Annotated in this window: 58 protein-coding genes (1 of these 58 cut by a window edge); 21 read left to right on the top strand and 37 right to left on the bottom strand. The window is 70.3% G+C overall.

From position 1 onward, the window contains the following. The 4 genes from ACFTXQ_RS24070 to ACFTXQ_RS24055 all read right to left on the bottom strand — a co-directional run. On the bottom strand, positions 1 to 812 hold the 5' portion of the coding sequence (locus ACFTXQ_RS24070; protein WP_382644015.1) for an AI-2E family transporter. Its footprint begins 568 nt before the window's first position; only the first 812 of its 1380 coding nucleotides appear in the window; it begins with the start codon at positions 810 to 812; the stop codon falls past the left edge of the window. A gap of 134 nt (positions 813 to 946) precedes the next feature. Then, positions 947 to 1654 carry a transglycosylase SLT domain-containing protein gene (locus ACFTXQ_RS24065; RefSeq protein ID WP_382644013.1) on the bottom strand — a complete coding sequence of 236 codons (708 nt, stop codon included), beginning with the start codon at positions 1652 to 1654 and terminating at the stop codon, positions 947 to 949. A 413-nt stretch (positions 1655 to 2067) separates the two neighbouring features. Next, a complete protein-coding gene (locus ACFTXQ_RS24060) occupies positions 2068 to 3384 on the bottom strand; it encodes a PhoH family protein (protein WP_382644011.1) in 1317 nt (438 codons plus the stop codon). A 326-nt stretch (positions 3385 to 3710) separates the two neighbouring features. After that, the gene (locus ACFTXQ_RS24055; protein ID WP_382644009.1) at positions 3711 to 4472 is read right to left on the bottom strand and encodes an isoprenyl transferase; all 762 of its coding nucleotides are present in this window, start codon (positions 4470 to 4472) and stop codon (positions 3711 to 3713) included. A gap of 128 nt (positions 4473 to 4600) precedes the next feature. Between ACFTXQ_RS24055 and mgrA the strand changes: the two genes are divergently transcribed. Next, on the top strand, positions 4601 to 5647 hold the full coding sequence (mgrA, locus tag ACFTXQ_RS24050; protein ID WP_382644007.1) for an L-glyceraldehyde 3-phosphate reductase: 1047 nt from the start codon (positions 4601 to 4603) through the stop codon (positions 5645 to 5647). 131 nt (positions 5648 to 5778) lie between these two features. On the opposite strand, the gene ACFTXQ_RS24045 is transcribed toward mgrA, so the two are convergent. After that, the gene (locus tag ACFTXQ_RS24045; protein WP_382644005.1) at positions 5779 to 6492 is read right to left on the bottom strand and encodes a prepilin peptidase; all 714 of its coding nucleotides are present in this window, start codon (positions 6490 to 6492) and stop codon (positions 5779 to 5781) included. A 193-nt stretch (positions 6493 to 6685) separates the two neighbouring features. Here ACFTXQ_RS24045 and ACFTXQ_RS24040 point away from each other — a divergent pair, with 193 nt between their 5' ends. From ACFTXQ_RS24040 to ACFTXQ_RS24030, 3 genes are all read left to right on the top strand, one after another. Next, positions 6686 to 7054: a DUF192 domain-containing protein gene (locus ACFTXQ_RS24040; protein ID WP_382644003.1), complete on the top strand. Its 369-nt coding sequence runs from the start codon at positions 6686 to 6688 to the stop codon at positions 7052 to 7054. Positions 7055 to 7113: 59 nt separating this feature from the next. After that, positions 7114 to 7731 carry an SMI1/KNR4 family protein gene (locus tag ACFTXQ_RS24035; protein ID WP_382644001.1) on the top strand — a complete coding sequence of 206 codons (618 nt, stop codon included), beginning with the start codon at positions 7114 to 7116 and terminating at the stop codon, positions 7729 to 7731. A gap of 276 nt (positions 7732 to 8007) precedes the next feature. Further along, on the top strand, positions 8008 to 9294 hold the full coding sequence (locus tag ACFTXQ_RS24030; protein ID WP_382643999.1) for an extracellular solute-binding protein: 1287 nt from the start codon (positions 8008 to 8010) through the stop codon (positions 9292 to 9294). Between the two features lie 140 nt (positions 9295 to 9434). Here the strand turns inward: ACFTXQ_RS24030 and ACFTXQ_RS24025 are convergent, their stop codons facing one another. The 4 genes from ACFTXQ_RS24025 to ACFTXQ_RS24010 form a co-directional block, all read right to left on the bottom strand. Then, entirely contained in the window at positions 9435 to 10079 is a 645-nt protein-coding gene (locus ACFTXQ_RS24025) for a hypothetical protein (protein ID WP_382643997.1), read from the bottom strand. A gap of 132 nt (positions 10080 to 10211) precedes the next feature. After that, positions 10212 to 10538, bottom strand: coding sequence for a nuclear transport factor 2 family protein (locus ACFTXQ_RS24020; protein WP_382643995.1), 327 nt, complete (start codon positions 10536 to 10538; stop codon positions 10212 to 10214). 118 nt (positions 10539 to 10656) lie between these two features. Then, positions 10657 to 11532 (bottom strand): polysaccharide deacetylase family protein, encoded by an 876-nt coding sequence (locus ACFTXQ_RS24015; RefSeq protein ID WP_382643993.1) that lies wholly within the window; start codon positions 11530 to 11532, stop codon positions 10657 to 10659. 242 nt (positions 11533 to 11774) lie between these two features. Beyond that, a complete protein-coding gene (locus ACFTXQ_RS24010) occupies positions 11775 to 13376 on the bottom strand; it encodes an MDR family MFS transporter (RefSeq protein WP_382643991.1) in 1602 nt (533 codons plus the stop codon). A 122-nt stretch (positions 13377 to 13498) separates the two neighbouring features. Between ACFTXQ_RS24010 and ACFTXQ_RS24005 the strand changes: the two genes are divergently transcribed. Together ACFTXQ_RS24005 and ACFTXQ_RS24000 are read left to right on the top strand one after the other, a co-directional pair. After that, positions 13499 to 14080, top strand: a complete 582-nt coding sequence (locus ACFTXQ_RS24005) for a TetR/AcrR family transcriptional regulator (protein ID WP_382643989.1) — start codon at positions 13499 to 13501, stop codon at positions 14078 to 14080. Positions 14081 to 14992: 912 nt separating this feature from the next. Continuing rightward, a complete protein-coding gene (locus ACFTXQ_RS24000) occupies positions 14993 to 15517 on the top strand; it encodes an RDD family protein (RefSeq protein WP_382643987.1) in 525 nt (174 codons plus the stop codon). A 7-nt stretch (positions 15518 to 15524) separates the two neighbouring features. Here ACFTXQ_RS24000 and ACFTXQ_RS23995 read toward each other — a convergent pair whose 3' ends face one another. Beyond that, entirely contained in the window at positions 15525 to 17087 is a 1563-nt protein-coding gene (locus ACFTXQ_RS23995) for a multicopper oxidase family protein (RefSeq protein WP_382643985.1), read from the bottom strand. A 135-nt stretch (positions 17088 to 17222) separates the two neighbouring features. Continuing rightward, a complete protein-coding gene (locus ACFTXQ_RS23990) occupies positions 17223 to 17636 on the bottom strand; it encodes a DUF1348 family protein (protein WP_382643983.1) in 414 nt (137 codons plus the stop codon). A 118-nt stretch (positions 17637 to 17754) separates the two neighbouring features. On the opposite strand from ACFTXQ_RS23990, the gene ACFTXQ_RS23985 reads away from it, so the two are divergent. Beyond that, positions 17755 to 18303, top strand: a complete 549-nt coding sequence (locus tag ACFTXQ_RS23985; RefSeq protein WP_382643981.1) for a TetR/AcrR family transcriptional regulator — start codon at positions 17755 to 17757, stop codon at positions 18301 to 18303. Here ACFTXQ_RS23985 and ACFTXQ_RS23980 read toward each other — a convergent pair. Genes ACFTXQ_RS23980 through ACFTXQ_RS23965 form a run of 4 tightly spaced genes read right to left on the bottom strand, consistent with a single transcriptional unit; the run spans position 18290 to position 23911 of the window. Continuing rightward, positions 18290 to 18697 (bottom strand): hypothetical protein, encoded by a 408-nt coding sequence (locus tag ACFTXQ_RS23980; protein WP_382643979.1) that lies wholly within the window; start codon positions 18695 to 18697, stop codon positions 18290 to 18292. The genes ACFTXQ_RS23985 and ACFTXQ_RS23980 overlap by 14 nt on opposite strands. After that, positions 18694 to 19266 (bottom strand): hypothetical protein, encoded by a 573-nt coding sequence (locus tag ACFTXQ_RS23975; protein ID WP_382643977.1) that lies wholly within the window; start codon positions 19264 to 19266, stop codon positions 18694 to 18696. Before ACFTXQ_RS23975 ends, ACFTXQ_RS23980 begins: the two co-directional genes overlap by 4 nt. 2 nt (positions 19267 to 19268) lie before the next feature. After that, the gene (locus ACFTXQ_RS23970) at positions 19269 to 23546 is read right to left on the bottom strand and encodes a DUF6531 domain-containing protein (RefSeq protein ID WP_382643975.1); all 4278 of its coding nucleotides are present in this window, start codon (positions 23544 to 23546) and stop codon (positions 19269 to 19271) included. Further along, positions 23543 to 23911, bottom strand: coding sequence for a hypothetical protein (locus tag ACFTXQ_RS23965; RefSeq protein WP_382643973.1), 369 nt, complete (start codon positions 23909 to 23911; stop codon positions 23543 to 23545). Before ACFTXQ_RS23965 ends, ACFTXQ_RS23970 begins: the two co-directional genes overlap by 4 nt. Positions 23912 to 24126: 215 nt before the next feature. Here ACFTXQ_RS23965 and ACFTXQ_RS23960 point away from each other — a divergent pair, with 215 nt between their 5' ends. Then, positions 24127 to 24765 (top strand): hypothetical protein, encoded by a 639-nt coding sequence (locus tag ACFTXQ_RS23960; protein ID WP_382643971.1) that lies wholly within the window; start codon positions 24127 to 24129, stop codon positions 24763 to 24765. Between the two features lie 94 nt (positions 24766 to 24859). Then, on the top strand, positions 24860 to 25333 hold the full coding sequence (locus tag ACFTXQ_RS23955) for a carboxymuconolactone decarboxylase family protein (protein WP_382643969.1): 474 nt from the start codon (positions 24860 to 24862) through the stop codon (positions 25331 to 25333). 36 nt (positions 25334 to 25369) lie between these two features. Here the strand turns inward: ACFTXQ_RS23955 and ACFTXQ_RS23950 are convergent, their stop codons facing one another. After that, the gene (locus ACFTXQ_RS23950) at positions 25370 to 26305 is read right to left on the bottom strand and encodes a GNAT family N-acetyltransferase (protein WP_382643967.1); all 936 of its coding nucleotides are present in this window, start codon (positions 26303 to 26305) and stop codon (positions 25370 to 25372) included. Between the two features lie 42 nt (positions 26306 to 26347). Beyond that, positions 26348 to 26734 carry an ATP-binding protein gene (locus ACFTXQ_RS23945; protein WP_382643965.1) on the bottom strand — a complete coding sequence of 129 codons (387 nt, stop codon included), beginning with the start codon at positions 26732 to 26734 and terminating at the stop codon, positions 26348 to 26350. Positions 26735 to 27066: 332 nt separating this feature from the next. Between ACFTXQ_RS23945 and ACFTXQ_RS23940 the strand changes: the two genes are divergently transcribed. The 5 genes from ACFTXQ_RS23940 (at position 27067) to ACFTXQ_RS23920 (ending at position 30621) form a co-directional block, all read left to right on the top strand. Then, positions 27067 to 27918, top strand: a complete 852-nt coding sequence (locus ACFTXQ_RS23940) for a helix-turn-helix domain-containing protein (protein ID WP_382643963.1) — start codon at positions 27067 to 27069, stop codon at positions 27916 to 27918. Between the two features lie 10 nt (positions 27919 to 27928). After that, positions 27929 to 28126 carry a hypothetical protein gene (locus ACFTXQ_RS23935; protein ID WP_382643961.1) on the top strand — a complete coding sequence of 66 codons (198 nt, stop codon included), beginning with the start codon at positions 27929 to 27931 and terminating at the stop codon, positions 28124 to 28126. 355 nt (positions 28127 to 28481) lie between these two features. Further along, complete coding sequence (locus ACFTXQ_RS23930; RefSeq protein WP_382643959.1) at positions 28482 to 28637, top strand: hypothetical protein; 156 nt, start codon at positions 28482 to 28484, stop codon at positions 28635 to 28637. Then, positions 28634 to 30010 carry a hypothetical protein gene (locus tag ACFTXQ_RS23925; protein WP_382643957.1) on the top strand — a complete coding sequence of 459 codons (1377 nt, stop codon included), beginning with the start codon at positions 28634 to 28636 and terminating at the stop codon, positions 30008 to 30010. The genes ACFTXQ_RS23930 and ACFTXQ_RS23925 overlap by 4 nt, the downstream gene beginning before the upstream one ends. Next, on the top strand, positions 30007 to 30621 hold the full coding sequence (locus ACFTXQ_RS23920; RefSeq protein ID WP_382643955.1) for a hypothetical protein: 615 nt from the start codon (positions 30007 to 30009) through the stop codon (positions 30619 to 30621). Before ACFTXQ_RS23925 ends, ACFTXQ_RS23920 begins: the two co-directional genes overlap by 4 nt. Here ACFTXQ_RS23920 and ACFTXQ_RS23915 read toward each other — a convergent pair. The 14 genes from ACFTXQ_RS23915 to ACFTXQ_RS23850 all read right to left on the bottom strand — a co-directional run bounded on the left by ACFTXQ_RS23915 (position 30618) and on the right by ACFTXQ_RS23850 (position 41993). Then, a complete protein-coding gene (locus tag ACFTXQ_RS23915; protein ID WP_382643953.1) occupies positions 30618 to 31061 on the bottom strand; it encodes an OmpA family protein in 444 nt (147 codons plus the stop codon). The two genes, ACFTXQ_RS23920 and ACFTXQ_RS23915, sit on opposite strands and share 4 nt — an antisense overlap. Before the next feature lie 198 nt (positions 31062 to 31259). Further along, positions 31260 to 31844, bottom strand: coding sequence for a hypothetical protein (locus tag ACFTXQ_RS23910; protein WP_382643951.1), 585 nt, complete (start codon positions 31842 to 31844; stop codon positions 31260 to 31262). A 31-nt stretch (positions 31845 to 31875) separates the two neighbouring features. Then, positions 31876 to 32523 (bottom strand): pilus assembly protein TadG-related protein, encoded by a 648-nt coding sequence (locus tag ACFTXQ_RS23905; protein WP_382643949.1) that lies wholly within the window; start codon positions 32521 to 32523, stop codon positions 31876 to 31878. Beyond that, entirely contained in the window at positions 32523 to 32732 is a 210-nt protein-coding gene (locus ACFTXQ_RS23900; protein WP_382643947.1) for a hypothetical protein, read from the bottom strand. The genes ACFTXQ_RS23905 and ACFTXQ_RS23900 overlap by 1 nt, the downstream gene beginning before the upstream one ends. 110 nt (positions 32733 to 32842) lie before the next feature. After that, positions 32843 to 33532 (bottom strand): response regulator, encoded by a 690-nt coding sequence (locus ACFTXQ_RS23895; protein ID WP_382643945.1) that lies wholly within the window; start codon positions 33530 to 33532, stop codon positions 32843 to 32845. Beyond that, the gene (locus tag ACFTXQ_RS23890) at positions 33532 to 34797 is read right to left on the bottom strand and encodes a sensor histidine kinase (RefSeq protein WP_382643943.1); all 1266 of its coding nucleotides are present in this window, start codon (positions 34795 to 34797) and stop codon (positions 33532 to 33534) included. Before ACFTXQ_RS23890 ends, ACFTXQ_RS23895 begins: the two co-directional genes overlap by 1 nt. Before the next feature lie 240 nt (positions 34798 to 35037). Further along, the gene (locus tag ACFTXQ_RS23885; RefSeq protein WP_382644066.1) at positions 35038 to 35928 is read right to left on the bottom strand and encodes a DUF5936 domain-containing protein; all 891 of its coding nucleotides are present in this window, start codon (positions 35926 to 35928) and stop codon (positions 35038 to 35040) included. Positions 35929 to 35944: 16 nt separating this feature from the next. After that, complete coding sequence (locus tag ACFTXQ_RS23880) at positions 35945 to 36883, bottom strand: type II secretion system F family protein (protein WP_382643941.1); 939 nt, start codon at positions 36881 to 36883, stop codon at positions 35945 to 35947. Continuing rightward, complete coding sequence (locus tag ACFTXQ_RS23875) at positions 36880 to 38286, bottom strand: CpaF family protein (protein WP_382643939.1); 1407 nt, start codon at positions 38284 to 38286, stop codon at positions 36880 to 36882. The genes ACFTXQ_RS23880 and ACFTXQ_RS23875 overlap by 4 nt, the downstream gene beginning before the upstream one ends. 2 nt (positions 38287 to 38288) lie before the next feature. Continuing rightward, positions 38289 to 38705 (bottom strand): TadE/TadG family type IV pilus assembly protein, encoded by a 417-nt coding sequence (locus ACFTXQ_RS23870; protein ID WP_382643937.1) that lies wholly within the window; start codon positions 38703 to 38705, stop codon positions 38289 to 38291. Position 38706: 1 nt separating this feature from the next. Continuing rightward, on the bottom strand, positions 38707 to 39060 hold the full coding sequence (locus tag ACFTXQ_RS23865) for a TadE/TadG family type IV pilus assembly protein (RefSeq protein ID WP_382643935.1): 354 nt from the start codon (positions 39058 to 39060) through the stop codon (positions 38707 to 38709). A 3-nt stretch (positions 39061 to 39063) separates the two neighbouring features. Further along, a complete protein-coding gene (locus ACFTXQ_RS23860) occupies positions 39064 to 40335 on the bottom strand; it encodes a CpaE family protein (protein WP_382643933.1) in 1272 nt (423 codons plus the stop codon). 10 nt (positions 40336 to 40345) lie between these two features. Beyond that, positions 40346 to 41047 carry a Flp pilus assembly protein CpaB gene (gene cpaB, locus ACFTXQ_RS23855; protein WP_382643931.1) on the bottom strand — a complete coding sequence of 234 codons (702 nt, stop codon included), beginning with the start codon at positions 41045 to 41047 and terminating at the stop codon, positions 40346 to 40348. Between the two features lie 7 nt (positions 41048 to 41054). Further along, positions 41055 to 41993, bottom strand: a complete 939-nt coding sequence (locus ACFTXQ_RS23850) for a hypothetical protein (protein WP_382643930.1) — start codon at positions 41991 to 41993, stop codon at positions 41055 to 41057. 305 nt (positions 41994 to 42298) lie between these two features. On the opposite strand from ACFTXQ_RS23850, the gene ACFTXQ_RS23845 reads away from it, so the two are divergent. Both ACFTXQ_RS23845 and ACFTXQ_RS23840 read left to right on the top strand, forming a co-directional pair. Continuing rightward, positions 42299 to 43993, top strand: coding sequence for a chitinase (locus ACFTXQ_RS23845; RefSeq protein ID WP_382643928.1), 1695 nt, complete (start codon positions 42299 to 42301; stop codon positions 43991 to 43993). A gap of 186 nt (positions 43994 to 44179) precedes the next feature. Continuing rightward, on the top strand, positions 44180 to 45514 hold the full coding sequence (locus tag ACFTXQ_RS23840; protein ID WP_382643926.1) for a M14 family metallopeptidase: 1335 nt from the start codon (positions 44180 to 44182) through the stop codon (positions 45512 to 45514). 54 nt (positions 45515 to 45568) lie between these two features. On the opposite strand, the gene ACFTXQ_RS23835 is transcribed toward ACFTXQ_RS23840, so the two are convergent. Then, positions 45569 to 45979: a RidA family protein gene (locus ACFTXQ_RS23835; protein ID WP_382643924.1), complete on the bottom strand. Its 411-nt coding sequence runs from the start codon at positions 45977 to 45979 to the stop codon at positions 45569 to 45571. Beyond that, a complete protein-coding gene (locus ACFTXQ_RS23830) occupies positions 45976 to 46734 on the bottom strand; it encodes an IclR family transcriptional regulator (protein WP_382643922.1) in 759 nt (252 codons plus the stop codon). The genes ACFTXQ_RS23835 and ACFTXQ_RS23830 overlap by 4 nt, the downstream gene beginning before the upstream one ends. Positions 46735 to 47053: 319 nt before the next feature. Between ACFTXQ_RS23830 and ACFTXQ_RS23825 the strand changes: the two genes are divergently transcribed. From ACFTXQ_RS23825 to ACFTXQ_RS23805, 5 genes are all read left to right on the top strand, one after another. Then, complete coding sequence (locus tag ACFTXQ_RS23825; protein WP_382643920.1) at positions 47054 to 48334, top strand: alanine racemase; 1281 nt, start codon at positions 47054 to 47056, stop codon at positions 48332 to 48334. A gap of 10 nt (positions 48335 to 48344) precedes the next feature. Further along, positions 48345 to 49928 (top strand): amidohydrolase family protein, encoded by a 1584-nt coding sequence (locus ACFTXQ_RS23820; RefSeq protein WP_382643918.1) that lies wholly within the window; start codon positions 48345 to 48347, stop codon positions 49926 to 49928. 5 nt (positions 49929 to 49933) lie between these two features. After that, complete coding sequence (locus ACFTXQ_RS23815; protein WP_382643916.1) at positions 49934 to 50941, top strand: YdcF family protein; 1008 nt, start codon at positions 49934 to 49936, stop codon at positions 50939 to 50941. Positions 50942 to 51022: 81 nt separating this feature from the next. Next, positions 51023 to 51208, top strand: coding sequence for a hypothetical protein (locus ACFTXQ_RS23810; RefSeq protein ID WP_382643914.1), 186 nt, complete (start codon positions 51023 to 51025; stop codon positions 51206 to 51208). 164 nt (positions 51209 to 51372) lie between these two features. Further along, entirely contained in the window at positions 51373 to 51828 is a 456-nt protein-coding gene (locus ACFTXQ_RS23805; RefSeq protein ID WP_382643912.1) for a nitroreductase/quinone reductase family protein, read from the top strand. On the opposite strand, the gene ACFTXQ_RS23800 is transcribed toward ACFTXQ_RS23805, so the two are convergent. The 4 genes from ACFTXQ_RS23800 to ACFTXQ_RS23785 form a co-directional block, all read right to left on the bottom strand. Beyond that, complete coding sequence (locus tag ACFTXQ_RS23800; protein ID WP_382643910.1) at positions 51825 to 52241, bottom strand: hypothetical protein; 417 nt, start codon at positions 52239 to 52241, stop codon at positions 51825 to 51827. The two genes, ACFTXQ_RS23805 and ACFTXQ_RS23800, sit on opposite strands and share 4 nt — an antisense overlap. 140 nt (positions 52242 to 52381) lie before the next feature. Next, entirely contained in the window at positions 52382 to 52936 is a 555-nt protein-coding gene (locus ACFTXQ_RS23795) for a GNAT family N-acetyltransferase (RefSeq protein WP_382643908.1), read from the bottom strand. 29 nt (positions 52937 to 52965) lie between these two features. Then, positions 52966 to 53466 (bottom strand): hypothetical protein, encoded by a 501-nt coding sequence (locus ACFTXQ_RS23790; RefSeq protein WP_382643906.1) that lies wholly within the window; start codon positions 53464 to 53466, stop codon positions 52966 to 52968. A 449-nt stretch (positions 53467 to 53915) separates the two neighbouring features. Then, positions 53916 to 54392 carry a macro domain-containing protein gene (locus ACFTXQ_RS23785; protein WP_382643904.1) on the bottom strand — a complete coding sequence of 159 codons (477 nt, stop codon included), beginning with the start codon at positions 54390 to 54392 and terminating at the stop codon, positions 53916 to 53918. Positions 54393 to 54634 lie beyond the last annotated feature (242 nt).

The following is a 54634-nucleotide window of genomic DNA, read 5'->3' as shown; positions in this document are numbered from 1 at the left end:
GCGGCGGCCGGGACGAGGCCGAGCGTCCACGTCCAGATGCGCTTGCCGTCGTAGAGCAGGAAGAGCGTCGAGAACATCGCGAGCAGGATGCCCGTCAGCACCTCGACGAGGACGGTCACGCCCTGGAGGCCGGCGGAGGTGATCTGCTCGGTGTTGGTGCCGATGGTCTCGCTGAGGTTCTTCGCGATGTCGTTGATCTGCTTCTCGGTCACGTGGAACGGACTGTCCAGTGCCCAGAGTTTGAGCTCGTTGATGCCGTCGCGGACACGGTCGGAGAGGTCGTCGAGGTTCTCCATGACCTGCCAGACCACGAACCAGCCGACGAGTCCGATGATGACGAAGCCGAGGACCGCCGTGACGGCGGTGGCGAGCCCGCGCGGCAGGCCCAGCCGCCTCAGCCGGACCACGAAGGGCTGGAGCAGCGCGGTCACGAGCAGCGCGGCGGCGAAGGCGAGGACGACCAGGCGGACTTCGCTGATCACCTTCATCAGCACCCAGAGCATCCCGGCGAGGAGCAGCAGCCGCCAGCTGACCTCGGCGGCGACGCGCATGCCCCAGGGGACCACGCTGACCGGGTCCGGCCGCTCGGGGACGAGCGGGACGCCGGCCGGCGGCGCCGCGGCCCCCGCCGCGCCCGGACCGGGGACAGCGCCCGGGACCGCGCCCGGCGCGGACTCGGCGGAATGCGGGAGTCCGCGGGGCAGGTCGCCCCTCGCCTCGGCCTCGACCTCGGCGCGCCGCTCGTCGAGCCGCGCCTCCATCCGGTTCAGCCTGCTCCCGAGCCGGCCGAGCCAGCCTGCCCTCTTCGCCATGTCGTTCCCTTCCCCCCGCCCCGTGGTCACACCTCGAAAGACCGTACACGCGAGGAGCCCCGCACCGTAGGACGGTGCGGGGCTCTCGGGGGTTGAGCGGGCCGCGGCGAGGTTCGCGGCGCGGCCGGGTGCGGCTAGTACCAGCCGTTGGCCTGGTGGAAGCTCCAGGCGCTGCACGGGCTGCCGTAGCGCTCGTTCATGTAGTTCAGGCCCCACTTGATCTGCGTGGCGGGGTTGGTGCGCCAGTCGGCACCGGCCGAGGCCATCTTCGAGCCCGGGAGCGCCTGGACGAGACCGTAGGCACCCGAGGAGGAGTTGACGGCCTTGTAGTTCCAGGTGGATTCCTGGTTGATGATGTTGGAGAAGCACTGGAACTGGCCGGCCGGGACCATCTGCTGGGCGATGGCCTTGACCTGGGCGACCGTGTAGGAGCCCTGGACCTCGAAGTCGCCGGCGTCGCGGGTCGCGGAGCGGCTGGCGGCCTGCTCCTTCTCCTCGCGTTCCTTCTTCTCCTTGGCGTCGGCTTCCGCCTTCGCCTTCTCCGCTTCCGCCTTCTTCGCCTTGGCGTCCTCGGCGGCCTGGAGGCGGGCGGACTCCTCCGCCGAGCGCTTGGCGTCGGCGTCGGCGGCGTGGACGATGGCGTCGGCCTGCTGCGTCAGGGACGCGCTCTGGACCTGCGCCTGGTCGCCCAGCGGGATGTCAGTGAGGAGAGTCGCGCCGGACGCGGCCGTCTCGAGGTCGTTCGAGGAGGGGTCGCCGGTGGCAACGCCCACGACTGCGCCGACGGTGGTGACCGCCGTGGCCGAAGCCACCGCGAACCCCCGGACCGAGATCCGGCTCACATGATGTCCTTCCAGCAGCGTCCGCAGTGACCGCGCGGGCGCAAAAGTGCCCCTCGACACTGGCCTCCGTGCTTCTGCGGTCACTGGAGGCGCGGGCCCGTGGGCAACTCCCTTGCGGGGGCTGCCGCGTGAAACTCCGGGCGGCATACGGCAATCGACTGTGGAGTTGTGGTGCTGCTGTACCTCACGGGAGATACACGTGTTCCGTATGCGGGGCCTGACGGAAACCAGACTCTGCCGGAACGCGACGCCGCAAGGCAATTCTCCGTTGCGTGGGAAAGGTCACACCTGGCATGTCGCCGTCGATTTCGCCAAAGGCCTGTGCAGCACGACGCCGCCCGGCTAGGCTCTCGGGCCTTTGCCGGGCGGCGCCAACTCACCATCCCGCTATGGGCGTTTTGCCCCCTGTGTCATTACAGGGATTCGAGCATCTCGGTGACCAGTGCGGCGATCGGGGAGCGCTCGGACCGGGTCAGCGTGACGTGGGCGAAGAGGGGGTGTCCCTTCAACTTCTCGACCACGGCGACGACTCCGTCGTAGCGGCCGACCCGCAGGTTGTCCCGCTGGGCGACATCGTGGGTCAGAACGACCCGCGAATTGGCGCCAATCCGGGACAGAACGGTCAGCAGGACGTTCCGTTCCAGCGACTGCGCCTCGTCCACGATCACGAAGGCGTCGTGCAGCGAGCGCCCGCGGATGTGCGTCAGCGGCAGGACCTCCAGCATCCCGCGGTTCAGCACCTCCTCGATGACCTCGCGCCCGGCCACCGCCGAGAGGGTGTCGAAGACCGCCTGCGCCCAGGGGCTCATCTTCTCGGAGGCGTCCCCGGGCAGGTAGCCGAGGTCCTGGCCGCCCACCGCGTACAGCGGCCGGAAGACCATCACCTTCTGATGCTGCCTCCGCTCCAGGACCGCCTCCAGCCCCGCGCACAGCGCCAGGGCCGACTTTCCGGTACCGGCCCGGCCGCCCATCGAGATGATCCCGATCTCGGGGTCGAGGAGGAGGTCCAGCGCGATCCGCTGTTCGGCGCTGCGGCCGTGCAGCCCGAAGGCCTCGCGGTCGCCCCGTACGAGCTTCACGTTGCCGTCCGCCGTGACCCGGCCCAGCGCCTTGCCGCGCTCGGACTGGAGGACCAAGCCGGTGTGCACGGGCAGTTCGGCGGCCTCCGGCACGTAGAGCCGCTCCTCCGAGTAGAGGAGGTCCACCTGCTCCCCGGAGAGTCCGAGCTCGCCCATGCCGGTCCAGCCGGCATCGGTGATGGCGAGCTCCGCGCGGTACTCCTCGGCGAGCAGCCCCACGGAGGAGGCCTTGATGCGCAGCGGGAGATCCTTCGAGACCACCGTGACGTCGTAGCCCTCGGCCTGCAGATTGCGGGCGACCGCGAGGATGCGCGAGTCGTTGTCCCCCAGCCTGAAGCCGGCGGGCAGCACGCCCGGGTCGGAGTGGTTGAGCTCGACGCGCAGGGTGCCGCCCAGATCGCCCAGCGGGATGGGGGCGTCGAGGCGTCCGTACCGGACCCGGAAGTCGTCGAGCAGGCGCAGGGCCTGGCGCGCGAAGTAGCCGAGTTCGGGATGGTGCCTCTTGGCCTCCAGCTCGGTGATCACGACGATCGGGAGCACGACCTCGTGCTCGTCGAAGCGGCGGATCGCGTTGGGGTCTGCCAGCAGGACGCTGGTGTCGAGGACGTAGGTCCGCCTGTCGGGCAGGCGGCGCTTTGTGCTGGTCACCACGGAAGGACGTACCCCCTCGGAAGAGGTCGGGCCATGAAGACCGGACCGGTCATCGGCACCCATGCCAGGGCCGATTTCCGGCCCTCCCACTTCGTCCGTGCGAACCGCACGTGCGTCCTGGTGCAAAGGGCCTCCCGGGCGGACGACCCCATGCCGTCCGCTGAGACTCGACACCCGTGGATCGGGCATCGACCTGAAAGGGATATTCCCCGATCAGGCCAGGCCATGCCTTGGCATATGACGGACGCTCGGTGAATCCCTGGTGAAGGCTTCGAGGGGAGGGGCGGGCCGGGTCCGAGGGGGCATCAGACGCCCCCGGAGACCACTCAGGTGCCGTACCGCCGGTGGCGGGCGGCGTAGTCGCGCAGCGCCCGCAGGAAGTCGACCTTGCGGAAGGCCGGCCAGAAGACCTCGCAGAAGTAGTACTCGGAGTGGGCGCTCTGCCACAGCATGAATCCGGACAGCCGCTGCTCGCCGCTGGTGCGGATCACGAGGTCCGGGTCGGGCTGGCCGCGGGTGTAGAGGTGCTCCGCGATGTGGTCGATGTCGAGGATCTCGGCGAGCTCCTCGAAGGAGGTGCCCTTCTGCGCATGCTCCAGCAGCAGCGAGCGGACCGCGTCGGCGATCTCCTGGCGGCCTCCGTAGCCGACGGCGACGTTGACGAGTATCCCGTCGACGTCGTGCGTGGCCTGCTCGGCCTCCTTCAGCACGGTCTGGGTCCGGGCGGGGAGGATGTCGAGGTTGCCGACGTGGTGGACGCGCCAGCGGCCGTCCGCGGCCAGGCCCCGGACGGTGTTCTCGATGATGTTGAGCAGCGGGCGGAGCTCGACCTCGGGCCGGTCCAGGTTGTCGGTGGAGAGCATCCACAGGGTGACGACCTCGACGTCCGTCTCGGTGCACCAGCCGAGCATCTCGGAGATCTTGTCGGCCCCTGCCTGGTGGCCCTGCTCCGTCGTGCCTCCGGACGCCTTCGCCCAGCGCCTGTTCCCGTCCAGGATGACGCCGATGTGCTTGGGCGACGCGTCATGGTCGAGGCGGCCTTCCACCCGGCGTGCGTAGAGCCTGTACACCAGGTCGCGCAGCTTCACGATCTTCCAGCCCCTCCGTGCATTGCCCCCGTGCGAAATGCGGTCCTCCCCCGAGGCCGCCACATTACTGCGCGGCGGGATCGGGTACCCAACTCGGTCTGTCACAACTCCGTGATAGGGAGGACATCGTGACTGATACCAATCCCTATCGGGCAGAGCCCTCGCGATACGACTCCATGGAGTACCGGCGCACCGGCCACAGCGGCCTCAAGCTCCCGGCCATCTCCCTCGGCCTCTGGCACAACTTCGGTGACGACAGGTCCCTGGGGTCCCAGCGGGCGATCCTGCGCCGGGCCTTCGACCTGGGCATCACCCACTTCGACCTGGCGAACAACTACGGTCCGCCGCCCGGCTCGGCCGAGCTCAACTTCGGCAAGATCCTTTCGCAGGACTTCGCGGCCTACCGCGACGAGCTGATCATCTCCTCCAAGGCCGGCTACCTGATGCACCCCGGCCCCTACGGCGAGTGGGGCAGCCGCAAGTACCTCATGAGCTCGCTCGACGCCTCGCTGAAGCGGATGGGCGTGGACTACGTCGACATCTTCTACTCGCACCGCTTCGACCCGGAGACCCCGCTGGAGGAGACCATGGGCGCCCTCGCGTCCGCGGTCCAGCAGGGCAAGGCGCTCTACGTCGGCGTCTCCTCCTACACGGCGGAGCAGACGGCGGAGGCGGTGCGGCTGCTGCGCGGGATGGGCGTGCGCCCCCTGATCCACCAGCCCTCGTACTCGATGATCAACCGCTGGACGGAGGAGGACGGCCTGCTGGACACCCTGGAGGAGTCCGGCATGGGCTGCATCTCCTTCGCGCCGCTCGCGCAGGGGCTGCTGACCGGCAAGTACCTCCAGGGCATCCCGGAGGACTCCCGGGCCGCCGCGGGCAAGTCCCTGAACCCCGCGCTCCTCTCGGAGGACGTGGTCCGCCGCCTCTCCGGCCTGAACGAGATCGCGGCCCGGCGCGGCCAGTCGCTGGCCCAGCTCGCGCTGACCTGGGTGCTGCGGGACGACCGGATGACCTCCGCGCTGATCGGCGCGTCGAGCGTGCGGCAGCTGGAGGAGAACGTGGCCGCGCTGGCCGGGGCCCCGCTGTCGGAGGAGGAGCTGAAGGAGATCGACTCCTTCGCGGTGTCCACCCCCGGCACCAACATCTGGGCCCAGCGGAGCCGGCAGGGCTGACCTGCGGGAACGCGGGCGGGGTGGTGGAAACGAAAAACGGGCCGGTCCGTGGGGGGGATACGGACCGGCCCGAGGGGGGGGTTCCACCATAACCCTTCGTAAAGCGTGCTGCGTGCACCGGCGCGCCACGATTACGCTCCGAAGCCGCCCAGGAGCACTCCGGTGAGTGCGCCGGCGGCCATGAAGGGGCCGAAGGCGAAGGCGTCCTTCCGGGCCGCGGACCCGCGCACCACAAGGGAAAGCCCGTAGAGCGAGCCGTAGAGGAAGCCGAGGAAGGCGCCGAGCGCCCATACCCCCCACCCGTACCACCCAAGAGCGACCCCCAGGGAGAGCGCCAGCTTGACGTCGCCGAGCCCGAGCCCGGCGGGGTTGAGGAGGTGCAGGAGCAGGTACGAGGCTCCGAGCGCTCCCCCGCCGAGCAGGGCCAGCCGCCAGGACCCGGCGGCCCCGGGCGCGAGGGCGGCGACGCCGAGGGCGGCGGCGGCCGCGGCGGCGAGGGGGAGGGTGAGCGGGTCGGGCAGCCGGTGCACGGCGCGGTCGACGAGCGCGAGCAGCACGAGGACGGGCGCGAGCCCGACGAACACCACCCCCTCGGGCCGCCCCCCGACGGCGGCGGCGAGGGCGGCGCACACGGTGCCGGTGAGGGCCGCGGCCGAACCTCCGTACCGGTGCGGAGCCTCCCGGCAGCGGGCGGGGCCCAGCCACCCGGCGAGCCGGTGCCCTGCGGGGCAGTACTCGCGCCAGGGCTCCTCCGGCTGAACGGAGAGGCGGTACCGCGCGCGCGGGATCAACCACCCCGCCACGGCCCCGTACCCGGCGGCAAGAACGATCAGGACGACACCCACCCGCCGAAGGTACCGCCGGCGCGGCCAAAGACCTGGGGCTCCGCCCCAGACCCCGCTCCTCAAACGCCGGAGGGGCTGAAATTGCCCTGCGGGCAATCCAGCCGCGCCAAATCCAGCCCCGCCGGCGTTTGAGGCGCGGGGTCCGGGGCGGAACCACGGCAGCGGCGCCGCGCCGCGCTCTAAGGTGGCGCGCATGGCGAAGTGGCGGGACGGCGAAGGCACGCTCCTGGTCGGCGCGCAGCGCATGGCGCTGGAGGTGGCCGCCTCCTACCGGGCGCGGACGCGCGGTCTCCTCGGCCGGGCCGGGATCGACGGCGCCATGCTGCTCACCCCGGCGGCGAGCGTGCACACCTTCCGGATGCGGTTCGCGATCGATGTCGCCTACCTCGACCGGAACCTCCGCGTCCTGGACGTGGTCACCATGCCGCCCAACCGCCTCGGCCGCCCCCGCGCCCGCTCCCGGCACGTCCTGGAGGCCGAGGCCGGAGCCATGGCCGCGTGGGGCCTGCACCCCGGGGTCACCGTGAACGTGGACGTACCGGGGCGTCTCACGCCCGGCTAGGTGGCTCCCCTCCCCGGCGGTAGGTTGGGGCGGTTGAGCTGGGGTGTCAGGGGAGCGGCATGACGGAGAACGCGCACATCAAGGCGCTGGAGCAGATCATGCCGGCGACGCACGGCGCCGACGAGGACATCGACTGGCAGGCGGCGGAGGCCGCCTGGGGGACCCGCTTCCCGGCCGACTTCATCGCCTTCATGGGCCGCTTCGGCGCCGGCTCCATCAACGGCGAGGCCAGCATCCTGCTCCCGCTCCCCAAGCCCGGCCTCCAGTGGGACCCCGCCGAGATGACGGAGGAGACGGACAACGCCCGCCAGGTCTGGGAGGCGGAGGGCGGCCGCTCCGCCTTCGACGTGGACCCGGAGGCCATCATCGCCTGGGGGGTCACCGGCGGCTCCGACATCCTGTGCTGGCTCACCTCCGACCCCGACCCGGACCGCTGGCCCGTCCTGGTGTGCGGCCGGCACACGGCCGACTCCTTCGCCGTGTACCCGTACGGCATGGCCGAATTCCTCTACCGGCTCTGCTCCGACGAGTTCGACGTGAGCCCCGTCAGCATCACCTTCTGGGACGGCGGCCACCTCAGCTTCGTGCACTGGCGCAAGGCCCAGCGCCGCTGGCAGGAGGGCCGTAACCCCGAGACGGGCGAGCCCGACCCCTACGCGGGCGAATTCTCCGACTGACGGGCCGGTTTCAAGACGCGCCACCCCGAAGAACCCGTTTCCCGGCCGGAAACGGGCGTTTCGGCATGTCTACGCGCGTCCGAATTCTCGATCTCATATCGGAAAACACAAAGGGGAATTGCCCGTCTTGGAGCATGACCCACAACTGCGGCCCCAATGGAACCAAGCGCCCGTCGCCAGGAGAGAATTCCGGCCAACGGGCCACGGAGGGACACCCCCGCCCGGAGTAACTCATAAGTAATAACGGGATCCAAAGAAAATCAGGGGAATCCACCCGTGCGACGAAGAATCTTCGGCACGTCCGCCACCACGGCCGTGCTCGGACTACTGATACCTCTGGCCGGTTGTGGTGGCTCCGGCGACGGCTCCGGTGGCGAGGGCACGCTGCACCTCGTGGCCGCCGAATACGGCGACAGCCCGGCCACCAGCTCAAAGGCTTTCTGGGACAAGGTGACCCGTGATTTCACCGCCGCCAACCCCGGCATCAAGGTCGAGGTCAAGCTCCTGCCGTGGGCCGACATCGACCGCGAGGTCTCCCGCATGGTCAAGGCCGGCAAGGCGCCGGACATCGCCCTCATGGGCTCCTACTCCGACTTCGCGGCGCAGGGCAAGCTCTATTCCGCGGAGGAACTGCTCTCCATCAGCGCCGAGGCGAACTTCCTCGCGCCGCTCGCGGAGGCCGGTTCCGTCGGCAACACCCTCTACGGTCTGCCCTGGGTGGCGAGCAGCCGTCTGCTCTTCTACAACAAGGCGCTGTTCGACAAGGCCGGCATCAAGGACGCGCCCAAGACCTGGCCCGACCTCAAGTCCGACGCCCAGGCGCTCAAGGCGAAGGGCGTGGCCTACCCGTACGCGCTGCCCCTGGGCCCGGAGGAGGCGCACGCCGAGGCGATGATCTGGGAGCTGAGCAACGGCGGCGGCTACGCGGACAGCAGCGGCAACTACAGCCTGGCCTCCGAGCAGAACGTCCTGACCTGGAAGTGGGTCAAGGACAACATGGTCGCCCAGGGTCTGGTCGGGCCCACCCCGCCGTCCCAGCTGAACCGCGCCGACGCCTTCGCCGCGTTCCTGCGGGGCGAGGTCGGCATGGTCAACGGCTACCCCTCGCTGCTGCACGAGGCGCGCGCCAAGGGCATCGACGTCCGCGCCATCTCGATGCCGGTCTCGGAGAACCTCGGCCCCGGGGAGAATCCGCCGGCGGTGGGCGTGGCCGACTGGATGATGGCCTTCAAGCAGAACGGCAAGCGCACCGAAATCGGCAAGTTCATGGACTTCGTCTACCAGGACAAGAACCTGTCGGACTTCGCCGGCCGCTACCACCTGCTGCCGTCCACCGTCTCCGCCTCGCGCACCCCGGCGGGCGGCGGCCTGGACAAGAACGACGAGCAGTTCCTGACCGCGCTGCGCGGCGCCCAGCTCTACCCGGTCAACGACCCGGCCTGGGTGACCGTCAGCGACACGATCAAGCGCAACATCGGACGCGCCGTGGAACCGGGCGGCGACCCGAAGGCCGTCCTCGAGGACATCGCCGCCAAGGCCAACGAGGCGTCCAAGAAGCACTGAAAGTCCCCCGTGACACGGGACCTTCGCCCCCTGCCGCAGTCCACCCCGTGCGGCACAATGGCCACTACGGCTCTTGATCCAAGGCCGTCGGCCCAGTCGCCCGCCGAGCACTCACAAGGTGCGCGGGGCGGCAGGCCTCCTCAACTCCCCCGGTGCTGGCGGGCCTTTCCGTGGTCCGAGGCGAACGCCGTGCGGTACTGCTCGCAGCTGGAGTCCCAGCCCAGGGTGCCGGTGAGCGTCCCGTAGCCGGAGCGGGTGACCGACCACTCCACCGTGTACTTTCCGGTGTCACACGCGATGCGCTTGCCGCCCTCGACCGTCTCACGGCCCGTCGCCGCCTTGCCGGTGAGCTCCCGGCGCACCTCCCCCGCCTTCGCGCCCTTCGCGGTGCGCAGTACGGCGTGTACGACGATCGGGTGCTCGCCCTCCTTGACCGTCAGGGACTTCTTCACCACCGTCGAATCCGACACCGCCCAGGCGAACTCGTACGAGGGCTCCCACGCCAGCGTGCGGGGGTCGGGCGCCTGCCGCTCGTAGTCCGGCGCGGCCGAGGGGCCGGGGCGGGTGACCGTCTTGTACTGGACTCCGGGGTGGAAGCGGAACTGCCCCTCCACCTTGTGCATCTCGTCCTTGGTCCACAGGGACTTCATGGCCTTCTCGCCGCCGGCCGGGTCCTGGAGGTACGGCGACGTCCCCTCCGCGGCGCCGGCCGGCTGGACGAGGGCGGGAGCGAGCGTGGCCGCCGCGGCGGCCAGGGCGAATACGGCGATTCGGGTGGGTTTCATACCCGGCCCAACGGGGCCCCGCGGCGGGCCGGAACGACACCGGGTGCGCTTTCACCCGTACGGGAGGAGCAGCGGTCCGGACTATCGGATGTTCAACCGCCCGGTGGCCGGGCGCGGTCCGGGCGGTCCGGCTCAGGCCTGGCCTGTCTCGAAGCGGCTGATCCGGCCGGCCGGGGTGACGGTGAAGCGCCAGGCGGTGCGCATCTCGCCCCACGTGTCGTTGCGGTAGTTGACGACGAGGGCGTGGCCGCCGTCGGATTCGGACTGGACCTCCATGTGGCCGCCGGAGTCGAAGATCTCCCGGTCGATCCAGTCGGCCAGGTCGCGGTCCGAACCGTCGTCGGACATGGTCGCGTCGGGGGTCAGGACCGCGAGGAAGGCGTCCTTGTCGTGTGCGTTGACGGCGGCGACGAAGGAGCCGACGGCGGGGTCGGAGAGTTTGGCGGGGCTGATGGTCACGGGGGCCTCCTGGCCGGGCGGGCGGGCTTGCGTGCGTGCGTGGACCGCTGCCCGACCAGGGAACACCGCGCGGCGGGCCGGTTCGTCGACCCTCACCCGTTCGCCGCCCGGCGGCGTGTCAGGAGGAGGGCGCGGTGCGGACGGGGAAGCCGGTGGGGCGGCCCTGCTCCTTCAGCCAGGCCAGCACCTGGTCGAGGGCTTCGACGCTCTGGGTGCGGTTGCCGCCGCCGTCGTGGAACAGGATCGTCGGGCCGTTGCCGATCTCGTTCTTCACCGCGCCCACGATCGCGGCGACCCCCGGCTTGTCGAAGTCCTTGGTGTCGACGTTCCAGCCCAGGGGGCGCATGCCGTTCGCGGCGGCGATCCGCCTGCTGTCGGGGGTGAACGCGCCGCCCGGGGCGCGGTAGTACTCGACCTTCGCGCCGCCGCCCGCGGCTTCCTCGATCAGACGCTTGGCGTCGAGGATCTGCTGCTCCTGGTAGGCGACGGGCTTCTTGTCCATGGAGGTGTTGTGGTCCATGGTGTGGTCGCAGAGGCGGTGGCCAGCCGCGACGACCTTCTTGACGAGGTCGGGGTGGGCCTTGGCCTGGGGGCCGATCATGCAGAAGGTCGCCTTCACGTCGTGCTTCGCGAGGACGTCGAGCACCTTCGGGGTCCAGCGGGGATCGGGGCCGTCGTCGATGGTGATGTTGACGGCGCTGCCGCCGCTCTCGGAGTCGTGGGCTATGCCCTCGGGTATCCGGCCCGGCTGCCCCTGCTGCCCTGACTGCCCCGGCCGGCCCTGCTGTTCCGGGGGCCGGTCGTCGCTGCCGTCCGGGTTGGCGTTCGCGTCCCGCTGCCGTGACACGTTCCGGTGGGGGGCGCCGTGGCCGTTGTCGACGAGGGTCGTCACTCCCCACACGGTCGCCGCCACCGCTGCGGCCGATGCCGCGACGGCTATCCGGGCGCCGATGCGCTGCTTCTTCGTACGCGCCTTGTTCGTCTGCGTGTTCATGCGGGCGTCCACTCCCCATCCGCCTTGTGAGCGTTCTGCGGATCAAGACGTGCGTCACCATCGGGGGGTTCCAGCCAATTGCCCCGTAAATTCCGTGTAATGGGACCTTGGTCCTTGATCGTCCCGAATTCCTGCCCAGGTGGAACCATGCCGAAACGGTTCACCTCCGGGCACGACGAAGCCCGGCTCCGGGGGATGCGTTCATCCTCCGGAGCCGGGCTCGGTGCGCGTGTGCGGTCGGGTCAGTGCGCGAGGGACTCCTGCGGAGCCGGCGCGGCGGCCTGCCCGTCGTCCGCGCCGTCCTTGCCGGCGGCCGGGGCCGGGCCCGCGCCCCGGAGCGGGACCTCCTTGACGAACAGGGCCGCCAGGAAGCCCAGTACGGCGACGCCCGCACCGAGCAGGAACGCGGAGTGCGTACCGGCGGCGACCGCGTGCTGGTAGGCGTCGCGGACGGCCTCGGGCAGCTTGGCCAGGCTCGCCGCGTCCAGCTGGGCCGAGCCGGCGGCGTTCGCGGCCTGCGGGCCCAGGCGGTCGGACATGGTGTGCGTGACCTGGCTGGTGAAGAGGGAGCCCATCAGGGCCACGCCGAAGGAGCCGCCGAGCGTACGGAAGAGGGTCGCCGAGGAGGACGCGACGCCCATGTCCTTCATGTCGACGCTGTTCTGCGCGACCAGCATGGTGATCTGCATGAGGAAGCCGAGACCGGCGCCGAGGACGGCCATGTACACGCCGGAGACGAGGCGCGAGGTGCCGGTGTCCATCGTCGCGAGCAGGAAGAGCCCGACGACCATGAGCGCGCCGCCGACGATCGGGAAGATCTTGTACTTGCCGCTGCTGGTGGTGATGCGGCCCGCGACCAGCGAGACGGCCATCATCGAGAGCAGCATGGGCAGGAGCAGCAGGCCGGAGTTGGTGGCGGAGGCGCCCTGGACCGACTGCTGGAACAGCGGGAGGTAGAGCACGCCGCCGAACATCGCGAAGCCGACGAGGAAGCCGATGACCGACATGAGGGTGAAGTTGCGGCTGCGGAAGATGTGCAGCGGCATGACCGGCTCGGCGGCCCTGGTCTCGGCGAAGAGGAACGCTGCGATGGAGACGACGCCGACGATGATCAGGCCGATGATCTCGCCCGAACCCCAGGCGTACTCGGTGCCGCCCCAGGTGGTGACGAGGACGGTGGAGGTGATGGCGACGGTCAGCAGGGCGCAGCCGAGGTAGTCGATCTTCGGCCGGTGCCCGTCCGCCTTCTTGGGCAGGTGCAGGACGGCGGTGACCATGGCGAGGGCGACCGCGCCGAGCGGCAGGTTGATGTAGAAGGACCAGCGCCAGCCCATGTGGTCGGTGATGGTGCCGCCGACCAGCGGGCCGCCGATCATGGCGAGGGCCATCACGCCGGCCATCATGCCCTGGTACTTGCCGCGTTCGCGGGGCGGGATGAGGTCGCCGATGATCGCCATGACGCCGACCATCAGACCGCCGGCGCCGAGGCCCTGGATCGCGCGGAAGCCGATCAGCTGGCCCATGTCCTGGGCCATGCCGCTGAGCGCGGAGCCGATCAGGAAGATGACGATCGAGGTGAGGAAGGAGCCCTTCCGCCCGTACATGTCGCCGATCTTGCCCCAGATGGGGGTGGAGGCCGCGGTGGCCAGCGTGTAGGCGGTGACCACCCAGGAGAGGTGCTCCAGGCCGCCGAGCTCGCCGACGATGGTCGGCATCGCCGTGCCGATGATCATGTTGTCGAGCATGGCCAGCAGCATCGCGATCATGAGTGCCATCAGCACCACGCGCACGCTGCGCGGCTTCACCTCCTTCGAGGTGTCCACCGTCTTGACTGTCTCGCCCATGTCCACTCCCCTGGGTACTTCTTCGTACACCGGCACTTACTTGCCGCCCGGCTAGTTGCCTACAATGGGGACGGTAGACCCGTAACTAGCCGGGCGTCAAGTAAGTAATTTTGGGGAGAGCCATGTCCAGCAGCAGTCCGCAGCAGCGCCGCGGCAACACGCGGCAGCGGATCCAGGACGTCGCACTGGAGCTCTTCGCAGAGCAGGGGTACGAGAAGACGTCGCTGCGCGAGATCGCGGAGCGGCTGGAGGTCACGAAGGCGGCGCTGTACTACCACTTCAAGACCAAGGAAGACATCATCATCAGCCTCTTCGAGGACCTGACGCGGCCCATCGACGAGCTGATCGAGTGGGCCGAGAAGCAGCCGCGCACCCTGGAGACCAAGCGGGAGGTGCTGCGGCGCTACAGCGAGGCGATGGCGGCGGGCGCCTCGCTGTACCGGTTCATGCAGGAGAACCAGGCGACGATGCGGGAGCTGACCATCGGCGAGACCGTGAAGAAGCGGCTCTTCCGGCTGGTGGAGCTGCTGCGCACGGAGGAGGGCCCGCTGGCGGATCAAGTGCGCTGCGTCAGCGCCCTGTTCACGCTGCACGCGGGGATGATGTTCCTCCAGCACGTGGAGGGCGACCCGGAGGAGACCCGCCTGGCGGCCCTGGAGGTCGCCACGGACCTCATCACGCAGGCCCACCACCAGGAACCCTGACCGCCGGGCGGCCCCACCGGTCCGCCGTCACCGCCTGAACTTAGCCTGGCCCTTGGAACGTCTGGACGACCAATTTCAAGGGGGTCTGGTGTCTTTCGACAGAGAGTGGGCCGAGCTGAGGTCGGCGCCGCCTTCGATGGCAACGACCGGGCGGCCGGACTGGCAGGTGACCAGTGAAGCGGCAGCGCACGGCGGCCGTCTCCGTCCTCCTGGCCGGCACGCTCATGGCGTGCTCCGCACCTGCTCAGTACGCGGTCCCCGACGACATCTGCGGGGTGACCGTCGACGGCTCCGCAGTGGCGCCGCTCCTGCCGCCGGGAGAGAAGCTGGACCAGACGACGGCCAATTCCAATACCGAGAAATCACGGTGTCGCGTACGCGTGGACGAGCGTGGCGTCCTGTCCCTGGAGGGCTACCTCACTTCCGTGGACGAGAACCCCATCGAGACCAAGGCATGGGAGCTGGTACACCCGGCGAAGATCCAAGTGGGCGAGGACGCCCGCGTCAGTGACGCGATGGCCATCGCGGTGGCCACCTGCACCTACCGGGCTGAGCGCCGCAAGTTCCGCTCCGGACCTGCCAAAGCGCCGGGAAGCCCTCACTCGGTTCATGGAGGCGTACTTCCCAGCCGCCATGAAGGCGGCGGGGTGCACCACGTGAGCCGCCGCCGTGCCACTACAGCGCGTGCACGTGTGGAGGTCTGGGTGCAGAAGGCTCCGACCGACGTGGACGAACGACGCGAGGACCTCGCCCGCTTCATCGCCGCCTACCTCCCGGCCACCCGGGCCGGCACGGAACCCGGGATCCGCCCCGACCCGACGCGCGCGGGCCCTGCATACTGCTCGGGCGGAATATCGGATTCCGCTCTGGCGCCCCGCAACGCCCGTTGCCCGATCGGAGACAAGAACGACGATGCTCGGACCCCTGTCCGCCTCCGGCAACGACCTCGGCGCCTTCCCTCCCGTGGGCCGGCCCGCGCAGGGCGCCCTCCCCGGCTCCCCGGCGAGCATCGTGCGCCGCAGCGCCGCCACCGCCATCGACCTGGCCATCGCCGTCCTCGTGATCCTCGCTCCGCTCATCGCGCTCGACCGGATCCTCGGAGCCCTGGCCGTCCCCGACGCTGACGCCCGCACCGTCTGGCGCACCTCGGCCGCGGTCTGGCTGGCGGCGTTCCTCCTCCTCTACTCCCCCCTCGCGGTCTCCCGCTGGGGAGCGACCCCGGGCAAGCGGGCGCTGGGCCTGGAAGTGGTGACCCTCAAGGACGGCGGCCGCCTCGGCTACGGCGCGGCCCTCATCCGCCACGCCGCCAACCTGGTCGTGACCGGCACCCCCGTGCTCTGCGTGGCCAACGCCTCGTCGATCGTCTTCAGCCCGACCGGCAGCGGCCTCCACGACAAGACCGTCGGCAGCAAGGTGATCCACCGCCGCACCCGCTGACGGGGGACTAGTGCCGGTGTGAGCCGGACGTGTGCAGGGGCTTCGGGGCGCCCGCCGCCTGGCCCGGGTCGACCACCACGAACTGGCCCATCATGCCCTTGTCTTCGTGGTACAGCAGGTGGCAGTGGTACATGTACGGCGTGTCCGGGTCCGCGGGACCGTCGAAGCGCAGTGCGATGCGGACCGTCGAACCGGACGGGATGAAGACCGTGTCCTTCGGCCCGCGCAAGTTCGGTGGCGGGGCTGCGCCATTGATGTCGAGGATGCGGAACTGCACGTCGTGGACGTGGAAGTTGTGCGGCATCCCGTCGTCGTTGCGCAGCGTCCAGGTCTCGGACGTGCCGCGGGTGACCGTCTCGTCCACCCGGGACATGTCCATCTTCCGGCCGTTGATGCCGGACATCCTGAGCTCGAAGAAGCGGCTGCGGGCCGAGTCCTCACCGGTGGGGAGCGCCGATGCCACCAGCACCCCCGGCAACTCCGCCGACGGCCTCAGGGTGGGCGCCGCGCGCAGCTGCATCACGTCGAAGGAGTCGTCGCCGCCTCCGAAGCGCTGGTTCCAGAAGTCCAGGCCGGCGTCCAGGGGGTAGGAGCGCAGGACCGTCCGCTCACCCGGCTGCATCCGTACGACGATCTCCGCGCGCTCCCCCGGCGACAGGCGCAGGCGGCCGGTCGTGTACGGGGCTTCGAGGAGGCCGCCGTCCGAGGCGATCTGCCGGAACGTGCGGCCGTCGTCGAAGCCGAAGGTGTAGACGCGGGCGGTGGAGGCGTTCAGCAGGCGCAGCCGAGCCAACTCGTCCTGGACGGTGACGTACGGGTCCAGGGTGCCGTTGACCATCGTCCGGTCGCCGAGGAAGCCGACGTTGCGCATCAGCTTGTGGCCGTGGTCGAACTTCGCGCCGTCGAAGGCCACGTCCTGGACGATGACCGGGATGTCGTCGACCCCGTACGTCTTGGGCAGGGGCAGGGCCGCCGACTCCGCGTCGTCCAGGAGGAACAGTCCCGCGAGGCCGCGCTGGACGTGCGTCTCGGTCGCACCGTGCGGGTGCGGGTGGTACCAGAGGGTCGAGGCCGGCTGCTGGACCGTCCACTCGGGGGCCCAGCTGCCGCCCGCCGGCACCATCTGGTGCGGGCCGCCGTCCATCGCGGCGGGCAGGTGCATGCCGTGCCAGTGGACGGTGGATTCCTCCGGGAGGGCGTTGGCCACCTTCACCCGGACCTTCTCGCCCTTCGCCGCGCGGAGGGTGGGCCCGAGGTAGCTGCCGTTGAAACCCCAGGTCGGGGTCCTGGTCCCGGGGGTGAACTCGGTCTCCCCCGCCTGCATCCGCAGATCGAAGACGCGGGTCCCGTCCGGCTCCACGGTGGACGCGGCGAGGGGCGGCACCGCGAGGGCGTTGCGGAAGTCCACCGCGCCGACGGTCGACACCTCGGCTCCGGTGTAGAGCCAGGTGAAGAGCCCGCCGACGACGAGGGCGAAGCCCGCGACCAGCGAACCGAGGATCAGCAACGCCCGCTTCCAGCGCGGCATCCGGCGCTTGCCGCCGGTCCCATTGTTCCCGCTTTTCGACATGCCCATGACGCTACGAACGGCGCTCGCGCCCCACATCGGGGAACGACCCGGGGCCACCCCCGACGCCACCCCGGAGACGGTTCAGGGGGGCGGGCGGTCAGTGGCCGGGGTGGCCACGGGCCGGGTGGGGCGGCGCTAGCCCCGCAGGCGCCGCTCCGATTCCTCGATCGGGACGTCGTTGATGCTGGCCTCGCGGCGCCGCATCAGGCCGTCGTCGGCGAACTCCCACTGCTCGTTGCCCTGGCTGCGCCACCACTGGCCCTCGGCGTCGTGCCACTCGTACTCGAACCGGACGGAGATGCGGTTGCCGGTGTACGCCCACAGCTCCTTGCGGAGCCGGTAGTCCAGCTCGCGCTCCCACTTCTCGGCGAGGAAGGCGCGGATCTCGGCGCGGCCGGTGAGGAAGCGGTCGCGGTTCCGCCAGGCCGAGTCCTCGGTGTACGCGAGGGAGACCCGCTCCGGGTCGCGGCTGTTCCAGGCGTCCTCGGCGGCCTGCACCTTGGCGCGGGCGGATTCCTCGGTGAAGGGCGGCAGGGGCGGACGGGTCATGGCGACTGTTCCTTCCGATGCGGGTCGAGGGTCGAGGGGTCGAGCATGAGAACGATCGTTCTCCACGCTACGAGAACGAGCGTTCTCCGTGCAAGCGAAAACCGGTTACCCTGCCGACATGGACGACGAAGAGGCACGGACCCGACTGCTCGACGCCGCGGAGGAGCTGTTCTACCGCCACGGCATCCAGGCCGTCGGCATGGACCGCATCCGTGCGGCCTCGGGCGTACCGCTGAAGAGGCTCTACAAGCTCTTCCCGGCGAAGGAATCGCTGCTCGTCGCATACCTTGAGCGGCGCGACCGCCGCTGGCTGGGCAGCTTGCGCGAGGCGGTGGCGGGTGCCGCCGATCCCATCGGAGCCGTCTTCGAGTGGCTGGCCCGGTGGTTCTCCGAGCCGGACTTCCGGGGCTGCGCGTTCCTGAACACGTACGGGGAGCTGGGCGCGGGCCCGGCGGGCGTGCTGGACGTCGTACGCCGCCACAAGTCGGAGCTGCGGTCCCTGCTGGCAGGCCTGGCGGACACCCCGACCCAGGCGGACCAGCTACTGATCCTGGTCGAGGGCGCCACGGCGGTGGCCGCCCTGAACCCCGGCCCGGAGCCGGCCCTCCTGGCCGGGAAGGCGGCGGAACGGCTCCTGTCGACCACGGACCACGTCAGGATTGGGTGAAGCTCACGACCGGGCCGTCCTCCGTGACGGCCACCTGCACGTCGAAGTTCCTCTGCGGGAATGACTGCCCGAGGGACAGGCGCCACGCCGTCGCGATCTCCTGGGCCAATGCCAGGGCATTGGATCGAGATTCACCGTCGTCGTCGACATCGATGCACATCCACAGCCTGAATTGATTCAGGGTCGCCTCGATGGAGGCGACGTCACCGTTCAATTCATCACGCCACAGGCGAAAATTCCCGGGATCGTATGAACGGTCCCACAGGACGCATCCCTCCACCTCGACGAATCGCGGAAGAAACACCCGCGACAGCGCAATCCATTCGGACAATCCGAGGGATTGAGAAAGGAAGTCCAAGTAATCCGCACCACCACCTGCGGATTCGTTCCTCACCGCGCGAGCGACGACGTGGAGCTCGCCGGGATTCGGTATGCCGCAGCGGTGGGCTCATCGAAAATGACCACCATGGCATCCGGCATGTATGTGAATCCGGATCCATTTGATTCGCCGAGAGCAATAACCAGGCTGGACGAGTTCGAGAAATCGAGGCGGAACGCCCAAGGCATCTCGGGGCAGCCCTCGTTGGGGACATGCCATGCCGGGGCGGCGTTCACGATCGAAGCACCCAGGAAAGCGGCCCACTCGGTGTGATCGCTCACGTCGACCGCCTCGGCGATCGAACCGACAGCCGAGTCGCCCGCCTCCCTCAGCTCCATGGCCAGGCCTTCGTTCAGCCCATCCATTGCCCAGGACAGCGCCAGCGTTATGCCGCTGGCCATGACGAGCTCAACGGACATGTCGACTTCATGGGCCACGTCCGCCCGATGCCCTTCGGGCCAGGTCCCTCCCTGGGGAACGCCATAGCGCACCGCCGCAAGGCTCTCCGACGAGACTTCGGCCAGCAGGGAGGAAACCATCGCTTCGTGTTCCGACCGGTCGAGCCAGGGCTGGATCAACATCATCCTCAATACCGTCCAAAATATTGAAAGTCGCCGTTCGAGTCGAATGTCGCCCCGAAACCGCGCCCACCGGCAGGATCCGGCATAACGTATCGCGTGCCCCCGGCAAAGTTCCCTGAATTAACCGGAACTTGCGTTGTGTTTGGGTTCGTCAGAATATCATCGAGGAGATCTTGTCCGGTCGAGTCGAGCTGCTTGCCGGGCACGACGTCGAGGTCCCCACGGTTCATGTGCTTCTGGTACTCGCGCCCCGCGCGGGTCAGCTTCCCCTTGTCCGGGCGCTGGCCACTCTTCGAAAGGGCGTCCAGGCATGTCGCCAGCCCCAGCGGGTCGGCCTCGGCGAACGGGTTCGCAACGTACGCATGGTGGTTGGTCGCCGGCGCCAGCCCCAGCGGGTCAGGGCTGATGTACCGGGCCGTTTCCGGGTCGTAGTAGCGGAAGTGGTTGTAGTTCAGGCCCGTTTCCGCGTCGGCGTATTGGCCGGGAAAGCGGAGTGGGCAGTCCACGGACGTGGCATCGGTCGCGGTGGGGTGGCTCGTGCCCCACAGGGTGGTGCGGCGATGCCAGGCCAGTTCTCCGTCGGGCGCGACCAGTTCGGTCGGTGTGCCGAGGGTGTCCGTGATGACGGCGTGGAAGCGGGTGCTGTAGTCGGTGGAGGTGTCCTTGGCCAGGTTGGCCAGGAGTGATGCGCCTTGCTGCCTGACCAGCGGCCTGTGGTCGGTCTGGGTCAGCGGGCGATGGGTGCCGGGGGCGTAGTCCCAGGTGGTGACCTGGCCGTCGGACGCCTGGCGTTCGGCCAGTCGGGTGTCGTCCCAGGTGAAGTCCGTGCTGTCGGCCACCGAACCGTCCTCTGTCAGACGGTGCTTGGATATTCGGCGGCCCAGTGGGTCGTACGCGTACTGCCAGCGTTCGCCGGCCGGTGTCACCGCTTCCGTCAGGCGGTCTTCCGCGTTCCAAGCGTACGACCAGACCAGCTGCTTGCCGTTGAGGAGCTTGCGGGTCTTGCGGATCAGGCGGCCCTGGGCGTCGTGTTCGTACACAGTGCGGCCGGCGCTGCGGATCAGGGTGCCGGTGAACTCGCGGTCGCCGGGTGCTTCGTGTGCCGGAGCGCCGGCGTGGGTGAGGTTGCCCGCCGTGTCGTAGGCGTAGCTCTCGGTCCAGCCGTGGGCTCGGACGCCCGTCACCCGGCCGACCGGGTCGAGGTCGAACCGCCGGGTACCTGAGGTCAGTTCACGGATCTCGGTGAGGTAGCCGTCCTCGCGATAGGCGTAGGTGCGGTGTTGGAGCAGGCGGTCCGAGTCACTCGAACCGCCCGTAAGGGTCTGGTCGGTGAGGCGGTGGTTGGCGTCCCAGGACTGGGTGAGCCTGACGTCGTCGCCGAGTCGGCGCTCGATCTCGCGGCCCGAGGCGTCGTACGCGAAGGTCAGTGAGCCCGCGTCGGTTCCCAGTTCGGCGGGGCGACCCGTCGCGTCGTACGTCCACGAGGAGCTCAGCCCGGACGGCGTGGTGCGCCGGATGACTCGTCCGAGCGGGTCGTAGGCGTAGGCGGTCGTGCGTCCGTTGACGGTTTCCGTGAGCGTACGGCCCAGCGCGTCCCGCTCGATGGCGACCTCCGCGGCCGCATTGGCCGTGTGGATCAGATCGCCCGATGCGCCGTAGGTGTATGTGGTGTCGCCCGCGTCGCCCGCGTCGGTGCGCTGCTCGATGACGCGGCCGAGCGCGTCCCTGGTGAACCGCAGGGTTTCGCCCGCGCCGTTCGTGCGGGACGTGAGGCCGCCCGACGCGTCGTGCGTGTACGCCAGCGTCCGGCCGTTGAAGTCAGTCTCCGCGGCCAGCCGGCCTGCCTCGTCGTAGGTGTAGGACCAGGCCAGTCCCTGCGGGTTGGTGACTTCGGTCAGCCGGAGTTCGGTGTCGTAGGCGAAGGCGTACGTCGTGCCGTCCGGGTCCGTACGGCTGGCGGGGACGTCGAAGTGCGTGGCGGTGTGACGGGTGACGTTGCCCGCGCGGTCGGTGTGCGTGAGCGGGTTGCCCTCACCGTCCCAGGTCCAGGACTCCCGGCTGCCGTCCGCGTACGCGCGCCACGTCGGCTTGCCCTCGGTCGTCCAGCCCATGCTGATGGTGTGGCCCATCGGGTCGGTCACTGCGACGACACGGCCGAAGGCGTCGCGGCGCGCCACCGTGGTGTGCCCGAGTTCGTCCGTGACGGCGACGGGCAGACCGGCCGCGTCCGACGTGATCCCGCGGGTGTGGCCCAGGGCATCGGTGACGGTGACCAGATGGCCCGAGTCGTCGTACGCGTACCGCGTTTCGGCGCCGAGCGGATCGGTCGTCGTGAGCAGGTTGCCGCGCTCGTCGTACGTGTGGCGCCAGACGGCACCGCCGGGCTCGACGACCTCGGTCGGCCGCCCGAGCGTGTTGTACGCGGCCCGGGCGAGGGACTCGTCCGGCAGGGTGAGCGTGGTGAGGTGGCCCGCCTCGTCGTAGGTGTAGCGCGTCGTGCGGCCCAGCGGGTCGGTGACCAAGACCGGCTGGTCGCCCCTCGCCGTCCACTGCGTACGGGTGGTGTGGCCCAGCGGGTCGGTCTCCTCGACCACCATGCCCTCGCTGCTGTACCGGTGCGTGGAGCGGCGTCCGAGGGAGTCCGTGTACGTGGTGGTGCGGGCCTGCTCGTCGTAGGAGAGGGACCCGGAGAGGACGCCGTCGCTGCCTTCGGTGCGCGTGACGCGGCCGCGGGCGTCGTACACGTACGCGAACGACGTGCCGTTGCGGTCGGTCCAGGAGGTGACCCGGCCCTCGGCGTCGTACGTGAAGCGCAGGGGGTCGCCGCTGGAGTTGACGACCTCGGTGAGGTTGCCCGCGTCGTCGTAGCCGTACCGCATCACGACCGTACCGGCGCCCGCGTCATCGGGCTGCGACGGCTCGTACCGCGAGGGCGCCTCGTCGAGCAGGCGCAGGGCGGTGATGCGCGGCCCCGCGGTGTCGACGGCCAGGTAGTAGCCGCCCGAGTGGCGCAGCGCGGTGGGTACGCCGTCGGCCGCGCGCTCGATGTCGATACGGGCGCCGTTGCGGTCGTGCCAGCTGTCCAGGGGGAGGTGGAAGACACCGAACGTGCCGGAGGGGAGGGGGGTGCTGAAGGTGCGGACGACCCCGGTGGCGGGGTCGGTGATGGTCATGACCCCGTCGGGCTTGCCGTCCCATTCGAGGGGCCAGCGGGCACCCTTCGCGGGCAGGACCGGCTCGTACGGCTGTGGCACGGGGTATACGAGGCGCATGCCGTCGGAGGCGGCGAACACCACCCCGTCCCCGTCGATCTGGAGGCACTCGTCCAGGGTGGAGACCCAGGTGGGGCCGAAGCACACTCCGCCGCGGTACGAGGACAGGTGGGTGCGCTCGAAGACCAGGGGAAGGCCGGCGGGAAGGGTCAGGTCGGTCTGCGTCATGAGCATGGCGCCGGTCGCCACGTCGATCGGCTCCCCGACGCACGGAGTGCTCTTGCACTGCCGTGCTGCCGGGCCGAGTTCGATCAGGTCGGGCCGGAGCGACGGTGGACGCAGCATCAGGGGCACTTCGGCCTTGGGGAAGAGGCTGCCCTCGATACCGGCCTTGGCCACGCCACCGGCGGCACCGAACGCTCCGCCGAAGATCATGCCGTCCCGCGCCGCGGCATTGACCTCGTCCAGGCTGAAACCTGTCTGCAGGCCGGTGGCGATCTTCAGGGGCTGGGCGACCGCGAGGTCGATGGTCACCGACTCCATGCTGCCGAAGGCCGCCGCGACCAGGGTGCCGGCGGCGATCTCGGCGACAGTGGTGGAGACGGCGACACCCATCAGGGCGCCGTATTCGATGAGGGCTTCGGTGGCCAGGGCCGCGGCACCGGCGGCGGCGCCCGCGGTGACGAAGGCCAATGCGATCCCGCCCACGATGATCGCGGCGTCGATGGCTATCTGCGTCCAGAGCTTGTTGATCGCGTCGTCGACGGCCTCGGCGAACTTGTCCAGCGCCTCCGCCATCTTGCGGGCCGCCTTTGCGAGTTCGCTGAGCCAGCCCGCGTCGTTGCCCTTGGCGTAACGGCCCCAGAAGACGTTGAACGCCTCTATCGCCTCACCGGAGTTGTTGGTGATGAGCGAGGAGGCCGCGTTGTTGACGGGCGTACGGACATCGTCGACGGCGTCCGCGAAGGTCCGCCAGGCGTCGGCGACGTGGCGCAGGGTGCCGGAATTGGCGTCCGGCCACCACAGGCCCAGGGAGAGCAGAAGATCCTTGGCCTCGTCCTCGATGCTCACTTGGCGCCCTCGTCGTTGTCTTCGCCGGACTCCGCCTTGACCTTCGTGAACATCCCGGCGATCAACTCGTCGTTGTCGACGTGCCCGTCCGCCATGTCGGCCATGGCCTCGTGAATGCTGATCAGGCCGAGAACGAGGGTGCCCGCGGCCTTCTCGATGGCTTTCTGCTGGGGGCGGTAGGCGTCACCGAACGCCTTGCCCTGCTCGTCGTCACCCCACGGCGCGCCCAGACCGTCCAGGGTGGTGACGAGCGTGGTGAGCGCCTTGCTCAGGTTCTTGCCCTGCGTGTGGAAGACGGGCGCCGTCGCCTTGATGTCGGCCGTCTTGATGTCGAGAACCTTGCCGCTGTCCGTGCCGTCACCCATGCGTGATGCCTCTCCCCCGAGCCGACTGCGAATCCCCACCCTAGAAGATCGCGCCGACATGCCGACGACTGGCGGCTGGCCGGCTGATCGACTGAGCGGCTGACCGGCCGGGGCGATCGGGTGAAGCGGCCGGGCACCCCGTGATGGCGCCGTCGGCAGTGCGTTGCCGTACTGCCAGGAGTCCCTCACGCACCATCAGCCGGGAGAAGCCGACCATGTTCATGCACACACTGAGGCACCGGATGCGCGCCCTCGGGGCCGTCCTCGGGCTGAGCCTCGCCCTGCCGCTCGCCACCGGCGCCACGCCGGCGTACGCCGTGCCCCAACTGAACGTGACGAAGTCCCATCAAGGGGACTTCGTCCGTGGCGGGCAGGGGATCTACCACATCACGATCAGCAACACCGGCACGGAGAGCAACGTCGTGCACATCACGGACACCCTTCCGCAGGGGCTCACCCTGGACCAGTTCACGCCCCACACCTTCCCGCCCGGCGGCGTCGACGGTGATTGCGCCCCAGCTACGGAGGACGGCTTCGAATGCGGCTTGGCCTTCGGCGCCGGCACGGCCGCGACGTTCGACCTTGTCGTGGACATCGCTGCTGACGCTCCCTGTGGCCCCATCACGAACACCGTCAACACCTCATCCTCGGACACCTCCCCGATCTCGGTGAGCGACACCACGACCATCACCGGCACCGGCTGCGGCAACGGCGACGGAGACGGCGACTCGATCCTGCCCGTCAACCTCGACGGGGTCATCACGCTGTTCAACAACATCAGCACGAACAACAACATCCTCAGCCCCGAGGGCAAGAACACGACCCACCAGAACCTCGGCATCAACGCCCCGTGACACGGGTCACACCGATCCGGTTCGGTGTGCTGTCACATTCGCCCGACCCCACGCGTCAGAGCTCTGTAACCGTCGATACGGCAAGGAGCTCACCATGGAAGCCCGTCTCAACTTCTACGCCAGCCCCACCGCCGGCAAGTTCGCGAAGTACATCAACTCCGCGGGCAAGGCCATCACCGACTCGACCCTCCCGGCCGCCACGCAGGAGCTGGTGAAGATCCGGGCCAGCCAGATCAACGGCTGCGGCTTCTGTACGGACATGCACACCAAGGACGCCACGCACGCCGGGGAGACCGCGATCCGCCTGAACCTGGTCGCGGTGTGGCGCGAGGCCACGGTGTTCACCGACGCCGAGCGCGCGGCCCTGGAGCTGACGGAGCAGGGCACGCGCATAGCCGACGCGGCCGGCGGCGTCACGGACGCGGCCTGGGCGAACGCGGCCAAGCACTTCGACGAGGAGCAGCTGGCGGCCCTGGTGTCCCTCATCGCCCTGATCAACGCCTACAACCGCATGAACGTGATCATCCAGCAGCCGGCCGGCGACTACCAGCCGGGCCAGTTCGGCTGACCCCGCCACCGGCTGCCGTCAGCCGCGCCCCGCGCGTCACAGGGCGCGGCTGAACTCCAGCCGGTCGGCGAAGTTCTCGTAACCGGCCCTCGTGAACGCCTTCGCCATGGCCGTGTTGGCCGCGTCGCAGTCCCCCCGGATCTCGGCCGCACCGGCGGCCGCGAGGATCCGGGTGCCGCGGAGGACGGCGGAGGCGGCGTACCCCTTGCCCCGGTGGGCGGGCGCCACGCCCACGAAGCCGATCACGTGCACGCTCGGGTTCCGCGCCGGGAGGCTGATCACGGCCGGGGCGCCGTCCGCGTCGTAGCCGAGCTCCCACCGTTCCGGCTCGTGCGCGAGCTCGGCCGTCTCCTCGAAGAGCCGCTCGGCCGCCCCGCGCGCACCGTGCGTCCGGACGTCGTGGGCCAGCCGGGCGTCCGAGGTCTCCACGAGGAGCTCCTCCAGGAGGTCGACGAACGGCCCGGGACCGAGCTCGGCGAGCGAGCGGAAGACCAGCCGGGGATCGTCGTCCGGCAGCGCCCCGGCCACCGGCCGCAGCCCGAACCGGCGCCCGTCCCGCACCACCCGGAAGCCGGAGCCCCGCAGCAGCTCTGCCCGCCGCTCCGGCTCCCGCTGGAACTGCGGGGCCTGGGCGGGCGAGTCGATGACGTGCTCCAGCTCGTCCGCACCGAGCTCGCGCGCCTTGGCGGCTGCCGCCTCCAGCAGCGCGGCCCCCACCTGCGGCTCCCCGGCCGGCGCCTCGAAGAGCACGACGGCGTACGGAACCTCGTGCCCCGGCAGGGTCCACAGCACCACGCTGCCCACCGGCCGCCCCTGCGCGCCCTCGGCTACGAGGCACCAGTCGGGCCGGGTGCACTTCGCCTCCAGCAGCCCGTCGAGGTACGCCTCGGTCGCGGCGTTGCGCTCGGCGTCGTTCGGGTAGGTGAGCAGTGCGGGCAGTTCGTGGGGATGCGCGGCACGGATCGAAGTCACGCCCCGAACCTATGCCGCAACCCGGCGGCGGGCCATCCCCTTTTACTCCCGGTGCGGCAGCGTGGCCCAGGTCCGGGTGCCGCCGCCGGGCTCGCGGGAGGGGCCGAGGCCCCAGTTCCCGCCGTGGTCGCGGACCAGTGCCGAGAACACGCGGAGGGTGGAGCGGCGGCGGGCCTCGCAGAGTGCGGCGAGTCGGGGGTGGGTGTGCGTGGGGTGGCCGTCGTAGACGATGACGCGGAGGGCGTCGTCCCGGTAGCGGAGACTCAGGTACAGCTCCCCGTACGGGTCCATCCGCCAGGCGGAACCGAGCAGTTCGGACGCCGCCTGGACTGCCGTCGGCTCCAGCGGGTCGAGGGCGTAGGCGTGCAGGGCGGCCCGGACGGCCTGCCGGGCGATTCCCGCGGAGCGGGGCGAGGCGGGCAACGTCATGCTGCACGAGAGCGCCTCCGGCTCTGGGCCGGGCCCTGGCTCTGGGGCCGCCGGGCATGCGGAGGGGTACGGAGTGGACATGTTCGGCTCCCAAGTCGTCTGCGTTGACGGGTTCTTCGCGGAAGCTCGACGCGCACGGGGGGCTTACGCATGTCGGCGGCGGGTGTGGCTCGTCCCCCAGGCCTAGGCATGCTGGCGGGATGCACTTCAACTCGCCCTACGTAAGCGGTGCGCTACCTAACGTAGCGTTAGAGGTGGGCTATTGGCCACCAGACTGCCAGGATTGGGTGACCCAATGGATCCGATGGCCAGCGACAAGGCAGACTGCACGCATGCCGCCGCGTACCTCGCCGACAGAACGGCAGAAGCGACTGGGCGCCGAGCTGCGCAAGATGAGACTTGCAGCTGACGTATCTGCCGAGTCCGCCGCCGGGTTGCTCGGCCTCGACAGGTCCAAGGTCTCGGCGATCGAGCAGGGAATCCGTGCCATCAGCGAGGAGCGTCTCCGCTCGCTGGCCTGCCACTGCGAGTGTGCGGACGAGGAGTACATCACCGCCCTCGTCGCGATGGCGCAGACCCGCAAACGTGGCTGGTGGGAGCGCTACCGGGGCTCCCTCTCGGCTGCGGTGCTCGACATCGCCGAGATGGAGGCGCACGCGACGCGCATGCGGTGTGCGCACTCGGTCCACATCCCGGGCCTGTTGCAGACCAGCGAGCACGCCTTGGCACTCTTCCGGTTCGTCGTACCCGCGCTCCCGGAAGAACAGGTGGCGTTGCGGCTGGCACACCGCTTGGAGCGCCAACAGGTGCTGGAGGGCGATTCAGCACCCGAATACGTCGCGGTCGTGCACGAAGCGGCGCTGCGCATGCAGTTCGGTGGGCGCAAGGTGGCGCGGGCACAGCTGGAGTACCTGGGGCACATGAGCGAACGGGACAACGTCGTGCTCCGCGTGCTGACCTTCGAGGCGGGAGGCTTCCCCGGCGCCGGTCAGACCGTCAACTACCTGGAGGGGCCCATCCCCCGGCTCGACACCGTGCAGGTGGACAGCACGCACGGCCCCGACTTCCTGCATACCGAGGCCCAACTGTCGAAGTACCGCGCCCAGCTGGACTGGATGGAACAGCTAAGCCTGTCACCCGCCGCATCGCGGGACTTCATCCACGCCCTGGCTCGCCAACTCTGAGAGGACCCCGATGGCCGACATCAAGTGGGAAGACGCCTTCTGCGGCGAGGGCGCGAGCTGCTACCGGATAGGGGTGGACGGGGACGGCAACAGCTACATCGCGGTAGCCGGCCAGGAGGACCGCCCCCTGACCGACAGCAGAGCGGCCCTCCAGACCCTGATCCGCGACATCAAAGCCGGCAAGGCCGACCACCTCCTGGCCGACTGATACCGCGCGGTAAGGACCGAGAAGGCGCCATCCGCCGACCGGAGTTGGCCGAATGCCTCAGATACCGCGATCACTTCCCTGGCGAGGGTGAATGCTTCCATATGCACACCCGCGGGGGGCGACTCAGTGACAATCGACAAGGAATGGGCGGATGCCAAGGCGGCGACGAACGGCTCGTCACCTGACTTGGTGGTCACCCAGGACGACTTAGGCGCCGTGGGCACGAGGCCTTCATCCTCCACGGACTGACATCGCCGGGTCGGGCGCGACGGCCCGGGCCGCGACCGAATTCTCGTCCCGAAACCTGACCATGGGTTCGGAGCTGTCAGCGACTCTCTCCGCCTGGGACCACCAGGTGAAGACGGTCCTGCAGATGTACGCACACATCTCCAACCACCTCGACTACTCCAAGACGCCCCACGCGAACAACGACGAGGCGATCGCCGCGAGCCTGCGCCATCGCAACGGCTCCGCAATGTCGGTCGCCGAGATACAGGGGTACGTGAAGTGACGTTCACCTGGACCGACCTCATCACGCTCGACCTCGGCAAGCTGAACGAGGCCGTGACGGAGTGGAAGACGGCATCCGAGGAACTCGCGAAGCTGCACGGCACCGTACGGGACGGCCTGGTGAAGACGTCGGAGGCGGCCCGCTGGGAGGGGGTCAACGCCACCGTCACCCGGGAGTTCGTCCGCAGTGCCGCGAAGGAGGTGGACGACCTCCAGCGTGAAGCTCTGAGTATCCACGCGGTCCTCGCCGACGCGCATGAGGAGCTGACGCGAATCCAGAAACAGGCGAAGACCCTGGCCGACGAGGCGAGGCAGGGTGACGCGACCCACGACCCCGAGCCGGATCCGGGGCTGCTGGTGTACGACGGCGGCGGTGGCAAGGTCCGAGTGGAATCATCCTGGTACGCCGACACGCTCACCGGCCTGGTCAGCCACGCGGTCGAGGTGGACGCGGCCGTCACCCGGGCCCTGCGCGCCTCCCACGGCGCCGACCCGCACAACGCCGGCCACGCCGAATACACCTCGCTCGACCAGGACCAGCTGCCGCGGGCCATGAAGCTGGCCGCACTGGGTGGGGACGTCAAGCCGGCCCAGCGGGCCGAGCTGGCAAGGCTGTGGCAGTCGCTCAGCCCTGACGCCCGCGCGCAGCTTTGGACCGCACAGAGGGAAGACCTGCTCACCGCCGGACTCCTCAACCCGTCGGTCAAGCAAGTGGCGGCCGACCGGGGATCCGGCAAGCACGGGGCAGAGGACATCGAATGGAACGACTGGGTCACCAGGACGAAGATGCAGACACTCGTTGTCTTCGCCGACGGCCAGGGCCTGAACGACGCCTCGCGCCACATGAAGCACTACCTGGACAACACTGGCACCGCGATGGAGCTCCCGGCCGACAAGATGCTGACCGACAACAGGGGATTTCAGTCGCATGTGGACCAACTGTTCCTCCAGGACAACGAGAAAGAGTGGCGGGAGCAGCACTGGCGGAGTACGAGAGGAACGGCGGCCGACCGGTCGCGATTCGCGGTGGGCGGCGCTCAGTCGAACGTGACGGGGGTGGTGACCGTCGTGCCGGGCGCCGACGGCAAACCGGTGGTCGGACTCGACTACCAGGTCAACGTCTGGGACCGGTACAACTGGGACGAAGGCAAGGGAGTCACGATCGGAACGTTCGAGATACCCGACGGCGAGCCGGGCCAGCAGCACAAGGTTGGCTTGGCCCAGGAGTTCAACATGGCGGGAAGCAGTTCGGTCAAGCACTACGAACTGGGCAGCGGAGCCGCACTGCCTGCCCCAGGCGATCCCGGGCGCGCCGGCGAGCGCAGTGATCCCGGTCGCCATGCCCGGGACGGCGGAGGCGACGTCGATCGATGAACGAACCTGCGGCTCAGGCCGCTGCCGGGAGGCGGAAGCCCTGGCAGCGGCGCCTCGCCATCGGCGCCTGGGCCTTCTCGGGCCTGTGCATTCTCGGGTTCCTCGGGTTGGTCCTGTCGGGCATGTACTGGTTGGGTCATCCCACCGAGGATCAGAAGAAGTGCTGCTGGGAAGAGAACGCCACGCCCGAGTTGGTGGCGAAGACGATGGGATTCCAGGTACCGGAAACGGCGACCGACCGGCGGGCAGGGCTGCACACCAACCTGCAGTACGACGCCGCGCTGCTCGCCTTCACAGTGCCGACCGCGGAGGCAGACCGGTTCTTGCAGCCGCTTCTACGGGAGGGCACCCAGATGGCCCGCAACCGGCACCCGGAAGAGCCTGGGTACACCCGTAGAGACGGGTTCAGTCACCTTGGCCTGCCCGAGCCCGAGACCTTCACCGAAGGCATGCGCATCGCCAGTGCCTGCCCTCGCGAGGCCAAGACGCCGGAAAGCGGCGCAGTCCGGATGTGTACGGAGATCCACGCGCATGAATTCCAGCCCGGCACCACCCGGATCTACCTCTGGGCCGGCAGCGAGGCGGCCATCGGGAAGCCTCCGGCCCCCTAGCCACCCGCCCCGCGCGGGAAGGTGATCTCGACGCGGCGGTTCTTCTTCCTGCCTTCCTCGGTGCTGTTGTCGGCGATCGGGTAGTCCTCGCTGTAGCCGCGGACGTCGAAGACGACGCTGGGGTTGGTGACGGTCTTGGCCAACTCCGCCTGCACCGCGTCGGCCCGCTTCTTCGAGAGCTCCTTGCCGTGCTCGTAGCTGCCCTGGTCGTCGGTGAACCCGAAGACTCGGATACGGGTCGCCTTCGACTGGTTGATCTCGTTGGCGATGGCCTGGATCCGGGCTGCCGCCTGAGCGTTGAACACGGCACTGTCCTCGGGGAACAGCACCTCGGACTGGAGCGCCATCATGACGGTCTGGTTGGTCTCCTGGCGGCGCTGCTCGCCGCCGATGTCCTCGACGACCTCGACCAGGTCGAGCACCTTGGGGGGTGCGAGCACGCCACCCTGCGGGAGCTTGAGTCGCGGGGAGTCAGGCTTCATAGGGACGGGCGCCGACGAGGACGGCTCCGTACCGGGAGGAACGGACGGCGTGACGTCGTCAGCTTGGGCGCTGGCTAGGCCCGTGACGTGGACGCCGGCCATGACGAGACCGACGACAGCCGCGGCTGCGGTGGTGCGGTGGCGTGTGGTCATGGCTCACCCGGTGATCTTGATGGGGGCGGCGCCAAAAGTGGGCAGCCCGAAGACAACTTCAGTCGTGGTGGCAGGGGGCGCGGGGAACTGCGCGAAGAAGGGAAGCGAATCACCAGCCTTGATCACCAGGAGACCGGTGGTGCATGCGCACCGCCCCTCCGTGTCGCGTACGACGTAATGGCGCTTCTTAGTCTGGTTGTCGACAAGTGTGGCTCCGGCAACAGACCCAGGGCTAGCATTCTTCTCATCTCCACGCCATGGGGCTGTCGCCCCGAAGGCGGTTGAGCCGGTGTTCTTGATGCGGCCGCTAACGGTGAGATAGCCGTCCTGGTCCCTCTCGGCCAAATTTATCTCTAGAACCATGCCCGATTGCCCTTGCATTGTCGCAATCACCTGAGTCGGCGCTGCGCTGTCAGCCCCCGTTGGCGCTGCCTTATTTGGGTTGCCTGGCTGACTCTGCGAAGTGGACGGCTTCTCTGGCTCCTTCGGCTTCTCATCGCCGCCGCATCCAGCCAACGTGAGGGCCAAGACCGCCGCAAGCGCAACGGCCGCTCCCCCGCGGACCTCCACCTTCTGCCGAATGCTCATGTACGCCGTTTCCTTGTCTCTAAGTTCGCTGTCAGTCGGTCAGCCGCACGGTGAAGAGCTGCCGCGCCAGGCTGGTCAACGAGGGTGGATGTGCAGGGTCCAACGGGTCCACCGCAGCCCCCTTGCATCGGAAGGTGATGCTGGCGGGCGGCGCCGGGGCGCCTCCCCCAGGCGAGGGCGTCGGGGACGGTGTCGGCGTTGGAGTGGGGCTGGGCCCAACCTTCAATGTGCAGCGAGGTTCGATCACGGCCTTCGCCGTGGCGTTGGCCTTCACGCTCTCGGTGCCGGGGATCACCGACTTTCCGACGCCGTCCTGGTTGGCCGTCGTAACGGTGAACGACAGGCCGTCTGCTTGGCAGGTCGTCGCCGTGGCATCGTTCAACGTGGCGAAGTCCTCGGCCTTCCCACAGCCCGTATGCGCCCCGAGGCGATCCCCCCGCAGGATCTCCTCCCAGTCTCCCTCCGTGAGAACCAGGAGGTCCGTACCCAGGAACGCCTTGTCCCTCACCTCACGGGCGGCCGCGAGCGCTGCCGCGTCGGCAGCCCCTTGCGCCTCGCTGCGGTTGGCGCCTGCCATTCCGACGACGACGAAGGCGAACGCGGCAAAGAGCAGGCCTGTCACCACCACGATGTAGATGGGGAAGGCCTGCCCTCGATCGCGCGCCCGCGCTCCGACCATCAGTTGGCCGTGATGTCCGCCAAGGCCTGCCCGATGGCAGCTGCAATGGCTGCCGCGAGCCCCGACCCCACGATCGCCCCGATGATCAGCACGATGATGACGATGATCCCCAGGTACTCGAAGACCGTCTGGCCCTCGTCCCCGCCCCGACGCCCCCGCAGCCGGTTCTGCCGTTCGACGATCGCCTTGAGCAGCTTGGGCTTCTGCATGGTGGTCCCCTCCAGGGCCGGCGCCGTAGTCGATTCGCGGACGGTACGGCCGAACACCAGCAGTTGCAAAGGGTCCCGGGACCCAATTACGGACCCACTGCGCACTCCGTCTACCCATGACCGGTCACCCCTGGACGGGTGGTTCCCAGCCAACGCGCTATCGCCTCGCTCCGCGTCGCGCTCTGGAGCTTGGCGAAGATGCGGTTGATGTGGTTCTTGACGGTCTTCTCACTGATGAAGCAGGTGGCCGCGATCTGCTGGTTGCTCATCCCGGTCGCGATGAGATCCATGACCTCCTCCTCGCGTGAACTCAGCCCGAATTCAAGACGGTTGGGACGGTAGCGCTCTGAAGACTGTGCCACAGTTCGTTGCGGATGCGAAGAGGTTCGGAGTTCCGCGAGTACGGCGGTCGCCGCCGTCGGGCTGAAATGTGCCCGTCCCGCCCGTACATCACGTACGGCCGCGACGAGGTGGTCTGGCGTGAATTCGCCGTGGACGAGGTAGCCGCCCGCGCCCAGCAGCAGGGCCTCGCGGACGATCTCCGTCTCCTGGCTGTACGTCAGCATCAGGACCGGGGCCAGTTGGACCAGGTGCGGCAGGGCCGAGATGCCGTCGACGCCCGGCATGCGGACGTCCAGCAGGATCACGTCGGGGGTGTGCAGGCGGGTCAGGTGGAGGGCCTCGCGGCCGTCCGAGGCGCAGGCCGCCACCTCTATGTCGGGGGTGGTGGTCAGAAGGGCCGAGAGGCCCGCGCGGACGACCGGGTTGTCGTCGGCGATCAGGACGCGCAGGGGCGCCATCACCGGCCTCCTTCCGCGAGTTCCGCGAGGGCGGACAGGGGGAGGGCGAGGTGGACGTGGGTGCCTTGTCCCTCCGGGCGGGGGCCGATGCGGAAGGCGGCGCCGATCGCGGCTGCGCGTTCCCTCATGCCCAGAAGGCCGAAGTGGCCCGCGGCGGGGGGCTCCGCGGGCAGGCCACGGCCGTCGTCTTCGACCGTCAGGTGGAGGTGGGAGTCGTCGGTCCGGGCCTCCACCGTGATCTGGCCGGAGCCCCGCGCATGACGGTGGGCGTTTTCCAGGGCCTCCGAGGCGATCGCCACGAGGTGGCGGGCCAGGGGAGTGGGCAGGAGCGGCAGGTCGTCGGACACCCGCAGCTCGGCGGTGACGGGCGAGGTGGCGATGCGGGCCTGGAGTTCGGCGAGCAGGCAGACGCCGGGCGCGTTCGCGGCCGGGTCTCGGCGGAGGTCCGTCAGGAGCTCGCGGGATTCCGTCGCCGCTCGGCGGGCCGCGTCGGCGATCAGGTCGGCGTGGCGGCGGATCGTCTCCGGGTCGGTGGTGCGGGACAGGGCGTCCGCGGCCAGTGCCAGGCCGTGCAGGGTCTTCGACACCGAGTCGTGCATCTCGCGGGCCAGGTGGTCGCGTTCGGCCCGGGCGGCCTCGGCTGCCGCCAGCCGGGCCCTGGCCGCGCCGAAGCGGAGCAGGAGGTCCCGTAGGCAGGATCCGGCCGCGCCGGCGAGGAGGCAGAGCAGCGCCAGCATCAGGGCCGCGGGGGACGCGGCGCCCAGGGCCGTCACCGCGCAGGCCTGGACGGCCGCGTAGACCGCCGAGCCGCGCCAGCCGTAGACGAGGCCGGCGAGCAGGGGCGTGCAGACGGCGACGAAGCCGAGGGGGGAGGCGGGGGTGGCCGTGGCCAGGAGCAGGCCGGTGGCGGCCGTGTCCACGGCGAGGAGCCAGCGGTGGCGCAGGAGCAGGGGGCCGAAGCGGGGCCAGTCGCGGAACAGGACGTACGAGAGCATGAAGGTGAGGACGACGGCGCACGCGACGAGGTACGTGGGGACGCCGGGGGCGGTGCGGCCGAGGGCCAGGGGGGTGCCGAGGGCGGTCATCACCATGCGGAAGGCGCAGGCTTGGCGGCACAGGGCCTGGAGGGCGTTCGCCTGCAGTCGGAGCGTGGCGGTGTGGGTGCCGTGCGGGGTGCCCCCGGGCTCCGCCGCGACCCGCGCCTCACGCCCCGGCGGGGCCGGGGGGAGAGCGCCCTGCGGGCGGCTCCCGGGCTCCGCCCGCACCCGCGCCTCAAACGCCGGCGGGGCTGAAAGGCGCGGCGCCGCCGCCGGGGTCGGGCCCGGCCCGGACGGCCCCGCGGCGGGGACCGGGGCAGGAGCGCCCTCCGGGCCGCTCCCGGGCTCCGCCCGGACCCGCGCCTCAAACGCCGGCGGGGCTGAAAGGCGCGGCACCGCCGCCGGGTTCACGCCCGCTCCGGCGGCGGGGTCCTGTGTGGCGGTGGTCGGGGGTGTTGGGGGCATGGGTCAGTTGCCCCCGAGGAGGGCGCCGAAGTCGACGTTCGCGCCGTACACGAAGCCGCCGATCAGGAGGATCATCGTTCCCGGGAGCATGAACATCGTCACCGCGAGCGTCGCCCTCGGGACGGCGCGGGCCGCCCGGCGGCGGGCGTTCTGGGCGTCCGTGCGGCGCATGTCCTCCGCGATCGCGATCAGGGTTTCGACGATGGGTGAGCCCAGTTCCTCGCCCTGCTGGAGTGCCGTCACGAACTGCGCGACCTGCTCCGAGTCGTTGCGGCGCCGCAGCTCGTCGAAGGCCTGGCGGCGGCTGACGCCCATCGCCATCTGTTGCAGGGTGATGCGGATTTCGTCCGACCAGGGGCCCTCGTACTTGTCCGCCACCCGCTCCAGCGCCGGACGGAAGCCCAGCCCGGCACTCACCACGACCGCCAGTACGTCCAGGAAGTCCGGCAGGGTCCGCTCGATGTGGTCGCGGCGGATCCGGATGGCGGACCACAGGCCGACCTCGATCCAGAAGAAGCCGAAGGCGACCATCAGGAGGGCCAGGATCACCTGTCCGTTCAGGAGCATGGAGAAGGCGCCCAGGCCGCCCAGGAAGGCGTAGACGGCACGCCGGGCGGCGTAGCGGTCGATCGTGAGGCCCGACGGGTTGCCGGCCGTGTCGATCTGGCGGCGCTTGCGGGCGACTCGGTCGGGGCCCATCAGGCGCAGTATCAGCGGGGCGTAGCGGATGCCCGCGCGGTCGACGAGCGAGCCCACCACGGTCGTACGGGTCGCGCCGACTTCGAGGGCCAGCGCCAGGTCGGTCGGGAGTTTGACCTCGGCGCGGAAGAGGCGGATGCCGTGGAAGGCGCCGAGGACCGCGAGGCCCGCGGCCAGGGCAAGGAGCAGAGCGATCATCTTCCCCGCCTCCTCAGACGTCGATCTTGGACAGGCGGCGGATGAAGACGAAGCCGAGCGCGAAGAGCCCGAGGGCGATCAGGACGGCGGTCTGCCCGATGACCGAGCCGGTCATCCGGTCCAGGGCGCCCGGCATCAGCGTGTCCACGAGGAGGAGGGACCCGACGCCCATCACCGGGACCAGGTACGCCGTGACCGTGACCTGGGACAGCTGGGTGCGGATCTCGCGCCGCGTCTCCTTGCGCTGTTCCAGGGTGACGGTCAGGTTCCGCAGGCTGCCGACGATCGCGCCGCCCGCCCGGGAGGACAGGACGAGGGTGGTGACCAGGACGACCAGTTCCCGTGACGGGAGGCGTTCGGCGATCTCGCCCAGGGCCTCTTCCATGGAGTGGCCGACGGCCAGCCGGTCGGCGACCCGCGCCAGTTCCTCGCCCGCGGGCGCCTCCAGCTCCTCGGCCGCCATGCCGATGGCCGTACGGAGGGCCAGCCCGGCCTGGGTGGCGTTGGCGAGGATGCGGGCGAGGTCGGGGAGCTGGTTGATGAACCGCTCGGTGCGGCGCGCCCGCTGCCAGTTGAGGAACGCGTTCGCCGCCCACAGGCCGAGCAGCCCTGCGACCGGCCCGAAGAAGGGGGCCAGGAAGGAGGCCGCGATCAGCCATGTGCCGGTGACGGCGGCCACCATGTAGACGAAGAACTCGCCCACGGTCAGGTCCAGGCCGGTCACCGCGAGCTTGATCTCGATGCGGCGGCCCAGGGCGGTCTTGCGCAGGCGCCGGTCGATCTCCCGGAAGCGGCGCACCCGGCCCGGGGGCTCCGGTACCGCGCTCGCCGAGAGGCGTTCGATGAGGGCGGCGCGCTGGGCCCGGCCGGCCGCGTACGCCTGGAGGCCGACGACCACGAAGACGCAGGCCAGCAGGGTGGCGCCGAGGGTGAGGAGGATCAGTGGGTTCACAGGGCGGTCCGGGTGATGCGGGCGGCGAGGGGATCGGTCGGGTGGGTCGGGTGGTTCGGGAGCGGGCCCGTGAGGGGGTCTGCGGCCGCCGCGGCGTCCGGCAGCGCGACCCCGAAGGCCTGCGGGATCGGCTGGTTGCTCATGTAGAGGCGCTCCGCGATCCGGCGCGGCAGCGGGTAGTACGCGAAGTGCCCGTACACCCGCCCGTCCGCGCCCATCGGCTGCGCGACGAACCGGCAGACCGTGGTGATGCGGAAGGGCTCGCGGCCGTGCGATTCGAGGACGGAGATCTCCGTGATGCGGCGCGAGCCGTCACCGAAGCGGGTGAGCTGGACGATGATGTTGACGGCGCTGTTGATCTGGTCCTGGAGCGCCTCGAAGGGGATCTCGACCTCCGACATGGAGGCGAGGGTCTGCAGGCGCATCAGGGCGTCCGAGGAGCTGTTGGCGTGGACGGTGGCGAGCGAGCCGTCGTGGCCGGTGGACATCGCCTGGAGCATGTCGAGGGTCTCCCCGCCGCGGACCTCGCCGACGATGATGCGGTCGGGCCGCATGCGCAGGGAGTTGCGTACGAGGTCGCGGATGGTGATCTGCCCCTTGCCCTCGACGTTCGCCGGGCGGGATTCGAGGCGGATGACGTGCGCCTGCTGAAGCTGGAGCTCGGCGGAGTCCTCGATGGTGATGATGCGTTCGCCCTCCGGGATCAGGCCGGAGAGGGCGTTGAGGAGGGTGGTCTTGCCGGTGCCGGTGGCGCCGGAGACGATCAGGTTCATCTTCGCGGCGACCAGCCCGGACAGCAGCAGGAGCATCTGCTCGTCCAGTGAGCCGAGCGTGATCATCTCGTGCAGGGTGAAGGCGCGCGGGAAGCGGCGGATGGTGAGCGTGGCGCCGGTCAGGGAGAGCGGTGGGATGATGACGTTGACGCGCTCACCGCTGGGCAGGCGGGCGTCGACCATCGGATTGGCCTCGTCCACGCGCCGGTTGACGGTGGAGACGATGCGCTCGATGGTCTGCATCAGCTGCTCGTGCGAGGCGAAGCGCAGGGGGAGCTGCTCCACGCGGCCGGCCCGCTCGACGAAGATCTGGTCGGGGCCGTTCACCATGATCTCGGAGATGGACGCGTCTTCGAGGAGCGGTTCGAGCACGCCGAGCCCGAGGGCCTCGTCGACGACGCGGCGGATCAGCTGGGCGCGCTCGACGGTGGAGAGGACGGGCCCTTCGCGGCTGATGATGTGGCCGAGCACCCGCTCCAGGCGGGCCCGGCGCTCGGCGGGTGCGAGCGCGGACATCTCGGCGAGGTCGATCTCCTCCAGCAGCTTGGCGCGGTAGGAGGAGACCAGCCGGCCGTCCTCGCGGGGGCTGTGGTGGTCGTCCGGGGTGTTGACCCGGGAACGCAGGCTCATGGTCAGGGTCCCTCCGGGTCGGCGTCGGGGTCGTCGTTGGGCATGGTGGCCGTGCGCGTGACGGTCTTGTCGTCCACGCCGGGCACGATGGATCTGATCGGGATGCTGACGGTCACCGTGACCGCGTCGCCGGGCTTCGATATGTCGATCTCCGCGCCCGCCCTCAGGCTCTCCCTGATGGCGAGCCGGCCCGCCGCATCTCCGTCCCCCGGCTTGCGTGCCTCTACGCGCGCCGCCGTACGGGCCGCGGTCTGCGCCTGCTGGGTGACGTACGCGGCCCAGCCGAGCTGGATCCCGCAGAGTGCGACGAGGAGCAGGACGGGGACGAAGGCGAGGTACTCCAGAGTCGCCTGGCCCCGGTCCCTGTCCCGGTCCCGGTCCCTGTCCCGGTCCTTCCGTTCCTTCCGCTGCCGGTCCATGTCACTCGTCCTCCTTCGAGGAGCCGCCGGTGCCTTCGATGGGGACACCGATGTCGAGGCCGGGGAAGAGGACCGGGAGGTTGAGGCGGACGGTCGCCGTGTAGACCTCGCCCGACGTGCCGCACGTGACGCCCATGGTCCACGCGGTGCCGACGTGCTTCCTGGCCGCGTCCTCGCAGGAGCGGCCCACCGCCCCCGCCCGCGCCCCCTCATCGGCCGCGTTGCCCGCCAGGGAGAACGCGTACCCGATCAGGACGCACTCCCACACCGCCGCCACGAGCAGCAGGATCAGCGGGACCGTGCCGGCGAACTCGATCGCCAGCTGGCCCCGGTCCCCCCGGCAGGGGCGCCGCATCCCTCAGCCCTCCCGGCCGCGCCGCAGGCGGGCCACCGGGCCCGAGGCGCGGACCGCGAGGGTCGCGCCCGGTGCCGCCGCCGGTGCGGGGTCCTCCGCGGCGGAGAGGAGGCCGAGTTCGCCCGCCAGGGTCCACAGGGCCTGCTTGACCGTGGAGCGGTTGTCCAGGTCCTGGACCCGGCCGGCATCCACCACCCCCTGGAGTTCCTTGAAGGCGGCCGGGACCGGGGTGCGGGTGGCGCGGGTCTTGGTGATCTTCTCGATCAGGGCGGGCTGTATCTCGGTGTGCTTGCTCCAGCGGTTGACGACCATCGCGGTGTCCTCCGCCTTGCGCACCTGGAGCCGCTCCCACATGCGGACCATCCGCTTCGCCGCCCGTACCGCGACGACGTCGGGCGTGGTGACCAGCACCGCCACGTCCGCCATCTCCACGGTGGTCGCGGTCGCGCCCGTCACCTGGGTCCCGCAGTCGACGACGACGATCTCGTAGCGGCTGCGCAGGGCGCCGACGATGTGCCGGGCGGCCCGGTCGTCGACCTCCTCGCCGCGTTCGCCGTCCGCGGGGGCCAGCAGCAGCGCCAGCCCGGTGCGGTCCTCGTAGACCGCGTCCTGGAGGACCCGCGGGGAGATGTCCTGGATCCCGGCGAGGTCGGCGATCGAGCGCCGGAACTGCACGTCGAGGTACGAGCCGACGTCGCCTGCCTGGAGGTCCATGTCGACCAGTGCGGTACGCCGTCCCGAGGCGGCCGCGGCCAGCGCGAACTGGACGGCGGTGAAGGTGGTGCCGACGCCGCCCTTGGCCCCGGTGACGGTGACGACCCGCCCGCCGGGCCCGGTGAAGACGTCGGTCGCCGCTCCCCGCCCGAGGTGGCGGCGTACGCCCACGGCCCACTGGGCGGCGGCCTGCACCCGCGCGGCGAGTTCCTCGTAGGAGAGCGGCAGGCCGATCAGGCCGCGTGCGCCGGAGTCCATCGCGGCGGAGAAGAGTGCGGGGCCGGCGTCCGAGGAGATGAGGACGACACCGACCGCCGGAAAGCGGAGGGCGACCTCGCGGATGAGTTCCAGGGCCGGCACCGGGCCGATCCGCTCGTGGACGAGGACGACCTCGGGCAGTTCGTCGACGGAGTCGGCGGCCAGGCGGGCCAGGGTGTCCAGCAGCGTCGTGGAGTCGGGGACGGGGACGGCCGGTTCGGCGGACGGGAGCTGGCCGATGAGGGTCGCGATGGCGCGCGCGGCGTCCGGGTCGCCGGCCGCGGGGAGGATTCGGGTGGTCATCCGGCCGGCCTCACTTGTCGCCGTCGAGGGTGTACGTACGGTCGCCCGCGCCGGGCGCCGAGTCGGTGCCGGGGGCCACCAGGGCCAGGCGTACGTGCTCCGCGAAGGACTCGGCGTAGGCGACGCGCTGGGTGTCCTTGGTGTTCAGGGCGAAGGTGATCGGGACGGCCTGGGCAGGGCCCTTCTTGTCGCTGTCCTTGTCGAGGGGGGTGAGCTTGCCGACGCCCAGGACCCGGGCGTTGGGCACGATGATCACGGAGCGCGAGGGGTCGCCGTCCTTGGCGCCCTTGAAGGTGGCGATGATGTTGACCTTGGCGCCGGAGGTGATCTTGCCCGCCACGCCGGTCGCCGCGTCGATCATGATGGCGATCTCCTGCTCCCCGGGCTGGAGCTGCGGCCGGTCGACGAACATGTCCGCCTGGAGCAGCGAGCCCTTCTTCAGGGTGGTCAGCGCGATCTTGTCCTTGAGCGCGCCGAGGTCGGTGACGGCGGTCGCGGACAGCCACCGCTTCGGGATCCTGACCTCCTCGAACTGGCCCGCCGCGAGCGGGCTGTAGGGGGCGATGTCGCCCTTCGCCCGGTAGGCGACGACCTCGGAACCGACCTTGGAGTTGACGTCGCCTATGACCACGAGGACCCCGGCGAAGGCCCCGAGGGCGCACAGGACCGACAGGAGCAGCAGGATGACGCCGCGGCGCTGGCGTGAGTTCATGGCCGTACTACCTCGCCGTTCTTCGTTCGTTCGATGCGGTCAGGGTCTGGCTCGCGGTCGGGCTCGGGCTCGGGCCCGGGTTCTGGCTCTGGAGCGGCGCGGCGCAGAAGCCGCAGCGGTCGCCGATGAGTTCGAAGCCGCACCAGCGGCACTCCTCGCGGCGGACCGAGGCGACGAGCTGGTAGAGGACGGACAGGTCCGGGATGGCGGCGGCGAACTCGACCAGCTTCGGGGTGCCCCACCAGCCCGGGGAGTCGGCGGGCAGCGGGTTCTCCATGACGCCCTGCACCTGCCAGGCGGGGGCGAGTTCGGCCGTCACCCAGTCGGAGGCGAGCTGGCCGCGGGCGAAGGTGAGGTGGGTGGCGAACGCGGGCCCGGCCGGCAGCACCCCGGAGCCCGCCGCTCCCCCGGCCTTACCCGCTCCCCGGCCCCCCGACGCGCCCAGCCGGGCGAGGTGCGGCTTCGGGTGGGCCAGTACGGCGAACTGCGCGCTCGGCGACCAGGACCTGGCGTGCGCCTTCAGCCCGACCGGGATCCGGTCGAGTTTGGCGACCGAGCCCAGCAGGGCGCCCGCGTAGATGTAGTGCGAGAGCAGCCGGGCGGCGGAGGCGATGACTCCGGGGCTGAAGTCGCAGACGCTGAGCTGGCGCAGCTGACGTACCAGCAGGGCGAGGCCCAGGGGCGGCAGATCGATGCCGAGGAGCGCGATCCGGTCGGTTTCCAGGATGGCCCGTACGGTGTGCAGCCGCTGGACGGTGGCCGCGGGCAGCCAGGGCGGTACGAGGACCACGAGGTGGCCGTGGCGCTCCAGCAGGGCGGCGGCCTCGGCGAGGGCGCCTTCCAGGGCGAGCCGGCCCGGCGGGTGCAGGACTGCGGCCCCGGGCGTGTGCCGGTCGGGGGCCGGCAGCACCAGGTCGGCGCTGGTGACGGCAATGGCGGTCGGCACGCGAATCCCCCTGTTCACCCCGTACTCACCCCTGCGCGACCGCAAACGATCGCCGCGCGTCCCCCTTGCCTCAGCACCATATCCGCGTCGCCCCTGGCAGGGCAGGGCCTTGGGAATTCCCGTGCCGCCAGCACATGTCACAGGTGATCGGAAACCCGTACAAGCAGGATCGGACGGCCGATCAGTTCAAGCCATATCGCAAAGGGTATTGACACGAGGATTGGTCTGGACCAACTTGGCCCACGGGCACCCCACTTGCCCTCAGCTCCTCCTCCCCACCCCTCCCTCCCCCCACCGGAGCCCACGTGAACCGCATACGCTCCCTCGCCCTTCTGGGTGCCGCCACCCTCGCCGCCGGCGGCCTCACCGCCCTCGCCACCGGTACCGCACAGGCCGCCGACGTCAACGTCGCCCGTAACGGAGGCTTCGAGTCCGGCCTCGCCAACTGGTCCTGTACGGGAGGCAGCGGCGCCGTCGTCTCCTCGCCCGTCTACGCAGGGGCCGCCGCCCTCAAGGGCACCCCGGCGGGCTCCGACAACGCCCGCTGCAGCCAGACCGTCACGGTCAAGCCGAACTCGACCTACACGCTGAGCACGCAGGTCCAGGGCAGTTACGTCTACCTCGGCGCGACCGGGACCGGCACCCAGGACGTCTCCACCTGGACCCCCGGCTCGGGCGGCGGCTGGCAGAAGCTCTCCACCACCTTCACCACCGGCCCCGGCACCACCCAGGTCACCGTCTACACGCACGGCTGGTACGGCCAGCCGGCCTACGTCGTGGACGAGTTCAGCGTCTTCGGCCCGGACGGCGGCGGGGGCACCGACCCCGGCCCGAGCGTCCCCGGCGCCCCGGCCGGGACCGCCGTTTCCGGCCAGAGCGCGAACGGGCTCACCCTTTCGTGGAACGCGGTCAGCGGGGCCACCGGCTATTACGTGTATCAGGACGGCGTCCGCGTCCAGACCGTGACGGCCGCCTCCGCCCAGATCACCGGACTCGCCGCCTCCACCTCGTACTCCTTCCAGGTGAGCGCCTACAACGCGGCGGGCGAGGGCCCGAAGTCCGCCCCGGTGACCGGGACCACGACCGGGGGCGGCGGCCCGAACCCGAACCCGGGCGTCCCCAGGCACGCGCTGACCGGCTACTGGCAGAACTTCAACAACGGCGCGACCGTCCAGAAGATCTCCGACGTCTCCGCCCAGTACGACATCATCGCCGTCTCCTTCGCCGACGCCACCACCACGCCGGGCGCCATCGCCTTCAACCTCGACTCGGCCGGGCTCGGCGGCTACACCGTGGCCCAGTTCAAGGCGGACATCGCCGCGAAGAAGGCGGCCGGCAAGTCGGTCATCCTCTCCATCGGCGGCGAGAAGGGCACCATCTCGGTGGGCGACTCCGCCTCCGCGGCCAACCTCGCGAATTCGGCGTACGCGCTGATGCAGGAGTACGGCTTCTCCGGCATCGACATCGACCTGGAGAACGGCCTCAACCCGACCTACATGACCCAGGCCCTGCGCGCCCTGTCGGCGAAGGCCGGCCCCTCCCTGGTCATCACCATGGCCCCGCAGACCATCGACATGCAGTCCACGCAGGGCGGCTACTTCAAGACGGCGCTGAACATCAAGGACATCCTCACCGTCGTCAACATGCAGTACTACAACAGCGGCTCGATGAACGGCTGCGACGGGAAGGTCTACTCCCAGGGCTCGGTGGACTTCCTCACCGCGCTGGCCTGCATCCAGCTGGAGGGCGGCCTCGACCCCTCCCAGGTGGGCATCGGCGTCCCGGCCTCCCCCAGCGGCGCGGGCAGCGGCTACGTCTCCCCGACCGTCGTCAACAACGCCCTCGACTGCCTGACCAGGGGCACGGGCTGCGGATCCTTCAAGCCGTCGAAGACCTACCCGGGGCTGCGCGGCGCGATGACCTGGTCGACCAACTGGGACGCCAAGGCGGGTAATGCCTGGTCCAACGCGGTGGGTCCCAAGGTCCACGGGCTGCCGTAGGCGGTAGGTGTGGGGGTGGCCGACCGGGCGGCCGACCGGGCGGCCGACCGGGCGGCCGACGGCGCGGCCGACCGGATGGCTGATTCGGGTCCGGGAAACGCCCGGGGTTCTTGACCTGAACATGCCACGAGAGCACGCTGTGCGCGTCCGCACGGCTACCCCCACACTCCCCACCCAGGAGAACGCATGCGGCTCCACACCCGCCGGAGGGCCGCCGTCACGGCGGCCCTGCTGGCGCTCGCGCTCGGCGCACCCGCCTACGGCATGAGCGCGACGGCATCACCACCACCCACTCCGTCCACCGCCACCCAGGACGAGGCGATCGTCCAGTACGAGATCCAGGGCCCGTCCACACCGACCGAGCGCACCGCCCTGCTGCGCACCGGCGTCTCGATCGACGAGGTCGACGCCCGCTCGGTCGTCGTCAGCGCCGACACCATGCAGGCCAGGAAGCTGCGCGAGCTCGGCTACCGGCTCACCGCACTGTCCGGTCCGCCGGAGCGCTCCCTGCCCGGGGTCGCCGCCGGCACGATGGACTTCCCCTCGGCGGACTCCAAGTACCACAACTACGCCGAGGCCAACACGGAGATCGACCAGCGGATCGCCCAGTACCCCGGGATCATGAGCAAGAGGGTGATCGGCAAGTCGTACCAGGGCCGCGACCTCATCGCGATCAAGATCAGCGACAACGTCGCGACGGACGAGGCCGAGCCCGAGGTCCTCTTCACGGCCCACCAGCACGCCCGCGAACACCTGACCGTCGAAATGGCCCTCTACCTGCTCAAGGAGTTCGGCTCCAAGTACGGCACCGACTCCCGGGTCACCAACATGGTCAACGGCCGCGAGATCTGGATCATCCCCGACCTCAACCCGGACGGCGGCGAGTACGACATCGCCACCGGCTCCTACCGCTCCTGGCGCAAGAACCGCCAGCCCAACACCGGCTCCTCCTACGTCGGCACCGACGAGAACCGGAACTGGAACTACAAGTGGGGCTGCTGCGGCGGCTCCAGCAGCAGCAAGAGCTCCGAGACCTACCGGGGATCGGCCGCCGAGTCGGCGCCCGAGGTGAAGGTGGTCTCGGACTTCGTACGCAGCCGGGTGGTCGGCGGCAAGCAGCAGATCACCGCCGCCATCGACTTCCACACGTACAGCGAGCTGGTCCTCTGGCCCTTCGGGTACACGTACAACGACACCGCGCCCGGTCTGACGGCGGACGACCTCGCCGTGTACAAGAAGATCGGCACGAGCATGGCGGCCAGCAACGGCTACACGCCGGAGCAGTCGAGCGACCTGTACATCACGGACGGCACGATCGACGACTGGCTGTGGGGCACGCAGAAGATCTTCGCCTACACCTTCGAGATGTACCCGGCGAGCTCGGGCAGCGGCGGCTTCTACCCGCCGGACGAGGTGATCGACCGCGAGACCGCGCGCAACCGCGAGGCGGTGCTCCAGCTGCTGGAGAACGCGGACTGCATGTACCGCTCGATCGGCAAGGAAGCCCAGTACTGCGCGTAGGCGCGGACCGGGCCGGGGGCGCCCCACCGCCCGGGGGGCGCCCTTCCGCGTGCGCTATCCGAGAACCGCCAGGGCGTCGATCTCGATGAGCAGCCCGGCCGGCAGACCCACGTAGACGGTGGTGCGGGCGGCGGGAGCCTCCTTGAGCCCCGCCTCCTCGAAGTACGCGTCGTAGATCTCGTTCATCTCGCCGAAGTGCCCGGCGTCCGTCAGGTACACCCGGATCATCATGACGTCGTCCCAGCCGGCGCCGCCGGCCTCCAGCACGGAGCGGACGTTCTCCAGCGTCTGGAGGGTCTGCTCGCGCAGGGTCGGCCCGGCGGGGGTGGGCGGCTGCCCGTCCACGTGCGGGAGGAAGCCGACCTGGCCGGCGACCTGGAGGATGTTCCCCTTGCGGACGCCGTGCGAGAACCTCGCGGGCGGGGTGGTGTGGGTGCCGGGGGTGATGCCGGTCTTTTCGCTCATGCCTTCTCCTGTCGGGCAGTTCCGGAATAGTCCTGGCTGATGCAACGGGCGGTGCGCAGCACCAGGGGCAGCAGTTCGAGGAGCCCCTCGGCGGTGACGACCACGCTCGGCGCGGATACCGACAGCGCGGCGACGACCCGCCCGTCGGGCCCGTGCACGGGCGCGCCGAGGCAGTTGATGGACTCCTCGTGCCCGCCGAGATCGGTGGCCCAGCCCTGCTCCCGTACGAGCTCCAGCTCGCGGAGGAACGCGGCCGGGCCGGGGGTGGAGCGGGCGGTGTAGCGGGGGTACTCGATCCGCTCGGCGAGCTCCCGGCGCTCGCCCTCCGGGAGGTCGGCGAGGAGCAGTTTCGCGACCGCCGCGACGGTGAGGGGGACGGGCTTGCCGATGCGGGAGTACATGCGGACGGGGTAGCGGCTGTCGACCTTGTCGACGTACACGACCTCGTCGTCCTGGTGCAGGGCGAGGTGCACGGTGTGGCCGGTGGCCTTGTTCAGCGCGACGAGGTGGGGGTGCGCGACCTCGCGGACGTCGAGGTTCTCGATGGCTTCCGCGGCCAGCGCGAACAGGGCCGCCCCGAGCCGGTAGCGTCCGTCGGCCTGCCGGTACACGAAACCGTGCTGGTCGAGGGTGCGCAGGAGCCGCAGGGCGGTGCTCTTGTGCACGCCGAGCGCGTCGGCGACCGCGCCGAGCCCGGCTGGGCCCTTCGCGAGCAGCGGCAACACCGCGAGCGCCCGTTCCACGGACTGACTCATCCTCGTCCCCTCGTCCCGTCACCACCGAACCGGCTCCGCCGGTTCCTGGGCTCCACCCAGACCCGCGCCTCAAACGCCGGCGGGGCTGGAGTTGCCCTGCGGGCAACCCAGCCCGCCTGGGCGCAAGGTTGCGCTGACGCGCACCTGCGGGCCGAGGCCAGGCAAATCCAGCCCCGCCGGCGTTTGAGGAGCGGGGTCTGGGGCGGAGCCCCAGGAGGCCGGGCGGCACCGGCGTTGACCCGCCGTCACCCGGGATGTTAGACAGCATGCAGCGGCACACGCAACGACCATTGCACACAATGCAACCGGAGGCACCCGCATGGCCAGCGACCCCGTCCAGGAACTCGCCGACGAACCGGTCGACCACCGGTTCAAAGGGCTCCCGCCTGACGCCCAGACCGCCGGCCTGACCGTCGGCCGGCTCGCCGGCCAGCGACGCGACCTCTACACCGGCGGGTTCACCACCCCCGTCCTCACCCTCGACGCCGACGCGCTGGAGCACAACCTCACCGCCCTCGGCACCTACGCCGCCCGCCACTCCCTCGCCTTCGCGCCCCACGGCAAGACCTGCATGGCCCCGCAGCTCTTCCGCCGCCAGCTGGAGCACGGCGCGTGGGGCATCACCGCCGCCGTCCCCCACCAGGCCCGCGTCTACCGCGCCTTCGGCATCCAGCGGATCTTCCTCGCCAACGAGCTCGTCGACCCCGCCGCCCTGCGCTGGGTCGCGGCCGAGCTCGCCGCCGACCCCGGCTTCCGCTTCGTCTGCTACGTCGACTCCGTGCGCGGGGTCCAGCTCATGGACCGCGCCCTGCACGAGGCCCCCGCCCGCATCGACGTCGTCGTCGAACTCGGCGCCGGCGAAGGAGCCCGTACGGGAGCCCGTACCGACGACGACTGCCGCGCCGTCGCCGACGCCGTCGCGGCCACCGACACCCTGCGCCTGGTCGGCGTCGCCGGCTACGAGGCCGAGGTCCCCGACGCCGACCCGGCCCGCGTGCACGCGTACCTGCGCCGCCTCACCTCCCTCGCCGTCGAGTTCGACAAGGCCGGCCGGTTCGCCCCGGACCTCGACGAGATCGTCGTCAGCGCCGGCGGCTCCTCCTGGTTCGACGCCGTCGCCGACGTCTTCGCCGAGATCCCCGAGCTCTCCCGCCCGGTCCTGCGGCTGCTGCGCTCCGGCGCGTACGTCTCGCACGACCACGGCTGGTACACCCACCTCACCCCCTTCAACCGCCACCCCGAAGAGGGCGGCCTGCGCCCCGCGTTCCGCCTCTGGACCCAGGTCGTCTCCCGGCCCTCCCCCACGCAGGCGTTCGTCAACGCCGGCAAGCGCGACATCGCCTACGACCTCGGCCTGCCCGAGGCCGAGCTGGTCCGCGACGCGCTCACCGGGACCGAGCGGCCCGCCGCCGGCGTCCGCGTGGTCAAGCTCTCCGACCAGCACGCCTGGCTGGAGACCGACTCCGCCGACGCCGTCCAGGTCGGCGACTGGGTGGCCCTCGGCATGTCCCACCCCTGCACGATCTTCGAGAAGTGGCCGCTGATCCCGGTGGTCGAGGCCGACGGCACCGTCACCGACTACGTGCGCACCTTCTTCTAGGCCCGCCGCCGTGGACCTGGTCATCCGCGGGGCCCGCGTCGTCGACGGCACGGGCGGGCCCTCGTACACCGCGGACGTCGGCGTGCACGAGGGCCGGATCGCCGAGATCGGCCGCATCCCGGCCGGCGGGCGCCGGACCGTCGACGCGTACGGCCTGGCCCTGGCCCCCGGCTTCGTCGACATGCACGCCCACAGCGACCTCGCCCTGCTCCGCGACCCGGACCACAGTGCGAAGGCCGCGCAGGGCGTGACCCTCGAAGTCCTCGGCCAGGACGGCCTGTCGTACGCGCCCGCCGACGACCGCACCCTCGGCGAGGTGCGGGCCGCCATCGCCGGATGGAACGGCTCCGGGGACGACGTCGACTTCGACTGGCGCACGGTCGGCGAGTACCTCGACCGGCTGGACGGCGGTATCGCGGTGAACGCCGCCTACCTCGTCCCCCAGGGCACGGTCCGCGCGTACGCCCTCGGCTGGGACGACCGCCCCGCCACGCCCGCCGAGCTCGACCGGATGCGGCAGCTGGTCGCCGACGGCCTCGCGCAGGGCGCCGTCGGGCTGTCCTCCGGCCTCACCTACACCCCCGGCATGTACGCCTCCGGGGCCGAACTCGCCGAGCTGTGCCGGGTGGTGGCCTCGTACGGCGGCTACTACTGCCCGCACCACCGCTCGTACGGCCGCGGCGCGCTGGACGCCTACGCCGAGATGGTCCGGCTCACCCGGGAGGCCGGCTGCGCGCTGCACCTCGCGCACGCCACCATGAACTTCGCCGAGAACGAGGGCCGCGCCCCCGAGCTGCTGGCCCTGCTCGACGCGGCGCTCGCGGAGGGCTGCGACATCACCCTCGACAGCTACCCCTACACCCCCGGCTGCACCACGCTCGTCGCCCTGCTGCCCAGTTGGGCGAACGAGGGCGGCCCGCAGGCGGTCCTCGCCCGCCTGCGGGACGACGCCGCGGCGGAGCGGATCCGGTACGCGCTGGAGGTCACCGGGGCCGACGGCTGCCACGGGGTGCCCGTCGACTGGTCGACGATCGAGATCTCGGGGACGGCGGACCCGGCCTTCTCCGGGTACGTCGGCACGCGCCTGGACGGCTGGGACACCGCCCGGCGGCTGCTGCTCGGAGACCGGCTCGCGCCGACGGTCCTCCAGCACGTCGGCCACGAGGAGAACGTCCGCGCGATCATGCGCCACCCCGCGCACACCGGGGGCTCGGACGGCATCCTGCGGGGCGCGAAACCGCACCCGCGCGCCTACGGCACGTTCCCCCACTACCTCGGCCGCTACGTCCGCGAGCTGGGCGTGCTCTCCCTGGAGGAGTGCGTCGCGCACCTCTCCGGCCGCCCGGCGGCGCGCCTGCGGCTGCCCGACCGGGGGCTGGTCCGCGTGGGCCACCGCGCCGACCTGGTCCTCTTCGATCCGGCCACGGTCGCGGCCGGGTCCACGTACGAGAACCCGCGCGTCCTGCCGACCGGCATTCCGCACGTCCTGATCGACGGCCGTTTCGTCATGCGGGACGGCCGGCGCACGGACGTCCTGGCCGGCCGGTCGGTCAGACGAACCCCTCTTCGTACGCCCATCCGACACCTACGATGATCGGCATGGTCGCCTTCGCCCTTGCCGCCCTGTTTTTCCTCGCCTTGTGCCTCAGTGTCCGAAAGGACCGCCGCCTCTTCCGCAACGCCGTCCTCTTCGGCCTGACCTTCATCACCCTCTCGTTCGCCCTGCTCCTCCAGGTGACCAGGCTGCCGGGCTGGGCGGGCTCGATCGTCCTCGCGATCGTCTTCCTCGTACCCGCCCTCGGCATCCTGGCGCTGGGCGTCTTCCTCGTGGCCAACGGCGTGACCATGGTCCGCAAGGAGGGCCGCAGTCCGGCCAACCTGCTGTCGATGCTGGCCGGGCTCGGGATCTTCGGGATGATCGCGCTGCTCGCCACCGTCGGCCGGCTCGGCTCGCCGCTGGTCGACGCCGTCGTGGTGGGCCTCGTCCTGGTCGTCGCCTACGTCTCCTTCATCTTCATGTGCTTCCTCGCCTACGCCTTCCTCTACGGGCGGATCAAGGTGCGCGGCGACGTCGACTACGTGGTGATGCTGGGCTCCGGCCTGGTCGGCGGCGACCGGGTGCCGCCGCTGCTGGCCTCGCGGCTGCGCAAGGGACAGGAGATCTACGAGGCCCAGCTGGCCCGCGGCTCACGGCCGCCGGTGCTGCTCACCTCGGGCGGCAAGGGCTCGGACGAGAAGGTCGCGGAGGCTCGGGCCATGGCGGACTGGCTGATCGAGCGGGGGGTGCCGGCCGAGCACGTCACGCTGGAGGACCGCTCCCGCACGACCGAGGAGAACATGGCGTTCAGCCGGGAGATCATGACGGCCGCCGATCCCGGCTACCGGTGCGTGGTGGTCACCAACAACTTCCACGCCTTCCGGGCGGCGATGATGGCCCGCAAGGCCGGGGTCAACGGGCAGGTCCTGGGATCGCCGACGGCACGCTATTTCTGGCCGAGCGCCACGATCCGCGAGTTCGTCGCCGTCTTCTGGGAGCACAGGGCCGTCAACCTCTCGATATGCGGGCTGCTGGCCGGGGCGGTGGCGCTGGGGGCGGCCGTGTCCTGACCGGGTCCCGAGGTGCGTTCATGGGGCCGGCGCCGGAGGATGGGGCCAGGGGGAACCCGGGGGGACCGGAGGAGGTACGCGATGGGCAGTGAACCGGAAGACCAGCCGACCCGGTCGGACCAGCTCCACACGGGCGGGAACCGGCCGTACGACCCCGAGGACCTCGTGATGGCGACCGGCCACGACCCGACTCCGGAGCGGGTCGAGAAGGCACGCAAGCTGATCGAGAAGGAGGGCCCGCAGGTGATCGAGCGCTACCTGCCGTAGCCGTAACCTGCCGTAACCCGCCGCAATGTGTCGGCACCCGGCCCCGACCCCTGGGAAGACCCCTGGGCCGGGGCCTTCACCGTACGTACGGGGGACCGCATCCACATTCAATGAATGCTCGTTAGCCGCCCGGGGGCCGAATCCCTAAGGACAGGTAAAGACGCATGCACGCACTCGCTGTGGACTGGGACCACCCCACGGACCCGCTGCCCGGCCCGAGACTCGACCACGTCCGCGCGTACGTCACCACGGCGGGCGCGGACGGCCACCTCTGGCACGGGATCCCGACCCTCCTCCTGACCACGGTCGACCGGGCGACGGGCCGCACCGTCCGTACCCCCCTCATCTACGCCGAGGACGCCGACACCGGCTCCCTGATCCTGGTGGCGGCGGCCTACGGCGCCCCGGACCACCCCGCCTGGTACCACAACGTCACCGCCCACGCCGAGGTCCGCGTCCAGGTCGGCGCCGCCGCCTTCGGGGCGACCGCGCGCACGGCCACGCCCGTGGAGCGGGAGACGTACTGGGAGGCCCTGACGGCCCTGTGGCCCGCGTACGACGACTACCAGGCGGCCGCGGCACCGTGGCGCGAGCTCCCGCTGGTGATCGTGGAGCGCTAGCGGACCCGGGCTCGGCGACGATCCAGCCACCCGATGACCAGGTGGGTCAGGACGACGGCGGGCACGAGCACCCCCGTCATCCAGGCCACCCGGTCCCGGAAGTCGTGCCAGGTCAGGACGGACCAGCCGTTGTGGGGCGCCGACACGATCAGCCCGGTGAAGAGCAGGCAGGCCCCCAGGGAGCAGACCAGCCCGGCGGCGCCGTACCGGACCCACTCCGGGAACGGCAGCCGCTGCCACCGCCGGGTCCGCGCGAGCGCGAAGGCGGGCACCACGCAGGCGGCACTCGCGTAGAGCGCGGCGAACGGAAGCAGAAGCGGCGCGTGGAGCCCCGCCACGGCCCACACGGGCACGAGCATGACGCTCAGCACGACGCCCCCGATGAACACCACGCGCAGGAACATCCGATCCACGCCGGCGACTCCTCCCCCTTGATCCCCCGTCAGGTGGCGCAAGTGTCCACCGGGCCGACCCGTGAGGGAACCGGCAGCGCGATAACGCTTCGGCGCCGGGGCGCGTCGGATCCCCCACATGGACGGGGCAGCTGCCCCGACTACCCGCCCACCGGGGCCCCGACGACCCGATAGCGCCGCCCGCCGACGGCATAGCCCCCGAGCGGAGTCATGCCGAACCCCTCGACGTGCACCTTCCACGAGGGCACGTTCCCGTCCTCGATGAACGCCACCACCAGCTCGGCCCGCCCGGCCGCCTCCGCGAGGGCCATACGGAACAACCCCCGGGCCACGCCACGCCCCCGATACCCGGCATCAACCACCACGGGCCCGTACAGCAGCCACGGCACGCCACTCAGCGGCCGCCCCTCCCACTCCAACTCCCCCTGCGCCTCCAGCAACCCCACCACCGCCGGCGAGACCTCCCCCAACTCCCCCGGCCCACAAAGCCCCAACAACCCGGTCACCCGCCCGGCATCATCCGCGACGAGCAGCTCCCGATCCCGCACCATCGCCGCCAACACCCCGACGCCGAACTCCCCCTGCACAAACCCCTGAGCGGCCCGCTCCCCCTCAGTCAGCGCGTCATACCGATTGACCGCAAACAACGCGGCCATCTGCCCCACATCACCCTCACGGGCATACCGATACTCCATACCCCCGGATCGTCCCACGCCCCTACGAGTTACCGAGGCATCCCACCCCGAACCCCTCCAAGCTGGTCGAGCCCGAGCCTGTCCGCCCACACGATGAGCCGAAAGCGATCCAAGGCCGCCCGATAGGCACTCACCACTCCGTCTCCCGAGCCCACCCCGGCGAGGCTGCGCCTCTCCAGCTCCTCCGCAGCCGCAAGAACCGCATCGCCCAGCTCGATACGGCTGACTCGCGCCACAAGTCCGGGTCCGGATCCAGATCGGCTCGTGATGCCGACCCCTGCCTTCGTCACCCTGAAGTCAAGGCCGAAGGACGAATCGACAGCAGTGAACGAGGCGTTACGGGAGCGCCGCGCCACCAGCCCACTGAGTGAATCGAGCAGTTCCGGCACGGCGAGGTAGATCATCATTCCCTGATCGGGCACGTGCCCTACGGAACTCGCCTCTCCACGTCCCCCGGACCACACCATGTCTCCACGATCGAAACCACTCGGCTCGCCCTGTCCGGCGCGAACGGCGAACTCAACGATCACAGGCGCTAAACCTCCGGCAGTTCGTCAACGAATGGCGAGCCGGCCCCTCCCCAACTGAAGGAGAAGCGGTGGCTGGTGGAGTCAAGGCTGACTGCGCTCTCACATGGGGGAAGGCGGAGGTTTTGATGGATCCACCCGTCGACGGCCAGGGCCGCCACCTCGGCCCGGTAATCGCCGTTCGGATACGAAAGTGAGATAACTTCAAAGATCAGCTTACCGGGTCCGCCGGTGGGCAAATTTGGAGGGAATGCGACGGCGCAGAATCGGCCTCGTACACGGCAACCGAGGTATCGGCCGCGAGACCCACACCACCCGCCATGAATCGATACCTGAACGTCCCACTCATTCACGGCCCTCCGAACTTGAGCGGATGGAATATCGGGCCGGCCATCGAGTCAGTCGCGCGTTCGGCCGGCACGGCGTGCGGAGCTCCGACCGCGGGTTGCGGCTCAGCCGTGGTCGTAGACGGTCACCTCGATGTCGCGCGCGCACAGCGTGTCGGTGATCAGCGGCTCGATGCGTGACCAGGTGCCGCCGGCCAGCCCGCAGCCGATGCGGGGCATGTGAACGCTCGCGTTCAACTCGGTGGCGTGATCGGCCAGTACGGCGAGGCAGCGCGACACGGCGTCGTAGCGGATCGGCGGGCCGCCGCTGCCGGTGCGTATGCCGCGTTGGGCCACCATGTTGGCCACCCAGGTATCCGGCTTCACCCGTACCACTTGTACGGCGCCCAGCCCGAAGTCGTTCCCGCTCCGCCCCCGGTGCCAGGAGCGGTACGCGGCCTCAGGCTCGGGCCACCGCTTCGAAACGGCGAGGACGAAGCCCTTGCCCCACCCGCCGAGGTCGTTGCAGACATGGGCGATGACCTTGGGTCCCTTGGCCTGGGGGCTCGTTGCGTCGCCGGAGATGATCCTGATCGGGTTCATAGGGGAACGGTATGCGAGGGGACTGACAGGGGCGGGGGCTTTTTGCGGGGGCGGGGAGGCGAGGCGGCTGGGGGTGGGGAGGGGTCGGCGCGTCGGGTTGTCGGGGGCCGATTACTCGGCATCAGGGAAGGTTTGGGGGTTTCCCGCCAGTCTCATCGTCCTTCCGCGTCGGCCCGGCCTGTCAAGGGCGCTCCTCCTTCGTCGTCGCGTCGCTTCGCGATGGCCTACGGCCACCCTTGACA

Origin of the sequence: Streptomyces sp. NPDC057010, assembly GCF_042673805.1 — a bacterium.
Lineage (GTDB): Bacteria > Actinomycetota > Actinomycetes > Streptomycetales > Streptomycetaceae > Streptomyces.
This window is presented reverse-complemented; position numbering and strand designations above follow the sequence as displayed.

Bases quoted from the DNA above. Each gene is read 5' to 3' on its own strand.
- ACFTXQ_RS24040 (WP_382644003.1), top strand. From the start codon at position 6,686: ATGGCGAAGTGGCGGGACGGCGAAGGCACGCTCCTGGTCGGCGCGCAG.
- ACFTXQ_RS24035 (WP_382644001.1), top strand. From the start codon at position 7,114: ATGACGGAGAACGCGCACATCAAGGCGCTGGAGCAGATCATGCCGGCG.
- ACFTXQ_RS24025 (WP_382643997.1), bottom strand. From the start codon at position 10,079: ATGAAACCCACCCGAATCGCCGTATTCGCCCTGGCCGCCGCGGCGGCC.
- ACFTXQ_RS24015 (WP_382643993.1), bottom strand. From the start codon at position 11,532: ATGAACACGCAGACGAACAAGGCGCGTACGAAGAAGCAGCGCATCGGC.
- ACFTXQ_RS24010 (WP_382643991.1), bottom strand. From the start codon at position 13,376: ATGGGCGAGACAGTCAAGACGGTGGACACCTCGAAGGAGGTGAAGCCG.
- ACFTXQ_RS24005 (WP_382643989.1), top strand. From the start codon at position 13,499: ATGTCCAGCAGCAGTCCGCAGCAGCGCCGCGGCAACACGCGGCAGCGG.
- ACFTXQ_RS24000 (WP_382643987.1), top strand. From the start codon at position 14,993: ATGCTCGGACCCCTGTCCGCCTCCGGCAACGACCTCGGCGCCTTCCCT.
- ACFTXQ_RS23995 (WP_382643985.1), bottom strand. From the start codon at position 17,087: ATGTCGAAAAGCGGGAACAATGGGACCGGCGGCAAGCGCCGGATGCCG.
- ACFTXQ_RS23990 (WP_382643983.1), bottom strand. From the start codon at position 17,636: ATGACCCGTCCGCCCCTGCCGCCCTTCACCGAGGAATCCGCCCGCGCC.
- ACFTXQ_RS23985 (WP_382643981.1), top strand. From the start codon at position 17,755: ATGGACGACGAAGAGGCACGGACCCGACTGCTCGACGCCGCGGAGGAG.
- ACFTXQ_RS23975 (WP_382643977.1), bottom strand. From the start codon at position 19,266: ATGATGTTGATCCAGCCCTGGCTCGACCGGTCGGAACACGAAGCGATG.
- ACFTXQ_RS23965 (WP_382643973.1), bottom strand. From the start codon at position 23,911: ATGGGTGACGGCACGGACAGCGGCAAGGTTCTCGACATCAAGACGGCC.
- ACFTXQ_RS23960 (WP_382643971.1), top strand. From the start codon at position 24,127: ATGTTCATGCACACACTGAGGCACCGGATGCGCGCCCTCGGGGCCGTC.
- ACFTXQ_RS23955 (WP_382643969.1), top strand. From the start codon at position 24,860: ATGGAAGCCCGTCTCAACTTCTACGCCAGCCCCACCGCCGGCAAGTTC.
- ACFTXQ_RS23945 (WP_382643965.1), bottom strand. From the start codon at position 26,734: ATGACGTTGCCCGCCTCGCCCCGCTCCGCGGGAATCGCCCGGCAGGCC.
- ACFTXQ_RS23940 (WP_382643963.1), top strand. From the start codon at position 27,067: ATGCCGCCGCGTACCTCGCCGACAGAACGGCAGAAGCGACTGGGCGCC.
- ACFTXQ_RS23935 (WP_382643961.1), top strand. From the start codon at position 27,929: ATGGCCGACATCAAGTGGGAAGACGCCTTCTGCGGCGAGGGCGCGAGC.
- ACFTXQ_RS23920 (WP_382643955.1), top strand. From the start codon at position 30,007: ATGAACGAACCTGCGGCTCAGGCCGCTGCCGGGAGGCGGAAGCCCTGG.
- ACFTXQ_RS23910 (WP_382643951.1), bottom strand. From the start codon at position 31,844: ATGAGCATTCGGCAGAAGGTGGAGGTCCGCGGGGGAGCGGCCGTTGCG.
- ACFTXQ_RS23905 (WP_382643949.1), bottom strand. From the start codon at position 32,523: ATGGTCGGAGCGCGGGCGCGCGATCGAGGGCAGGCCTTCCCCATCTAC.
- ACFTXQ_RS23900 (WP_382643947.1), bottom strand. From the start codon at position 32,732: ATGCAGAAGCCCAAGCTGCTCAAGGCGATCGTCGAACGGCAGAACCGG.
- ACFTXQ_RS23895 (WP_382643945.1), bottom strand. From the start codon at position 33,532: ATGGCGCCCCTGCGCGTCCTGATCGCCGACGACAACCCGGTCGTCCGC.
- ACFTXQ_RS23875 (WP_382643939.1), bottom strand. From the start codon at position 38,286: ATGAGCCTGCGTTCCCGGGTCAACACCCCGGACGACCACCACAGCCCC.
- ACFTXQ_RS23870 (WP_382643937.1), bottom strand. From the start codon at position 38,705: ATGGACCGGCAGCGGAAGGAACGGAAGGACCGGGACAGGGACCGGGAC.
- ACFTXQ_RS23865 (WP_382643935.1), bottom strand. From the start codon at position 39,060: ATGCGGCGCCCCTGCCGGGGGGACCGGGGCCAGCTGGCGATCGAGTTC.
- ACFTXQ_RS23860 (WP_382643933.1), bottom strand. From the start codon at position 40,335: ATGACCACCCGAATCCTCCCCGCGGCCGGCGACCCGGACGCCGCGCGC.
- cpaB (WP_382643931.1), bottom strand. From the start codon at position 41,047: ATGAACTCACGCCAGCGCCGCGGCGTCATCCTGCTGCTCCTGTCGGTC.
- ACFTXQ_RS23840 (WP_382643926.1), top strand. From the start codon at position 44,180: ATGCGGCTCCACACCCGCCGGAGGGCCGCCGTCACGGCGGCCCTGCTG.
- ACFTXQ_RS23835 (WP_382643924.1), bottom strand. From the start codon at position 45,979: ATGAGCGAAAAGACCGGCATCACCCCCGGCACCCACACCACCCCGCCC.
- ACFTXQ_RS23830 (WP_382643922.1), bottom strand. From the start codon at position 46,734: ATGAGTCAGTCCGTGGAACGGGCGCTCGCGGTGTTGCCGCTGCTCGCG.
- ACFTXQ_RS23825 (WP_382643920.1), top strand. From the start codon at position 47,054: ATGGCCAGCGACCCCGTCCAGGAACTCGCCGACGAACCGGTCGACCAC.
- ACFTXQ_RS23815 (WP_382643916.1), top strand. From the start codon at position 49,934: ATGGTCGCCTTCGCCCTTGCCGCCCTGTTTTTCCTCGCCTTGTGCCTC.
- ACFTXQ_RS23810 (WP_382643914.1), top strand. From the start codon at position 51,023: ATGGGCAGTGAACCGGAAGACCAGCCGACCCGGTCGGACCAGCTCCAC.
- ACFTXQ_RS23805 (WP_382643912.1), top strand. From the start codon at position 51,373: ATGCACGCACTCGCTGTGGACTGGGACCACCCCACGGACCCGCTGCCC.
- ACFTXQ_RS23795 (WP_382643908.1), bottom strand. From the start codon at position 52,936: ATGGAGTATCGGTATGCCCGTGAGGGTGATGTGGGGCAGATGGCCGCG.
- ACFTXQ_RS23785 (WP_382643904.1), bottom strand. From the start codon at position 54,392: ATGAACCCGATCAGGATCATCTCCGGCGACGCAACGAGCCCCCAGGCC.